Genomic DNA, 57,671 nt, shown 5'->3' with positions numbered 1-57,671 from the left:
GTGCGGTTCCTCCGCCACCGCCCGGGATGAGCGCGGCCGGTGGCGGGTACGCCGAGGTGGCCGGAACCCGTGGGCTCGTCGCCGACGGCTACGGGAGGCGGCCGGGCGCCCCCGGCCGAGGCGGGTGCGTCGCCCTCGCAGCCTTGGCGGCCGAGCGCACCCCGTTGCGGCTGTCCCTCGGCGACGACGGCGGCAGCGCGGTTCTCGGCCATCGCGAGCAGATCCGCGAGGACGTCGAAGTGCGGGGGTTGCGCACCCGGGCCGTCACCTTCGGGGACTGAACGGAGGGTCAGCAAGAAGGGGGTGAGGCGCTTCGCTCAAACGGCAAGGGGTTCCGCACATCCGTGCAGGGCCCTTGTGCAATTCCTCTGGAAGCCTCAATCTTTCGGCTGACGCACAAAAGCCGCCCCGCATTGACATGGGCATGACCTACCCGTGTCCTGTCCATGTCCTGACGGGCGGTCTGCTCGGCGTGCACGAACCCCACCATGCACCACCCCACCGAGGAGGACCCCTCACATGGCAGTGCTGCGTCACCACCCCCACCGCACCACCCGGCGAAGACTGGCCGCCGTCAGTGCCGCCGCCACCGCGGCCCTCGCCGCGAGCCTCGTCTCCGCACTCCCCGCCGGCGCCGCCCCGTCCGCCGCGGAGGGCGTCGTCCAGTACGAGGACGCGGTGAACGCCGTCGCCGGCAGCTACATCGTGACCCTGAAGCCGGACGAGGCGAAGTCCGGATCCGCCGAGGGCCGCGCCGTGGCGAAGAAGTACGGCGCCGACATCGAGCGCACCTACACCAAGGCCCTCAACGGCTACGCGGTCGAGGCCTCCGAGACCGAGGCGAAACGTCTCGCCGCCGACCCGGCCGTCGCCTCCGTCGTGCAGAACCGCACCTTCCACGTCACCGGCACCCAGCCCAACCCGCCCTCCTGGGGCCTGGACCGCATCGACCAGCAGAACCGCCCGCTGGACAGCTCGTACACCTACCCGGACAGCGCCGGACAGGGCGTGACGGCGTACGTCATCGACACCGGCGTCCGCATCACCCACAGCGACTTCGGCGGCCGCGCCTCCTACGGCTACGACGCCATCGACAACGACAACACCGCCCAGGACGGCCACGGCCACGGCACCCACGTCGCCGGTACCGTCGCGGGCAGCGCGTACGGCGTCGCCAAGCAGGCGAAGGTCGTCGGCGTCCGGGTCCTCGACAACTCCGGCTCCGGCACCACCGCGCAGGTCGTCGCAGGCATCGACTGGGTCGCCCGCAACGCCGCCAAGCCGGCCGTCGCCAACATGTCGCTGGGCGGCGGCGCGGACAGCGCCCTCGACGCGGCCGTCCGCAACGCCATCGCCTCCGGCGTCACCTTCGTCGTCGCGGCCGGCAACGAGTCCACCAACGCCTCCACGAAGTCCCCGGCCCGGGTGACGGAGGCGATCACGGTCGGCGCCACCACGTCGAGCGACGCCCGCGCCTCCTACTCCAACTACGGCTCGGTCCTCGACCTGTTCGCGCCGGGCTCCTCCATCACCTCCGCCTGGAACAGCGGCGACTCGGCCACCAACACCATCTCCGGTACGTCGATGGCGAGCCCGCACGTCGCCGGGGCCGCCGCCCTCCACCTGGCCGACAACCCCTCGGCCACCCCCGCACAGGTCGCCTCCGCGCTGACGTCCGCCGCCACCAGCGGCGTCGTCACCAACCCCGGCAGCGGCTCGCCCAACCGGCTGCTGTACGTCGGCGACGGCGGCACCACGCCCCCGCCGGGCGACCGCTTCGAGAACACCGGTGACTACACCATCCGGGACAACGCCACCGTCGAGTCCCCGGTGACCGTCTCCGGCGTCTCCGGCAACGCGCCCGCGGCGCTCTCCGTCGACGTGAACATCGTCCACAGCTACATCGGCGACCTCCAGGTCCAGCTGGTCGCCCCGGACGGCACCGCCTACACCCTCAAGCCGTACGGCACCGGCGGCAGTGCGAACGACATCAACACCACGTACACCGTGAACGCCTCCTCGGAGACCGCGAACGGCACCTGGAAGCTGCGGGTCAGCGACAACGCGTCCTGGGACACCGGGCGGATCGACGCCTGGGCCCTGCAGTTCTGACGCCTGATCAGCCGTAGGTACCGATGACCTCGTCCTCGCGGAACGGTTCCGGGTCGGTGACCCAGCCCGCCGCGAGGGCGAGGCGCGTGTGCCGGTGCACGGCGAGGAAACCGAAGGGGCGGTCGAAGACGGCCCGGACGGTGGTGCGCAGCCAGCGCAATTCCGGTACCCCGGCCGCCGTCCCGCCCAACGCCGTCACCGCGGCCGCCGCGAACCCCCGGGCGTCGAACCGTGCCAGGGCGGACTGCCGGGCCGACTCGACGCACAACGGGCGGGGGCTGACGCCGGGGAAGTGACCGGGCACGGGCCGCACGGCCGTCGTCAGCCCGAACAGCTCCGGGCGTTCCAGCAGATCGTGCTCGGACGTGACCGCGTACGGCGGCAGGGTCACGTCCAGCGTCGGCGGCTCGGGGAGCGGCGTGCGCTCCCGCACTACGTCGAGGCCCGGGCCCACCTCCCCGTACGGCAGGTGCGAACCGGGGGTCACCGGGTGCCTGCGCGCGAGGACGCCGACCCCCGCCCCGAGCACCTGTCCGGGCGTCATGCTCTCCTCGCCGAGCAGCAGATGGACGTCCACGGCGGTGTCGCCCAGCACTTTCAGCTCGGTGACGTGGCCGTCGGGGGTGTCCGCCACGCCGATCCGGTCCAGCAGGGCGCTGTGGCGCCACAGGCCGGCCAGTGCACGGCCCTCCCAGGGGCCGGCCTCCGGAGTGAGGTGTCCCTCCTCGAAAGGTTTCAGCCACCGGGTGCGCAGCGCCAGCGCACTCGCCAGGACGATCTCGGTGTCCGGAGTCACCGTCACCGGCATCCGTTCGATCAACCCGCCCGTGCGTTTCGCCGCCCAGGCGTCCAGCGCCGCCCCGTCGGCTTCCGGGTCGCCCGTGAGCACGCCGTGCGCGTCGGCGGGCAGCCCCGCCTCCCACTCCTCGCGCAGCTCCAGCGTGCGCACGGTCCACAGGCCCAGGGCGGCCTCCGGACCACGCATCGAACCGAGGGCGGCGAGCAGCTCACGGGCCGCCGGGGCCGCGTCGTCGGCCGGCACGCCCGCCGCCTCCTCCAGTTCCGCCCGCGCCGCACCCGCCGCGCCGTCCGCGAGCAGGGCCAGCAGGGGCCACACGCCCACGGCCGAGAACACAGTGCCCCCACCCGTCGTGGCCGCCCAGCGTGCCGTGAGGCCGTTCACCGCCCGGACCGTCGCGTTCGCGACCCGCATGCCGTCCCCGCTCTCCCCGCGCTTAACATGCGCTCAGTGATCGGCCGGCCACCTCGCGGGCGGCCCGGCCCCCAGCCCCGCGGCGCCTCCGCGTCACCGCCCGAAACAGGAGCACGGTACACGTGTCCATACCGCCGCCGCCCGGCCCCCAGGAACCCCACGCCCAGGGGCAGTACCCCCCGGGGCAGTACCCACAGGGCCCGTACCCGTCACAGCAGCAGTACCCGGGCGGCGCCTGGGGACAGCCCTACGGGACGTACGGGCCGTATCCCCGACGGCCGCCCGTCAACGGTCTCGCCATTGCCGCCTTCGTGCTGGGCGTCCTCTGCTGCGTGCCGGTGGTCGGGCTGGTGCTGGGCCTGATCGCGCTGGCCCGGATCAGGAAGCGGGGCGAGCGGGGCAAGGGCCTCGCGGTGGCCGGTTCCGTACTGTCCTCCGTGGGCCTCGCCCTGTGGGTGCTGTCGCTCTCCACCGGCGCCGCCGCCGACTTCTGGGACGGCTTCCGGGACGCCGCGCGGGGCGAGGGCACCGCCTACGCCCTCGAGAAGGGGGAGTGCTTCACCACCCCGAGCGGCTCCCTGCGGGGCGTGACGTACGACGTCGACCAGGTGCCCTGCGCGCGGGAGCACGACGGCGAGGTCTTCGCCGTGTTCGACCTGCCGGGCGGTGTCTTCCCCGGTGACGGGGAGATCGCCCGGATCGCGGACGAACGGTGCTACGCGCTCCAGGACACCTACGCCATGGACCGGTGGGCCCAGCCGGCCGACGTGGACGTGTACTACCTGACGCCGACCTCGCAGAGCTGGCGCGGCGGTGACCGCGAGGTCACCTGCCTGTTCGGGAACACGGACGAGCGGGGCACGCTGACCGGCTCCCTGCGCAACGACGGTACGACGCTCGACCCCGACCAGCACGCCTACCTGACGGCGGAGTCCCAGCTCAATCTGACCATGGACGAGATGCCCGCGGCGCAGACCGTCGAGGAGGACCTCGCGGGGTACCGGTCCTGGGCGGGGCGGGTGTCGACGGCGCTCGACCGCGAGACCGGGATGCTGCGCGGGCACAGCTGGCCCGCCACCGCCGAGCGGCCGGTCGCCGACCTGGTCGAGGACCTGGACACGGCACGGGAGGAGTTCGGCCTCGCGTCCGAGGCGGCCGACTCCGACACGTACTACGAACACCTGGACAAGGCCCTCCTGCTCATCGAGGCCGACAGCACGGTCACCGCCCGCGATTCCCTGGGCCTGGACACCACGCCGCCGGTGTACGAGGAGGCCGGTGACGGCGGGGGAGAGAGCCCCGGCAAGGAAGTGTGACGGCGGCCATAGCGGGGAGAAAGCGCCTGCGTTTGAAGCCTTCCGGCACCACAAGTCATCACATCGAGTGATTCTCTGGCCTTTACTTGCCCGGCACGACATGCAGTTGCCACGCTGTTGCTGTCTGTACAACCTGATGGGAGCGGCCAGTGACATTCGGTGACCAGCCGGCGTATCTCCGCGTCGCGGGCGATCTCCGCAAGAAGATCACCGACGGACTGCTGCCGCCCCACACCCGCCTTCCGTCCCAGGCGCGTATCCGCGAGGAGTACGGCGTCTCGGACACCGTCGCCCTGGAGGCGCGCAAGGTGCTGATGGCCGAGGGGCTGGTCGAGGGCCGCTCCGGGTCCGGGACGTACGTACGTGAGCGGCCCGTGCCCCGGCGCGTCGCCCGCTCCGGGTTCCGGCCGGCGGGCGGTGCCACGCCCTTCCGGCAGGAGCAGGCCGACGGTGAGGCGCACGGCACCTGGGAGTCGCGCAGCGAGCAGGCCGAGGCGAGCCGCGCCGTCGCCGAGCGGCTCGGGATCAAGCCCGGGGACCGGGTGATGTGCACGCGGTACGTCTTCCGGGAGGGTGGCGAGGCCATGATGCTCTCCACCTCCTGGGAGCCGCTGGACCTCACCGGCCGGACGCCGGTGATGCTGCCCGAGGAGGGTCCGCTCGGTGGCATGGGCGTCGTCGAGCGGATGGCCGCCATCGACGTCGTCGTCGACAACGTGACCGAGGAGGTCGGCGCCCGCCCGGGCCTCGCGGAGGAACTGCTCGCGCTGGGCGGCGTCCCCGGTCACGTGGTCCTGGCCATCCAGCGCACCTTCTACGCCTCGGGTCGTGCCGTGGAGACGGCCGACGTGGTCGTCCCTGCCGACCGTTACCGGGTGGCGTACCACCTGCCGGTCAAGTAGGCGTACCGCCCGCTGATCAAGCAGGCGTGTCACCGGCCGGTCAAGTAGTGGCGCCGCCGGGGGAGTTCGAGCGTCCCCGGTGGTGTGAGATGGCGCACGCCCCTCGTGCGCCTCCCGCGCCCCTTCTCCGTGCCCGTACGGACTTCCGCATCCCTCGTCGGCGTCCTGCGGGGCCGCGATCCGGCCGTTCCCGCAGGTCGCCCCTCGCGTCACCGGCATGCCTCCGACCCGAAGCGTCGGGGCGCGGACGGCGAGCTACGTATCGTGCGCCCCCTGTGTTGTGGCCGGGTGGGTACCTCTTTGTGTAAAGCCGTGTTCGCTGCGTGAAGGTTAGGCGTAGGCTCGGGCATATGCGGATTGCGGTTTCCTTAGCGGGCGCGGCGCGGCGCGGGCCGTGGGCGGGAAGTGGAGGGGCGCGATGAACGACGGCACGGTCACTCTCCCCTGGCTGGTGTTCCGGCAGGACGACAACGGCAACCGCTACCGTGTGGGCAGGTACGCGACCCGGGCCGAGGCCCAGAAGATCGCGGACACCCTCGACGGTCGCGGCCACCAGCAGCTCTACTGGGTGGAGAAGCTCGGACCGAACGGCACGGGCGCGGCGGACTGACCGCGCCGGGCGGCCGGACCGCGCACCCGGCCGACGGGACCGGTGGGCCGTCGCCCCGGAAAGAGCCGTAGGCTCCCGCCCATGACGGAACGGATCGTGGTGGGCGCCGCCCTGGTCGACGGCGGACGCCTGCTCGCCGCGCGCCGCAGCGCACCGGCGGAGCTGGCCGGACGCTGGGAGCTGCCGGGCGGCAAGGTCGAGGCGGGGGAGACGCCCGAGGCGGCACTCGTGCGCGAGCTGCGCGAGGAACTGGGCGTGACGGCGGAGCCCGGTGAGCGGGTCCCGGGGCAGTGGCCCCTCCGCTCCCCCTACGTCCTGCACGTGTGGACCGCACGTCTGCTCCCCGGCTCCGCGGCCCCCGCGCCGCTCGAGGACCACGACGACCTGCGCTGGCTCACCCCCGCCGAGATCTGGGACGTGCCGTGGCTGGACCAGGACGTACCGGCCGTCGAGCGGGCGCTCGCCCACCTGGGACTGGAGGCGACGGACGCGCGGGGCGCATGAGAACGGCCCGGCGCGAGCACCTCGTGCGCCATGAGTGCAACTGTGCGCCCTCGTCGACGGTACCGGGACCCGGGAATCGGGTATGTGCCCATTAACCCCATGAAAGCGGACATGGGTGGGGGTTGCCGGCCGGGGAAGTGATCGGCGTGATCAACAGCGAAGGCGGCTGTGCCGAGTGGGTCTTCCCCGCGGCGCCGGACGCCGTGCGGACCGCCCGCTCACTCGTCCGCGGCACCCTCCGGGGATGGGACCTCGACGACGTCGGTGACATCGCCGCGCTCCTGGTCAGCGAGCTGGTCACCAACGCCCTGCGGCACGCCACCGGGCCCATCGGCGTCCGCCTGGTACGTCGCCGGGCCGAGTCGGACGGCATCCTGCTGGTGGAGGTCTCCGACCCGCTTCCGGACCTGCCCCGCACCCGCGTCGCCGGGCCGGGGGACGAGGACGGCCGAGGGCTGCAACTCGTGGCCTCCTCCGCGCGCCGCTGGGGGACCCGGCCAGGCGAGGTGGGCAAGACGGTCTGGTTCGAACTGGCGGTGCCCGAATGATCGGGTGACGCTCCGTTTTCGCCGACCATTTGGTTCAGGCCAGTGGCAGTTGTCGAACTGCGTGGTTCGATGCCGTGTCCGCTGGTTAGAAGACTGGAAGTGTTGTCACGGTCCGGACCGAAAAGCATCGGGACCGTGCTGTGATCGTGAACACCGTGTCGTGCGGCGACGTAGTGCTGGATACTGCGGGCAGCCGCCTCCGGTGACCGGTGCCGGATGCGGTGAGCTGGAGGGGACGGTTCGCGTGAGCGAGATACCAGCGAGGGCCACGGAGTCCGAGGGCCCGTCGGACGGCGCGCCGTTCGGTGACGCGGTGTGGCAGAGCAGCCCGCCCGGCTCCATCTACGACTACGTCAAGGTCGCGTCCTTCTCCATCGGCCCCGACGGTCTCGTCGACCAGTGGAGCCTGCGTGCCGAGCAACTGCTCGGCATCCGGGCCGAACAGGCCGTCGGCACCGACCCCATCGAAGCGTTCATCGACCCCGACCTGCGGGAACGGGGCCAGCGCAAGATGGCGGAGATCCTCGACGGCCGCGAGTGGACCGGCGTGGTCCCCTTCCGGGTGCCGGACGGCCGTGCCGGAGACGGCGGCCGACGCGGACGGCGCGGACTCGCCGAGGTGTACGTCATGCCGACGCGCGTCGAGGACGGGGAGAAGGCCGCCGTCTGCATCGTCGTCGACGTCCGGGTGCTGCGCAGCATCGAGACCGACCTCGCCGCCTCGCAGGCCATATTCGGCCAGTCTCCGTTCGGCTTCGTCCTGATCGATCCCGACCTCAGGGTGCGTCGCGCCAACGAGCGGTTCGCCTCCGTCTTCGGCGGCACCCCCGACGACCACCGCGGCAAGGGCGTCCACGACTACCTGCCGCGCGCCGAGGCCGACCGGGTCTCCGCGACCCTGCGCCGGGTGCTGGAGACCGGCGACTCCATCACCGACATGCACGTCACCGGCTTCACCCCGGGCACCGAGGAGCGTCGCCACTGGTCGGTCAACCTCTACCGCGTGCACAGCGGTTCCGGCCGCCCCATCGGCGTCGCCTGGCTCGGCACCGACATCACCGCCCGCCGCGAGGCCGCCCGCGAGGCCGCCGCCGCCCGGCGCAACCTCGCCCTCCTCAACGAGGCGGGCGCCCGCATCGGCAACTCCCTCGACCTGGAGACCACCGCCCGGGAACTCCTCGGCGTCGTCGTCCCCGGCTTCTGCGACCTGGCCACCGTCGACCTCTACCAGGGCCTGCTGGTGGGCGACGAGACCCCGCCCGGCCTCGCCGACGGCAGCGCCGAGCTGCGCCGCGTGGCCTTCTCCAGCGCCGTGTCCGACGCGCCGTTCCACGGTACCGGCGAGCGGGTCAAGCTCGGCGCCGTCCACCACTACCCGTTCAACTCGCCCTGCGCGGACGCCCTGCGCACCGCCCGGCCGCGCCTCGTCCCCGCCGAGGACGGCGGCCTCGTGCAGTCCACGCTCGCCGTGCCGATGGTCGCCCACGACACCGTCGTCGGACTCGCCCAGTTCGCCCGTACCAAGGGCAGCGAGCCCTTCGGCGACCGGGACCGCGACCTCGCCGTGGAACTCGCCGCCCGCGCCGCCGTCTGCATCGACAACGCCCGCCTCTACCGGCGCGAGCACGAGCGGGCGCTGATACTGCAGCGCTCCCTGCTCCCGCCCGGCGACCCCGAGGCGTCCGGCCTCGACATCGCCTGCCGCTACCTGCCCGGAAACGCGGCCACCGGCCGGCCCAGCGAGGTCGGCGGCGACTGGTTCGACGTCATCGAACTGCCCGGACACCGCACCGCGCTGGTCGTCGGCGACGTCATGGGCCGCGGCCTGCGCGCCGCCGTCGCCATGGGTGAACTGCGCACCGCCGTGCGCACCCTGGCCGGCCTCGACCTCGAACCGGCCGAAGTCCTATCCCAGTTGGACGAGATCGCCCGCGGCCTCGGCGCGCCCGGGGGCGTCCAGCAGGCCACCCGGGCGGCCCGCCGCCCCCGCGAGGCCGACCTCTCCGAGGTCTACCTCGCCACCTGCGTCTACGCCGTCTACGACTCGGTGACCAGGCGCTGCACCTTCGCCAACGCGGGGCACCTGCCGCCCGTGCTGGTCGAGCCCGGCGAGTCCGCGCTGATGCTGGACGTACCGCCGGGCCTGCCGCTCGGCGTGGGCGGGGAGCCGTTCGAGGAGGTGGAGGTCGAACTGCCCGAGGGCGCCCTGCTCGCCCTCTACACGGACGGCCTGGTCGAGAGCCGCGACCACCCCCTCGACGAGGGCCTCCAGGCGTTCGTCGGCGCGCTCACCGACCCCACGCGCCCCCTGGAGGACGTCTGCGACCAGGTCCTCAACACCCTCGACAGCCACCACGCCGAGGACGACATCGCCCTGCTGATGGCCCGCGTCCAGGGGCTGCCCAGCGAGTCCGTCGGCGACTGGACCCTGCCGCGTGAGCCGCGCAGCGTCGGCCGGGCCCGCGAGCTGGCCCGCGCCAAGCTGCTCCACTGGGGCATGGAACCGCTGGTCGACACGACGGAACTGCTCGTCAGCGAACTGGTCACCAACGCCCTGAGGTACGGCGAGGGCGAGATCAGGCTCCGTCTCCTCCTCGACCGCACCCTGGTCTGCGAGGTCTGGGACTCCGGCCTGGTGCAGCCCCGCCGGCGCCGTGCCCGCGACACCGACGAGGGCGGCCGCGGCCTGCAACTGGTCGGCCTGCTCAGCGCTGCCTGGGGATCGCGCCGTACGCCGCGCGGCAAGTCGGTGTGGTTCGAGCTGCCGCTGCCGGGCGGCGACACCCGCCTCACCGACCCGGCGGAGGCGTTGCTGAGCCTGTTCTGACCCGGCCCGGAGTCGTACGGGTCCGGGCCCGCCGGGTGCGGCGCACGCGGCTGCCCCCGGCCAGCAGCAGAGCCGCCCCGGCCGTGACCAGGGGCGGCAGCAGATCGGCGGAGATCACCGCCGCGCACCCCCGACCGCAACCGGAACACCGGTTCGAGTCGTCCTCGGCGGCAACACGTTCGAGCGTATGCGCGGAAACCGGCCATCGCGACCGGGGACGGCCACAGGGAGGGGACACCGTGGAGGACACGGAGCCGAGAAACACCGAACCGAAGACCGATCCGGCAGCCGCCGACGGCGACCAGCCCCTGAAGCAGCGGAAGAAGCGGCTCCGTCGCACACGCCGTATCGTCCTGGCCGCCTTCCTGGTCCTGCTCCTCCCCCTCCTCACTGCGGAGACGGCCCTCCGCGTCAACTACGTGGGCGACCCCGCCGACGGCACCCACACCAGGAACCGCGACGCGATGTGGCTCGGCCACGCCTGGGTCGACGGCCGCAAGGACGACGCGGACCTCACCGCCTTCGCCGCCCGTCTGAAGACCACCGGCATCCGCGACCTGTACGTCCACACCGGGCCGCTGGAACACGACGGCACCCTGCCGAAGGCCCGCTACCCCGAGGCCCGCTGGCTGATCGACGCCGTGCACCGCGAACTGCCCGGCGTCCGCGTCCAGGCCTTCCTCGGCGACGTCCTCGTCACGGAGGGCCCCGACGGCATGCACCTGGGAAGGGCCGACACCCGCGCCGCCGTCGTCGACTCGGCCCGCCAGGTGCTCGACGCCGGTTACGACGGCGTCCACCTCGACCTGGAGCCCCTGCACTCCGGCGACCGCGACTACCTCTCCCTCCTGGACGACCTGCGCGCCGTCACCCGCGCCCAGGGCGCGCGGCTGTCGGTGGCCGCCCACCAGATCGACCCGCTGCCCGCCCTGCACACCGTCTTCGGCGTCTTCACCGAGAACCCCAAGTGGTGGTCGCAGGAGTTCTTCGGCCAGGTCGCCCGCCGCGTCGACCAGATCGCCGTGATGACGTACGACACCGCGCAGCCGCTGGAGGGCACCTACGGCGGCTACGTCGCCCAGCAGACCTCCCTCGCCCTGGAGGTCACCCCGCCCACCACCCACCTGTTGATGGGCCTGCCCTTCTACTACGAGAGCAACTTCGACCACTGGGGCCACGCCGAGACCGTCGAAGCCGCCGTCCGCGGCGTCCGCCTCGGCCTGTCCCGGACGGATGCCGACCGGAAGCTCTTCGGTGTCGCCCCGTACATCGACTTCGCGGCGACGGAGACGAACTGGAAGGAGTACCGCGAGGGCTGGGTCCGCTAGGACCGACGCCGGATCTTCGACCCCAGCCACACCAGCGGGTCGTACTTGCGGTCCACGGCCCGTTCCTTCAGTGGGATCAGCGCGTTGTCCGTGATCTTGATGCCCTCGGGGCAGACCTCCGTGCAGCACTTGGTGATGTTGCAGTAGCCGAGGCCGTGCTCGTCCTGGGCCGTGCGACCGCGGTCCAGGCCGGTGTCCTCGGCCGCGTCGAGCGGGTGCATGTCCAGTTCGGCTACGCGCATCAGAAACCGCGGACCCGCGAAGGCCGGCTTGTTCTCCTCGTGATCACGGACGACATGGCAGGTGTCCTGACACAGGAAGCACTCGATGCACTTGCGGAACTCCTGCGAGCGGTCGACGTCCTCCTGCGTCATCCGGTACTCGCCCGGCCCCAGGTCGGCGGGCGGCACGAACGCCGGGACCTCGCGCGCCTTGGTGTAGTTGAAGCCGACGTCCGTGACCAGGTCGCGGACGACCGGGAAGGCCCGCAGGGGCGTGACGGTGATCGTCTCCTCGCGGGTGAAGACGGACATGCGGGTCATGCACAGCAGCCGCGGACGCCCGTTGATCTCCGCCGAGCACGAACCGCACTTGCCCGCCTTGCAGTTCCAGCGCACGGCGAGATCCGGCGCCTGGGTGGCCTGGAGTCGATGGATGATGTCGAGGACCACCTCGCCGTCGTTCACCTCGACGCGGAAGTCCTCCAGACCGCCGCCCTCCACGTCACCCCGCCACACCTCGAAGCGGGCCTCGTAGCCGCTCATTCGGACAGCTCCTCTTCGGCGAGGTACTTGACCAGCTCCTCCTTCTCGAAGAGGGCGAGCAGGTCGGGACGGACGGGCTCGGAACGTTCACGGGTGAGCGCGATCTGGCCGCGCACCGGGTCGGTGGCCGCCAGACCCCCGGTCGGGTCGGTGAGGGCGCACAGCAGGTTGACGTTGCGCCAGGCGCGGTCCATCGCCGCGTGGTCCTCGCGGGTGTGCCCGCCGCGCGACTCGGTGCGCTCCAGCGCGGCCCGCGCCACGCACTCGCTGACCAGCAGCATGTTGCGCAGGTCCAGGGCGAGGTGCCAGCCGGGGTTGAACTGCCGGTGCCCCTCCACCCCGGCCCGGCGGGCCCGTACCCGCAGCTCCGCCAGCTTCTCCAGGGCCTGCTTCATCTCCGCCTCGCGGCGGATGATGCCGACCAGGTCGTTCATGGTCTGCTGGAGTTCCTGGTGGAGGGCGTACGGGTTCTCCGGCGGCCCGTCACCGGGCTCCCCGGCCTCCGCCTCCGCCGAGAACGGGCGCAGCGCCTCCGCCGCGGCGGCGTCGACCTGGGCGTCCGTCACGTGGGGGCAAGCTCCCTCGCTCCGCTCCGCCGCGTACTCGGCGGCGTACCGGCCCGCCCGGCGCCCGAAGACCAGCAGGTCGGAGAGGGAATTGCCGCCCAGCCGGTTGGAGCCGTGCATGCCGCCGGCCACCTCACCGGCCGCGAACAGGCCCGGCACCCCGCGCGCGGCGGCCGTGTCGGAGTCGACCGCGATGCCGCCCATCACGTAGTGGCAGGTGGGCCCGACCTCCATCGGCTCGGCCGTGATGTCGACGTCGGCCAGCTCCTTGAACTGGTGGTACATGGACGGCAGCCGGCGTCTGATCACCTCGGCGGGCATCCGGGTCGAGACGTCCAGGAAGACCCCGCCGTGCGGGGAGCCCCGACCCTCCTTCACCTCGGCGTTGATCGCGCGGGCGACCTCGTCGCGGGGCAGGAGCTCCGGTGGGCGTCGGTTGCGGTCCGGGTCGTCGTACCAGCGGTCGGCCTCCTCCTCCGTCACCGCGTACTTGTCCTTGAAGACGTCGGGGACGTAGTCGAACATGAACCGCTTGCCTTCGGAGTTCCTGAGCACCCCGCCGTCGCCGCGCACCGACTCCGTGACGAGGATGCCCTTCACCGACGGCGGCCAGACCATGCCCGTCGGGTGAAACTGCACGAACTCCATGTTCAGCAGCGGTGCCCCGGCCAGCAGCGCCAGCGCGTGGCCGTCCCCGGTGTACTCCCACGAGTTCGAGGTCACCTTGAAGGACTTGCCGATGCCGCCGGTGGCGATCACCACCGAGGGCGCCTCCAGCACGAAGAAGCGGCCGGTCTCCCGCTCGTAGCCGAAGACGCCGGAGACCTGCCCGCCCTCCTTGAGCACCCGGGTGACCGTGCACTCCTGGAGGACCCTCAGACGGGACTCGTGGTCACCGGTCTCCCGGAAGTCCTCCTGCTGGAGCGAGACGACCTTCTGCTGGAGGGTGCGGATCAGTTCCAGGCCCGTACGGTCGCCGACGTGGGCGAGGCGCGGGTACTCGTGGCCGCCGAAGTTGCGCTGCGAGATCCGGCCGTCCTCCGTACGGTCGAACAGCGCGCCCCAGGTCTCCAGCTCCCACACCCGCTGCGGGGCTTCCTGGGCGTGCAACTCGGCCATCCGCCACTGGTTGAGGAACTTGCCGCCGCGCATGGTGTCGCGGAAGTGGACCTGCCAGTTGTCGCCGGGGTTCGCGTTGCCCATGGCGGCCGCGATGCCGCCCTCGGCCATCACGGTGTGCGCCTTGCCGAACAGCGACTTGCAGATCACGGCCGTACGGGCGCCCCGCTCGCGGGCCTCGACGGCGGCGCGCAGCCCGGCGCCGCCCGCGCCCACCACGACGACGTCCCATTCCTGCCGGTCGACCACGGACATCAGAAGGCCTCACTCATCGGGACTCGTCAGAAGAAGCGCGGATCGTCGAAGGCACCGGATGCGACCAGGTACACGTAGAAGTCGGCGAGGGCCACGCTCAGCAGCGACGCCCAGGCGAGCTGCATGTGCCGGGCGTTGAGCTTGCCGACCAGCTGCCACATCCGGTAACGCACGGGGTGCCGGGAGAAGTGCTTGAGCTTGCCGCCGACGATGTGCCGGCAGGAGTGGCAGGAGAGGGTGTACGCCCAGATCAGCACGATGTTGGCGAGGAACACCAGGGTGCCGAGCCCCATGTGGCCCCACGCGTAGTGCTCGTCGCGGAACGCGAGCACGGTGTCGTAGGTGAGGACCAGCGCGACCAGGAGGGCCGCGTAGAAGAAGTACCGGTGGACGTTCTGCAGGATCAGCGGGAAGCGGGTCTCGCCGGTGTACTTCTTGTGCGGCTCGGCCACCGCGCAGGCCGGCGGGGACGCCCAGAAGCCCCGGTAGTAGGCCTTGCGGTAGTAGTAGCAGGTCAGGCGGAAGCCGAGGGGGAAGATCAGGATGACGATCGCGGGGGAGATGCCCCACCAGCTGCCGAAGATCTCCCAGTTGGGCCCCGCGCGCATCGGCTCGCAGTTCTCCGCCAGGCAGGGCGAGTAGAAGGGCGAGACGTAGGGAGCCGCGTAGTAGTCCGCGTTGGCGAAGGCCCGCCAGGTCGAGTAGACGACGAAGGCCAGCAGGCCGGCGGCGGTGGCGGCCGGTGCCAGCCACCAGCGGTCGGTGCGCAGGTGCGGGGCGCGGATGGCGGCGCGCGTCGGGGTGTGGACGCCGCCGCCCGGGGGACGGGGGTCGGTGGCTGGGGGTTCCGTACCAGTGGCCACTGGGCGACTCCGGTCGGTCGGGTCGGATTCAGGGGGCGCGGCGGTCGCGGGCGCCGAGGCCCTCGTCGTCCGAATCCGTCCACAGCGAGCCGTCGTACGGCGTGTCGGGAATCGTGACGAGGTCCGCACGCTTGGGCGCGTCCGGTGCTGCGGCCGCCGCCCGCAGCAGCGCGACGCTCTCGCGCAGGTGGTCGGCGTCGGTGCGGACCCGGCGGACCTCCAGGCCGCCGCTGCCCAGCCGCTGTTCCAGCCGGGTCACCGACCGGGACAGGTCGTCGAGACTGCGTTGGATCGATGACAGGTCGTCGTGCACGGACATGACGTGACCTCGCTTCCGCCGGACGCGGCACGGGCCGGCCCTGGTGGTGACGTTCATGCGCCTGCGAGTGTCGCGCGTCACACCTGTCGCTGGGAAGGGACGTGCAGCGATTGGCCGGGGCGCGTCGGTGCATCGAGGGTGGTGCTGCGCCGCATGGGTGAGCTTACGCACCGTCACCGCCGTGTCTCCCGGCGTGGCCGAACCGTTTCCTCTTCAGTGGCCGCATCCCCGTCCGGGATACAAATGATCAACTCCAAATACCGCATATCGCGTATACCGCACATCCCAGGTCATCCAGGCACGGCCATCCAGTGCTCACCATGCTCGCGGCCTTCCGGAGGTAGCAGAGATGTCCCACGTCCGCGTCGGACCGCGCGCGGTCATGCGCTCGGTCGCCTTCCTCACCGCGGGCGTGCTCGCGGTCCCCGCGCTGGCCGGCTGCACCTCCGAGGACCCGGCGGGCAAGCCGCTCGCCGAACAGGACGTCGCCGCCGCGGCCCGCGCCCGGATCACCGACGGCGGCACTCTGCGCTGGGCGGTGGACTCCGTACCGGACACGCTGAACGCCTTCCAGTCCGACGCCGACGCCACCACCACCCGCGTCGCGCAGGCCGTGCTGCCCTCGATGTACCGGATGGACGAGACCGGCCGCCCGCGGCGCAACCCCGACTACCTGGAATCGGCGAAGGTCGTGGACACCGAGCCCAAGCAGGTCGTGGTCTACAAGCTCAACCAGCAAGCGGTCTGGAGCGACGGCCGGGAGATCGGCGCCGCCGACTTCGCCGCCCAGTGGCGTGCCCTGTCCGGCAAGGACACCGCCTACTGGACCGCCCGCAACGCCGGCTACGACCGCATCGAGAAAATCGAGCGCGGGGCGAGCGACCTCGAGGTCAGGGTCACCTTCGGGCGTCCCTACGCCGACTGGAAGTCGCTGTTCACGCCGCTGTACCCGAAGGAGGTCATGGGCACCCCGGACGCCTTCAACGACGGCGCCCGGCGGACGCTCAAGGTCACCGCAGGCCCCTTCGCCGTCGAGAAGGTCGACACCGAGGCCGACGAGCTGGTCCTCACCGGCAATCCGCGCTGGTGGGGAGAGCCTGCCAAGCTGGACAAGATCGTTCTGCGCTCCGTGCCGCGTGACGAGCGGGTCTCCGAGCTGATCGCCGGAGAACTCGACCTGGCCGAGATCGACCCGGACACCGCCGAGCAGGTCGCCGAGGCGGCCGGCCCCCGGGACGCCGGCACCGGCACCCCCCTCATGGGCCCGGACGGCACCCCGGCCCCGGGCTCGGGCGGCTCCGCGCTCCCGGGCCCGCGGGGCAGGTCCGCCGCCGAGGCGCTGCGCTCCTGGGCGGTCGCCAACGGCTCCGACGAGGAAGCCGCCGAGGAGGAGACCCTCGCCCGTGAGAAGCGGCGCAAGGCCCAGGCCAAGCAGGAGCGCCGGCGCAAGGCCCTGAGCGGCTTCGAGGTCCGCAAGTCACTGGAGCCCGCCTACACCCAGCTCGCCCTCAACGGCGCCGACGGCCCGCTCGCCGACGAACGCGTCCGCCGCGCCGTGGCCCGCGCCCTGGACCGGGAGAAGCTGGCCGAGGCGGTGCTGAAGCCGCTGGGCCTGCCCGCCGAGCCGGTGGGCAGCCACCTCGCGCTCTCCGGCCAGGCCGTCTACGCCGACGGCAGCGGAGCCCTCGGCGACCAGGACGCCAAGGAGGCCCGCGCGCTCCTCGCGGACGCCGGGTGGGTGCCCGGCGGGCCGGTGAAGAAGACCGAGGACGGCGAGGAGGCGGCCGGCGCGGAGAAGTCCGAGGACGACGAGGACGGGAAGGAGTCCGACGGCGGCGACGACGGGACGTACATCGTCGGCGAGGACGACAAGAACGCGGACGGGGAGGACGAGAGGGACGAGAAGGGGGAGGACGGCGCCGACGGCACCGAGCAGGCAAGCGGCGAGAAGCACGGCAGCGGCAAGAACACCGCGCAGGGCGGGGCGCCCGGCGCCTACGCCCCCAAGGGCACCGCGGCCCCGGTCGGTGCCGCGGCGGCCCCCGTCGCCAAGGACGGCAAGGCGCTCACCCTCCGCTTCGTGCTCCCCTCCGGCCCCGGCTCCCAGGCCCTGCGCACCGTGGCCGACCGGATCTCGGACATGCTGGAGAAGATCGGCATCGGCACCGAGATCACCAAGGTCCCGGACGAGAGCTACTTCAAGGACCACGTCGCCTCAGGCGAGTACGACCTGGCGCTCTACTCCTGGCCCGCCTCCGCCTTCCCCGCCACCGACGCCCGCCCCATCTACGCCAAGCCCGTCCCGGCCGCCGACGGCTCCCTGAACGTCGCGCAGAACTACACCCGGGTCGGCACCGACCAGGTCGACCAGCTCTTCGACCAGGCCATGGGCACGCTGGACCAGGACAAGGCCCGCGACCTGCTGCGCAAGGCCGACTCGCGGATCTGGGCGGCGGCCGGCTCCATCCCCCTCTACCAGCGCCCCCAGCTCGTGGCGGCCCGCGAGAACCTCGCCAACGCCGGCGCCTTCGGTTTCGAGACCCCGGTCTACGAGGACATGGGCTTCCTGAAGAAGGGCGCGCGGGGCGCCGAGGCCCCGGCGAGCCCGTCGTCGTGACGGGGCGTCCCCGTCCGGTGCGCCCCCGCCCCGGCAAGCCGCAGCCCCCGGGGCCCCGTACCATGGGGTGAGGCCGTGGCATGTACCGCCCGGCAGGCCCGCGTGACACGGACGTGCGCGAGGCCGACCTCACACCTCCGGGAGTACGCCTCACTATGGCCACGCGCCACGACATCCGCAACGTCGCCATCGTCGCCCACGTCGACCACGGCAAGACCACCATCGTCGACGGAATGCTCAAGCAGGCCGGTGCCTTCGCCGCGCACCAGCTCGACTCCGTCGACGACCGCATGATGGACTCGAACGACCTGGAGCGTGAGAAGGGCATCACGATCCTCGCCAAGAACACCGCGGTGAAGTACCACCCGAAGGACGGCGGGGACCCGATCACGATCAACATCATCGACACCCCCGGCCACGCCGACTTCGGCGGCGAGGTCGAGCGCGGTCTGTCGATGGTCGACGGCGTCGTGCTCCTCGTGGACGCCTCCGAGGGCCCGCTGCCGCAGACCCGCTTCGTGCTGCGCAAGGCGCTCCACCAGCGTCTGCCGATCATCCTGTGCATCAACAAGACGGACCGTCCCGACGCCCGGATCGACGAGGTCGTCAACGAGACCTACGACCTCTTCCTCGACCTGGACGCCGACGAGGAGCAGATCGAGTTCCCGATCGTCTACGCCTGCGGGCGGGACGGCGTCGCCTCCCTCACCAAGCCCGACGACGGCACGGTCCCCGCGGACTCCACCAACCTGGAGCCGTTCTTCTCCACCATCCTGGAGCACATCCCGGCGCCGACCTACGACGAGGACGCCCCGCTCCAGGCGCACGTCACCAACCTCGACGCCGACAACTTCCTCGGCCGCATCGCCCTGCTGCGCGTGCACCAGGGCGAGCTGAAGAAGGGCCAGACGGTCGCCTGGATGAAGCGCGACGGCTCGGTGAGCAACGTGCGCATCTCCGAGCTGATGATGACCGAGGCGCTCACCCGCAAGCCCGCCGAGAAGGCCGGCCCCGGTGACATCTGCGCGGTCGCCGGTATCCCGGACATCATGATCGGCGAGACCCTCGCCGACCAGGAGAACCCGGTCCCGCTGCCGCTGATCACGGTGGACGAGCCCGCGATCTCCATGGTGATCGGCACCAACACCTCCCCGCTGGTCGGCCGCGGTGCCACCGGCAAGGGCGCGGACAACAAGGCGGCCGTCAAGGACCGCAAGGTGACCGCCCGTCAGGTCAAGGACCGCCTGGACCGCGAGCTGATCGGCAACGTCTCGCTCCGCGTCCTGGACACCGACCGGCCGGACGCCTGGGAGGTGCAGGGCCGCGGTGAGCTGGCGCTGGCCATCCTGGTCGAGCAGATGCGCCGCGAGGGCTTCGAGCTGACCATCGGTAAGCCGCAGGTCGTCACCAAGGAGATCGACGGCAAGGTCCACGAGCCCGTCGAGCGCATGACGATCGACGTGCCCGAGGAGCACATGGGCGCGGTCACGCAGCTGATGGGCGTGCGCAAGGGCCGGATGGACAACATGTCCAACCACGGCTCGGGCTGGGTGCGCATGGAGTTCGTGGTGCCGTCCCGCGGCCTGATCGGATTCCGGACGGAGTTCCTGACCCAGACCCGCGGCACCGGCATCGCCCACTCCATCCACGAGGGCCACGAGCCGTGGTTCGGCACGCTGCAGACGCGCAACAACGGCTCGCTGGTCGCCGACCGCTCCGGTGCCGTCACCGCCTTCGCGATGACGAACCTTCAGGAGCGCGGCGTGCTCTTCACGGAGCCCGGCACCGAGGTGTACGAGGGGATGATCGTCGGCGAGAACTCCCGCGCCGACGACATGGACGTCAACATCACCAAGGAGAAGAAGCTCACCAACATGCGGTCCTCCACGGCCGATGTGACCGAGTCGATCGTCCCGCCGCGCAAGCTGTCGCTGGAGCAGTCGCTGGAGTTCTGCCGCGACGACGAGTGCGTCGAGGTGACCCCGGAGGCCGTGCGCATCCGCAAGGTGAACCTGGACGCCCGTGAGCGCGCCCGCGCCGCGAGCCGCGCGAAGCACGGCTGACCGGACGCCGGACACGGCTGACACCCCGCCCCGCAACGGCGCCGGGCACCACGCGAACCGCGTGGTGCCCGGCGCCGTTCCACGTTGGCCCCCGGCACGGGCACGTCGGTCCCTGGCACGGGCGCCACGTCCCTTACGGGCAACTTCTAGGGAAAACCCTCGATTCGGCGGCGAAGCGCCGTCGACCGGCCGGAACGGCACTAACCTCCGCGGAAGCATTCCGCCCGGCCCGCCGGCGTGTGCGCCGAGCGCAGGACAGTCCTGCACGGGACTCTGCACTGCGGACGCGTTACGCGCAATCACTTTTCGTCACTATGGCGTCCGTTATCCGGACGGTGACCACCGCCAGATGTGTAACAAGTCCGTTTCGCAGCGATCTCTCACCAAACCCTTTGTCCGGATTTTGAAAGATCTAGCCTCTATCTGTGATCGAACCGAGACCTCGAGGGTGTGGTTCGTTCCCCCGCGGATGGCAGATAGTTAGGCGCGTAGAGCTCGGATGAACGGGTCACGCGCTGATGGCGAAGACTCGCGAGCGCGGGGGCACCAGACCAATTCAGGCACCGAAAGGTGGCCGGGATGTGTCGTGTGCTCCTCTTTGCGGTGAACCAGCGGATTCATGAGGAGGAACCCATGCGAGGTGCCACAAGCGCCATATGGGTCGCATCGTCCCCGATGGCGGCTGTAGGCCCCGCGGGTGCGTCCTGTGCCGTCACGGTGGTTGCGGTAGCGACGCGACGTCGCGAACTCCCTTGACGACCAGGTCCGTCGGTCGGTAGGCCCCGACCGCGAGCCCAGGGTTCCCCAGGGGTGGTGACGCCCCTCCGTCGTTGTTCCCCTCGCGCGCTGCGAATGACGTACGCCGTGCGAAGGCCGTCGGACCGCAGCGCGCCCCCGACGACCTCCAACCTGTGAAACGGACGAATCATGACGAGTCCAATCGAGCTTGAGGGTGCTGAAGCCTCTTCCGCCTTGGACATGGAGAGCGCGCCCAAGGGTGACGCCGACAAGCCGAAGGAGCCGGTGGGGCAGAAGCCCGGGCAGTTGATGTGGGCGCGCTTCAAGCGCGACCGGGCCGGTGTGATCTCCGCATGCGTCGTCCTGTTCTTCCTCGTGATCTCCGCGGCGGCGCCGCTGGTCTCGAAGGTCTACGGCAAGGACCCGTACACGCTCTACGGGCAGGAGCGGCCCGAGCTGCTCGACATGTTCACCATGCCGGCGGCGCCCTTCGGCGGCATCGACGGGGAGTTCTGGTTCGGCATCGAACCGGGCCTGGGCCGCGACGTGTTCACGCAGCTGCTCTACGGCATGCGCAACTCGATCGCCACCGCGCTGGCCGCGACCCTCATCATGACGATCCTGGGTGTGCTGATCGGCCTCACCGGCGGCTACTTCGGCGGGAAGGTCGACTACTGGCTCGGCCGGGTGACCGACTTCTTCATGGCGCTGCCCAGCCAGCTGTTCTTCGTCGCCGCGATGCCCGTCATCACCACGGTCTTCGTCGCCCCCGACAAGGAGACGCCCACCTACGTGCGGGCCTGTGCCATCATCATCGTCCTGTCCTTCCTGGGCTGGATGAGCATGGCCCGCATCGTCCGCGGCGCCACCCTTTCCCTGCGCGACCGGGAGTTCGTGGAAGCGGCGCGCATCTCCGGGGCCTCGCCCTGGCGCATCATCCGCAAGGAACTGCTGCCCAACATCGTCACCCCCACGCTGGTACAGGCGACGCTGACGCTGCCGAGCACCATTCTGAGCATCGCCTTCCTCTCCTTCGTGGGCGTCGGCTACGTCGAGCCCACGCCGGACTGGGGACGGATGTTCGCCATCGGTGCCGGCATCGTCGAGCAGGACCCCTACTACATGCTCTTCCCCGGAGTGGCCATGGTGGTCTTCATGGTGGCCTTCAACCTCCTCGGCGACTCGGTGCGGGACGCCTTCGATCCCAAGTCGAGCCGCTGATCCCCCAGGGGAATCCCCCCACACCCCGCCCCGGCCGGTTCGGCGCCGCTCAGCCCGGCCCCGGCCAAGTACCAGCAGTGTTCACTACTCACAGGCAGGTGGATTCGTCCCTATGAGCATCTTCCGTAACCGCACCGCCACGGCCGCGATAGTCGCGGTCGCGGCCGGCGCACTGACTCTCACCGCCTGCGGTGGTGGCGGCAGCGACAACTCCTCCCAGGACAAGAGCAAGACCAAGGAGGACGCCAAGTCGCAGTCGAAGCCGGTCCAGATCGGTGACGCCCAGGCGTCGACCGGTCCGGCCCCCGAGGTCCCGGGCGCCAAGCCGGGCGGCGTCGCCACGGTCTACCAGGAGGCGGACTTCTCCCACCTGGACCCGGGCCAGATCTACGTCTCGGACGGCAAGCTGCTCAGCCGCCTCATCTTCCGCGGCCTGACCCAGTACTCCGAGGACGACCAGGGCAACCTGACCGTCGTGGGCGACCTCGCCACCGACGCGGGCAAGACCTCGGACGGCGGCAAGACCTGGACGTACACCCTCAAGGACAACCTGAAGGACGAGAACGGCAACCCGATCAACGCTGCGGACATCCGCAACACGGTCGAGCGCCTGTACTCGGACTACATCACCGACGGCCCGACGTACCTGCAGCAGTGGCTGTCCGGCGCCGGCACCACCTACCGCGACGCGTACGAGGGCCCGGACAAGGGCAAGCACCTGCCCGACTCCGTCCTCGAGACGCCGGACGACAAGACGGTCGTCTTCCACTTCAAGGAAGCACGCCCCGACCTGCCGCAGATGCTGACCATGCCCGGCTACAGCATCGTCCCGGAGGAGACGGACACCAAGGCGAAGTACGACTCCGACCCGGTCGCCGTCGGCCCGTACAAGATCTCCGACTTCAAGCCCGGCAAGTCCATGACGCTGGTCAAGAACGACCAGTGGGACCCGAAGTCCGACTCCGTGCGTCACCAGTACGTCGACGGGTTCAACATCTCGATGAACCACGACGACGAGGACCAGACCAAGACCCTCCTCGCCGACCAGGGCGAAGCCAAGAACGCCATGATGTTCACGGGCCAGGTCGCCACCACCCAGCTGCAGCAGGTGGTGAGCAACAAGGAGGCGATGAAGCGCACCATCCAGGGTTACGCGCCCTACGTGTGGCAGCTGAACTTCAACATGGACCGCATCAAGGACAAGAAGCTCCGCGATGCCATCACCCTGGCGCTGCCCTCCGACTCGGTCTACAAGGCCGACGGTGGTGCGTACGGCGGTGAGGTCGCCAACTCGCTGATGTCGCCCACCACTCCGGGTTACGACGACACGTTCGACCCCTTCGAGCGCCGCAAGAAGCCCAACGGTGACATCGAGGCCGCCAAGAAGCTGATCAAGGAGGGTGGCTTCGAGGGCAAGAGCCTCGTCTACGCCTACGCGAACACGCCGACCCGCCAGAAGCAGGCCGTTCTGATCACCGACGCGCTGGAGAAGATCGGTCTGGACATCCAGAAGAAGGAGATCGACCAGGCCACCTGGTACGAGCAGGTCGGCAAGGTCAAGAACGGCCTCGACCTGTACATGACCGGCTGGGGCCAGGACTGGCCGTCCGCCTCCACGGTCATCCCGCCGTCCTACGACGGCACGCAGATCCAGGACGGCGCGTCGAACTACTCGCACATCAACGACGCCCACGTGAACTCCGAGGTCAAGCGGATCGAGGCGATCACCGACACGACCGAGGCCACCAAGGCCTGGTCCGAGCTGTCCAAGTACATCTCGGAGAAGGTCAACCCGGCCGCGCCGATCTACTACACCAAGGTCTTCCAGATCTTCGGTTCGAACATCGGCGGCATCCGCTACAGCTCCGACTCGAGCTACGTGGACGTCACCCGGATCTTCCTGAAGAAGTAATCCGCCAGGTCGGAGAACCGGTGGTGGGCGCGCGGCGGAGCGCCCACCACCGGGCCCGTACCCCTCCCAGACCTCCCACCCGACTGCCGCCGTCCTGAGAGCAGCTGTCTGCCATGCTTCAATTCCTCATTCGCCGGACGTTCGGCGCGGCGCTGATCCTCCTGCTGATCAGTGCGTTCACGTTCTTCATGTTCTTCGCGATCCCGCAGGACCCGGCCATGCTGGCCTGTGGCAAGAACTGCACTCCGGACGCGCTGGCGATCATCCACAAGAACCTGGGCCTCGACAAGCCGGTCACCGTCCAGTACTGGGACTTCATGGTCGGCATCTTCGCCGGCCGCGACTTCGCCGTCGGACACTGCCCCGCCCCCTGCTTCGGTGTCTCCTTCGCCAACGACCAGAACGTCTGGGACACGATCCTCGACCGCTTCCCGCTGACCATCTCGCTGACCGTGGGCAGCCTGGTCGTCTTCCTCATCCTCGGTCTCGGCGCCGGCATGCTGGCGGCCAAGAACCGCGGTACCTGGATCGACAAGGTGTTCAGCTCGGGGTCGCTGGTCGTCAGCTCCCTGCAGATCTACTTCCTCGGCCCGCTCGTGCTGCTGGCGTTCGTGTACAGCACCGGCTGGCTGGACAAACCGAAGTACGTGCCCTTCTCGGAGGACCTCGGCGGCTGGTTCATGGGTCTGTTGATCCCCTGGATCGTCATGGCGACCATCTTCACCGCCAACTACACCCGGATGAGCCGCTCGTCGATGATCGAGCAGCTACAGGAAGAGCATGTGAGAGCGGCCCGCGCCAAGGGCATGTCGGGCAACTACACCTTCTTCCGCTACGCCTGGCGCGGTTCCCTCATCCCCATCGTCACCATCCTCGGCATCGACCTGTCGGCGCTCATGGGCGGTGGCATGGTCACGGAGATGACGTTCGGTCTGGCCGGGGTCGGCCGGCTCGCGCTGGACTCCGTGACCAACAAGGACCTGCCGATGCTGATGGGCGTCATGCTCGTCAGTGCCGCGCTCATCATCGTCTTCAACCTGATCGTGGACGCCCTGTACGCCGTCATCGACCCGCGCGTGCGCCTGTCCTAGGAGAACCACCGTGACCACTCAGACCAAGCCCGAAGAGGCCGCTGCCGCCGCCGCGGGGGACGCCTTCCTCTCGGTGCGCGACCTCAAGGTCCACTTCTCCACCGAGGGCGGCGTCGTCAAGGCGGTGGACGGGCTCTCCTTCGACCTCGAGCGTGGCAAGACCCTCGGCATCGTGGGCGAGTCCGGCTCCGGCAAGTCGGTGACCAACCTGGCCGTCCTCGGCCTGCACGACCGCCGGAAGACCGCCATCGACGGGTCGATCACGCTGGACGGCCAGGAACTGACCGACGCCGGTGAGAAGCAGCTGGAGACGCTGCGCGGCAAGAAGATGGCGATGATCTTCCAGGACGCGCTGACCGCGCTGTCGCCGTACTACACGGTCGGTCGGCAGATCGGCGAGCCGTTCATGAAGCACACCGGCGCCTCCAAGAAGGACGCCCGGGTGCGCGCCATCGACCTGCTGGAGAAGGTCGGCATCCCGCACCCGCAGAAGCGGGTCGACGACTACCCGCACCAGTTCTCCGGCGGTATGCGGCAGCGCGCCATGATCGCCATGGCGCTCGCCTGCGACCCGGACCTGCTCATCGCCGACGAGCCGACCACGGCACTCGACGTGACGGTGCAGGCGCAGATCCTCGACCTGCTCAAGGACCTGCAGCAGGAGTTCGGCTCCGCCATCATCATGATCACCCACGACCTCGGCGTGGTCGCCAACATGGCCGACGACATCCTCGTGATGTACGCGGGCCGGGCCGTGGAGCGCGGGACGGTGCGCGAGGTGCTCAAGTCGCCTCAGCACCCGTACACCTGGGGCCTGCTGGGCTCGATGCCGAGGCTCTCCTCCGACGTGGACGAGCCGCTGCTGCCCATTCCCGGGTCGCCGCCCTCGCTGCTCAACCCGCCCTCGGGTTGCGCGTTCCACCCGCGGTGCGCCTTCACCGACAAGGTTTCCGGGGACCGTTGCTCCGGTGAGCGGCCGACGCTCGCCGCCGGGCGGGCCGCGGCCTGTCACCTGACGGGGGAACAGCGGCAGCAGGCGTTCATCGAGAAGATTCAGCCCCGGCTGGGCTGAGCGGAAACCGGCGACTGGGGCATCACCATGAGCGACAACAGCAAGACGACCACGGCGGTGGCCGACCCGATCCCGCAGCAGCGGGACGGCGACGGCGGACCGCTCCTCAGGGTCAGCGGCCTGACGAAGCACTTCCCGATCAAGGGCGGCTTCCCGATCAAGCGCACCGTGGGACACGTCAAGGCCGTCGACGGCCTCGACTTCGAGGTCTACCCGGGGGAGAGCCTCGGCCTGGTCGGCGAGTCCGGCTGCGGCAAGTCGACGACCGGCCGGCTGCTGACCCGGCTGTACGAGCCCACCCAGGGCACCATCCAGTACAAGGGCCAGGACATCAGCCGGGCCAGCCGCAGACAGCTGGCGCCGATCAGGTCCGAGATCCAGATGATCTTCCAGGACCCGTACGCGTCGCTGAACCCGCGGCAGACGGTCGGCACGATCATCTCGGGCCCGATGGAGATCAACGGGATCAACCCGCCCGGCGGCCGTGAGAAGCGCGTCCGGGAGCTCCTGGAGATCGTCGGTCTCAACCCGGAGCACTACAACCGCTTCCCGCACGAGTTCTCCGGCGGTCAGCGCCAGCGCATCGGTGTCGCGCGCGCGGTCGCCCTGGAGCCGAAACTGATCGTCGCCGACGAGCCGGTCTCGGCCCTGGACGTGTCGATCCAGGCCCAGGTGGTGAACCTGCTGCAGGAGGTGCAGCGGGAGATGGGGATCGCGTTCGTCTTCATCGCCCACGACCTGGCGATCGTGCGCCACTTCTCGCAGCGCGTCGCGGTGATGTACCTCGGCAAGATCGTGGAGATCGCGGACCGCGAGTCGATCTACACCCGGCCCCGGCACCCGTACACGCACGCGCTGCTGTCCGCGGTGCCGGAAGCCGACATCGACGGCGACAAGAGGGAGCGCATCCGCCTGGAGGGCGACGTCCCCTCGCCGATCGCCCCGCCGTCCGGCTGCCGGTTCCGTACCCGGTGCTGGAAGGCGCAGGACAAGTGCGCGACGGAGGAGCCGCCGCTGGTCCGCATCGAAGGCAGCAGGACGGGCCACCTGACCGCCTGCCACTTCCCGGAGGAGCCCACCACCGCGGCCCGGGCCGAGGACGTGGTGATGGACCCGGGGCTGAAGGCACTGGAGGACGGCGGCGACGCGGAGGTCGCCAAGGGCTGAGCCGGCCACCGGCACGGCACCCCGGAACCGGGGCGGGAGCACGGGCTCCCGCCCCGGTTCCCGTGTGTCCGGTGGCCCCCCGTCCGGACCAGCCCCGTACCCGTACGGACCGGACGAACGGGCGTTTTCGTGCCCGCCCCCTGATGCTGGCCGGTAATGGATCAGCGGATGAGCCGGCGGCCGAGCCGGTGGCAGAGCCGGACGGGTCAGGGCACGAGGAGGCACCCCATGCGCGGAGTCGGGCACGCCAAATGGGCCGCTTGCGCGGCGGCGGCAGTCCTCGCGGCGACGGCCTGCGGGGGCGGGGGCGGCGGCGGAGACGCCGGCGCGGTGCTCAGCTCCTCCTGGGGCGACCCGCAGAACCCGCTGGAGCCGGCCAACACCAACGAGGTGCAGGGCGGCAAGGTCCTCGACATGATCTTCCGGGGGCTGAAGAAGTACGACCCGAAGACCGGCGAGGCGAAGGACATGCTCGCCGAGAAGATCGAGACCTCCGACTCGCAGAACTTCACCGTCACCGTCAAGGACGGCTGGACCTTCTCCAACGGCGAGAAGGTCACCGCCCAGTCCTTCGTGGACGCCTGGAACTACGGCGCCGGCCTGAAGAACAACCAGCGCAACGCGTACTTCTTCGCGTACATCGACGGCTACGACAAGGTGCACCCCGAGAGCGGCGAGCAGAGCGCCGACACGCTCTCCGGGCTGAAGGTCACCGGGCCGCTCACCTTCACCGTCAAGCTCAGCCAGAAGTTCTCGACCTTCCCCGACACCCTCGGCTACCCGGCCTTCGCACCGCTGCCCCGGGCCTTCTTCGACGACCACGACGCCTGGCTGAAGAAGCCCATCGGCAACGGCCCGTACATGGTGGACAACTACACCCGCGGCTCCCGGATGTCCCTGCGCAAGTGGGAGCAGTACCCCGGCCCGGACAAGGCACAGAACGGCGGCGTCGACCTCAAGGTGTACACCGACAACAACACCGCCTACACCGACCTGATGGCCGGCAACCTCGACCTCGTCGACGACGTCCCCGCCGCCCAGCTCAAGAACGTGAAGAGCGACCTCGGCGACCGGTACATCAACACCCCGGCCGGCATCATCCAGACGCTCGCCTTCCCGTTCTACGACAACGACTGGAGCAAGCCCGGCTCCGAGAAGGTCCGCAAGGGCCTGTCCATGGCGATCGACCGCAAGCAGATCACCGACACGATCTTCCAGCAGACCCGCACTCCGGCCACCGACTGGACCTCGCCCGTCCTCGGCGAGGACGGCGGCTACAAGGCCGGGCTGTGCGGCGAGGCCTGCGAGTACAAGCCCGACGAGGCCAAGCAGCTGATCAAGGACGGCGGCGGCCTCCCCGGCGGCCAGGTCAAGATCACTTACAACGCCGACACCGGCTCCCACAAGCAGTGGGTGGACGCGGTCTGCAACTCCATCAACAACGCCCTGGACAACGACCGCGCCTGCGTCGGCAACCCGGTCGGCACCTTCGCCGACTTCCGCAACCAGATCACCGACCGCAAGATGAGCGGCCCCTTCCGCGCCGGCTGGCAGATGGACTACCCCCTCATCCAGAACTTCCTCCAGCCGCTCTACTACACCAACGCCTCCTCCAACGACGGCAAGTGGTCCAACGAGAAGTTCGACGACCTCGTCGACCGGGCCAACGCCGAGACGGACACCGCCAAGGCCATCGGCCTCTTCCAGCAGGCCGAGGAGGTCCTGCGGGACGAGATGGGCGCCATCCCGCTCTGGTACCAGAACGGCAGCGCCGGCTACTCGGACCGGCTGTCGAACGTGGAACTCAATCCGTTCAGCGTCCCGGTCTACAACGAGATCAAGGTCGGCTGAGGGGCGCCATGGGACGCTACGTCGTCCAGCGGCTGCTCCAGATGATCCCGGTCTTCATCGGGGCCACGCTGCTGATCTTCCTGATGGTCAACGTGATGGGCGACCCCGTCGCGGGACTCTGCGGCGACCGCGAGTGCGATCCGGCGACGGCCGCGCGGCTGCGGCACGAGTTCGGCCTCGACCAGCCCGTGTGGCAGCAGTACGCCACCTACATGGGCAACCTCTTCACCGGCGACTTCGGCACCGCCTTCAACGGCCAGCCGGTCACCGAGCTGATGGGCACGGCCTTCCCGGTCACCATCCGGCTGACCGTCGTGGCGATCCTCTTCGAGATCGTGGTCGGCATCATCCTCGGCGTCGTCACCGGCCTGCGCCGCGGCCGTCCGGTCGACACCGGGGTCCTGCTGCTGACCCTCGTCGTCATCTCCGTCCCCACCTTCGTCACCGGTCTGCTCCTCCAGCTCCTCCTCGGCGTCAAGTGGGGTTGGATCGACCCGGCCGTCTCCTCCGAGGCGCCCTTCGGCGAGCTGATCGTCCCCGGCCTGGTCCTCGCCTCGGTATCCCTGGCGTACGTCACCCGCCTGACCCGCACCTCCATCGCGGAGAACCGGCGTTCCGACTACGTCCGCACCGCCATCGCCAAGGGCCTGCCCCGCCGCCGGGTCATCACCCGGCACCTGCTGCGCAACTCCCTCATCCCCGTCGTCACCTTCATCGGCACCGACATCGGCGCCCTGATGGGCGGCGCCATCGTCACCGAGCGGATCTTCAACATCCACGGCGTCGGCTACCAGCTCTACCAGGGCATCCTCCGCCAGAACACGCAGACGGTGGTCGGCTTCGTCACCGTCCTGGTCCTGGTCTTCCTCGTCGCCAACCTCCTCGTCGACCTCCTGTACGCCGTACTCGACCCGAGGATCCGCTATGCCTGACCAGCAGCAGCCCTACGAGCCCGAGCGCGCCGTCGCCGGCACCGGCATGGGCGGGCAGATGGACCTGGGCGCGAGCGAGGCCATCACCCTGGAGAAGGCTCCGGAGAGCCCCGACGGCACCGGCCCCCAGGACAGGCCCCGCAGCCTCTGGTCCGACGCCTGGCACGACCTGCGCCGCAATCCCGTCTTCATCATCTCGGCCCTGGTGATCCTCTTCCTGATCGTCATCTCCGTCTGGCCGTCCCTGATCGCCTCCGGCAGTCCCCTCAAGTGCGACCTGGCCAAGGCGCAGGAGGGGTCCCAGGCCGGTCACCCCTTCGGCTTCAACGGCCAGGGCTGCGACGTCTACACCCGCACGGTCCACGGCGCCCGCACGTCGGTGGCGGTCGGTGTCCTCGCCACGCTCGGTGTCGCGGTCCTCGGGAGCGTGCTCGGCGGGCTGGCAGGGTTCTTCGGCGGCACGGGCGACGCGATCCTGTCCCGGATCACGGACGTCTTCTTCGCGATCCCGGTTGTCCTCGGCGGCCTGGTCCTGCTCTCCGTCATCACCAGCAACACCGTCTGGCCGGTCATCGGGTTCATCGTGCTGCTCGGCTGGCCGCAGATCTCCCGCATCGCCCGCGGCTCCGTCATCACCGCCAAGCAGAACGACTACGTCCAGGCCGCGCGGGCGCTCGGCGCCTCCAACTCCCGGCTCCTGCTGAGGCACATCGCGCCCAACGCCGTCGCCCCCGTCATCGTCGTCGCCACCATCGCGCTCGGCACCTACATCTCCCTGGAGGCGACCCTGTCCTTCCTCGGCGTCGGCCTCAAGCCGCCCAGCGTCTCCTGGGGCATCGACATCTCCGCCGCGGCCCCCTACGTACGCAACGCCCCGCACGCCCTGCTCTGGCCCTCCGGAGCCCTCGCCGTCACCGTCCTCGCGTTCATCATGCTCGGCGACGCGGTGCGCGACGCCCTCGACCCGAAGCTGAGGTGAGCCGCCGGATGCTGCTCGAAGTGCGCGACCTGCACGTGGAGTTCCACACCCGGGACGGTGTCGCCAAGGCCGTCAACGGCGTCAGCTACGGCGTGGACGCGGGCGAAACCCTGGCGGTCCTCGGCGAGTCCGGCTCCGGGAAGTCCGTCACCGCCCAGACCGTCATGGGCATCCTCGACATGCCGCCGGGCCGGATCACCGCCGGCGAGGTCCTCTTCGAGGGGCGGGACCTGCTGAAGCTGAAGGAGGAGGAACGCCGGAAGGTCCGCGGCGCCGAGATGGCGATGATCTTCCAGGACGCGCTGTCCTCGCTGAACCCGGTCCTGACCGTCGGCGACCAGCTCGGCGAGATGTTCACCGTGCACCGGGGCATGTCCCGCAAGGACGCCCGCGCCAAGGCCGTGCAGCTGATGGACCGGGTCCGCATCCCCGCCGCCGAGGAGCGGGTGAAGCAGTACCCGCACCAGTTCTCCGGCGGCATGCGCCAGCGCATCATGATCGCCATGGCGATGGCCCTGGAGCCGAAGCTGATCATCGCCGACGAACCGACCACCGCCCTCGACGTCACCGTCCAGGCTCAGGTCATGGACCTGCTCGCGGAACTCCAGCGCGAGCTGCACATGGGACTGATCCTCATCACCCACGACCTCGGCGTGGTCGCCGACGTCGCCGACAGGATCGCGGTGATGTACGCGGGCCGGATCGTGGAGACGGCGCAGGTCCACGACATCTACAAGGCGCCCGCCCACCCCTACACCCGCGGCCTGCTGGAGTCGATCCCGCGCCTGGACCAGAAGGGCCGGGAGCTGTACGCCATCAAGGGCCTGCCGCCCAACCTCACCCGCATCCCGCCGGGCTGCGCCTTCCACCCCCGCTGCCCGATGGCCCAGGACATCTGCCGCACCGACGTACCGCCCCTGTACGACGTGACGGAGTCCGACGCGGAGCGGGGCAGCGCCTGCCACTTCTGGAGGGAGTGCCTGCATGGCTGAGCCGATCCTCCAGGTCAGGGGGCTGGTCAAGCACTACCCGCTGACATCCGGCATCCTCTTCAAGAAGCAGGTCGGCTCGGTGAAGGCCGTCGACGGCGTCGACTTCGAACTGGCCCGCGGCGAAACCCTGGGCATCGTCGGCGAGTCCGGCTGCGGCAAGTCCACGGTCGCCAAGATGCTGGTCAACCTGGAGAAGCCGACGGCCGGCGAGATCCGCTACAAGGGCGAGGACATCACCCGGCTGTCCGGCAAGGCTTTGAGGTCCGTACGCCGCAACATCCAGATGGTCTTCCAGGACCCCTACACCTCCCTCAACCCCCGCATGACGGTCGGCGACATCATCGGGGAGGCGTACGAAATCCACCCGGAGGTGGCCCCGAAGGGCGACCGGCGCGGGCGGGTCCAGCACCTGCTGGACGTGGTCGGCCTCAACCCGGAGTACATCAACCGCTATCCCCACCAGTTCTCCGGCGGCCAGCGGCAGCGGATCGGCATCGCACGGGGACTGGCCCTGCGCCCGGAGATCATCGTGGCCGACGAGCCGGTGTCGGCGCTGGACGTGTCCGTCCAGGCCCAGGTGATCAACCTGATGGGCCGCCTCCAGGACGAGTTCGACCTGTCGTACATCTTCATCGCCCACGACCTGTCGATCGTCCGGCACATCTCCGACCGGGTCGGCGTGATGTACCTCGGCCGCATCGTGGAGACCGGCCGCGACGCCGAGATCTACGACCACCCGACCCACCCCTACACCCAGGCGCTGCTGTCCGCCGTGCCCGTGCCCGACCCGGAGGCCCGGGAGCACCGCGAGCGGATCATCCTCGCCGGGGACGTCCCGTCGCCGACCGACATCCCCTCCGGCTGCCGTTTCCGCACCCGTTGCTGGAAGGCGCGGGAGCGCTGCGCCCTGGAGGTGCCGGCGCTGGCGGTGCCCGCCGAGTTCCGGGGCGTCCCCGGACCGGCGGCCCACGACTCGGCGTGCCACTTCGCGGAGGAGAAGCAGGTCGTGCCGCCGGAGGAGCCAGGCGACATCGCGCACGGCGCGAGCGGCCCGCACGGCGCGCACCGGGAGGACAGCCCGGAGGAGGGCGGACAGGGCAGCGGGCCGGGGTGACTTGGTGCTCCCCGGCCCGCTCACGGCACCCGCACGGCCGTACGTCGATCAGCTTCACGCGTCCGTATATCGGTACCGCGTCGGTGAAGTTGCCTGTGTGTTAAAGCGGTTGGCGGCTACGGGCGGCGTCGGGCGAGCGACCGCTCGAGGAAGTCCACCTGGAGCATCAGCAGGTTCTCGGCGACCGACTCCTGCGGTGTCATGTGCGTGACCCCGGACAGCGGCAGCACCTCGTGCGGGCGGCCCGCGGTCAGCAGGGCCGATGACAGGCGCAGGGAGTGGGCGACCACCACGTTGTCGTCCACCAGCCCGTGGATGATCATCATCGGCCGGTGCGGTTCGGCGGCGTCCACCAGGCCCGCGTCGTCGATCACCGAATTGCGGCGGTAGACCTCCGGCTGTTCGTCCGGGTGGCCGATGTAGCGCTCCTGGTAGTGGGTGTCGTAGAGCCGCAGGTCGGTGACCGGGGCGCCCACGACGGCGGCGTGGAAGACGTCCGGCCGGCGCAGGGCGGCCAGCGCCGCCAGGTAGCCGCCGAAGGACCAGCCGCGGATGGCGACGCGGTTCAGGTCGAGCGGGAAGTCGGCGGCGAGGGCGTGCAGCGCGTCCACCTGGTCCTGGAGCACGACGGCGGCGACGTCGTCCTTGATGGCCTTTTCCCAGGCGGGGGAGCGCCCCGGGGTGCCGCGGCCGTCGGCGACGATCACCGCGAACCCCTGGTCGGCGAACCACTGCGAGGTCAGGTGGGCGTTGTGCGCGGCCGCCACGCGCTGGCCGTGCGGGCCACCGTACGGGTCCATGAGGACGGGGAGGGGGGTGTCACCGTGGTAGTCCCTTGGCATAAGCACGGCGCACGGGACACGGCGTGCGCCCCCTTGGGTGAGCGTCACGCGCGGGGACAAACCGGGGTCTTCGGCGTAGGACGCCACGGTCGCCGTCGGCTTCCCGTCCCGCAGGACCTGTACCCCAGCCCCCGGCCGGTCGAGCGTCGCCGAGACCAGAACGGTCACGCCCCCGGCGCGTACCGCCGAGTGCACGCCGGGCTCCTGGGAGACGCGCTCCACGCCGAGTTCGTTCACTCGGTAGACGTGCACTTCACCCGTCTCCGGATCGGCCGCCTCCTCGCCCGCCGAAGCGGAGACCAGCACGTCGTCGTCGGAGACGTCGAGCACGGCCCGCAGGTGCAACTGGGCTCCCGTGAGCGGCCGTTCACCGACCGTCAGAACCCGCGCCCCACCCTCGTCGGCGATGCGTACGAGCTGCCCGGATGGGCTCCAGCAGGGGGCGCCGGGGACGAGTTCCAGCCAAATCGGATCTTCGTCGGCGTGCACCATCCGGGTCGTTCCGGACTCCGCGTCCACGGCGAGGAACAACTGGCTGCGCTGGTCGCGCGACTGCACGAGGAGGAGCGGCGCACCCGCCGCTGACCAGTGCACTCGCGCCAGATACGGATACCGCGCCCGGTCCCACAGGACCTCCGTGCGCCCCCCGTCCAGCCCGACCACGAACAGTTGTACGTCCGCGTTGGCGGTGCCCGCCGCCGGATACGGCACCTGGTGCGGAGCGCGGTCGGGGTGCGCCGGGTCGGAGATCCACCAGCGCCGGACCGGCGTGTCGTCCACGCGCGCCACCAGCAGCCGGTCCGAGTCCGGACCCCACCAGAAGCCCCGGCTGCGGCCCATCTCCTCGGCGGCGACGAACTCGGCGAGCCCGTACGTGACGCCCTCCCCGTCCACCTCGGCCAGCGCCCGGTCGCCGTCCCCCTCCGCGCCGACGACCCGCAGGGCGCCCCGGGCGACGTACGCGATGTGCCGTCCGTCGGGGGAGGGGCGCGGGTCGATCACCGGTCCGGGGACGGACAGTTCGCGTGCGGTCCCGGCCTGCAGCTCGGCCGTGAAGAGCCGCCCCGACAACGCGAACGAGGCCAGCTCGAGGGCCGAGTCGGTGGCGTAGCCGACGATGCCGGCGCCACCCTCGCGGCTGCGCTCGCGCCGGGCCCGCTCCTCGGGCGACAGGCGCTCCTCGGCGCCGCCCAGGAGGGCGCGCGGGTCGGCTGCGACGCGCTCCCCGCCCTTCTCGAGGTCGAGGATCCACAAGGCGTTGGCCCGGTCCGTGCCGGAACCTGAGCGCAGGAAGGCGACCCGTGAACCACCGGGCGCCACGGTGAACGAACGCGGCGCGCCGAGCGTGAACCGCTGGGTGCGGGCGTGCCGTCTGGGGAAGGACTCGGACTCGGTCGTCATGCCTTGACCATATTGGCCATGCGCCCCCTTGTGCGGCCGTGCGCCGAGAGATGCGCGCGCACGGATAGTTATGATCACTAGCGCACAGTGGGTATCACCCGAATACCCGCTGCGTGGATTTATCTGTCCCAAGGTTCGACTGCGTCCGACCCCCCATGTCCCTGGGCTTATTGGAGGTGAGCCGCCGTGGCACTCTCGATTTCGGCGGTTGTGCTGCTGGCGATCATCGTTTTCCTGCTGGTCAAGAAGTCAGGTCTGAAGGCGGGGCATGCGGTCGTCTGCATGCTGCTGGGCTTCTACCTGGCCTCCTCGACCGTCGCGCCCACGATCAGTGAGCTGACGACGAACATCGCGGGGATGATCGGGAGCATCAGTTTCTGACAGTCGGCCCGGGGCGCGCTGCGCACTGCTCGCCATCCCCGTCCGCGCGGTCTTCCACGGTGAGGGAGCCACCGTCGCGGAGTGGGCGGCCCCACGGACGGTCTCCCGCGTACGAGGACGAGCACGCGGCCTCATAGGGTGGTCCCATGACGGACATGCCCGCCCGGCGTCTGCTGCTGGTGCACGCGCACCCGGACGACGAGTCGATCAACAACGGCGTCACCATGGCCAGGTACGCGGCCGAAGGCGCCCACGTGACGCTGGTGACCTGCACCCTCGGTGAGCGGGGCGAGGTCATCCCGCCCGAGCTCGCGCACCTGACCGGAGCCGCTCTCGGCGGACACCGCAGGGAGGAGCTGGCGGCCGCCATGCGCGCGCTAGGCGTGGACGACTTCCGGCTGCTCGGCGGTCCGGGCCGGTTCGCCGACTCCGGGATGATGGGCCTGCCCGACAACGACGACCCCGGCTGCCTGTGGCAGGCCGACGTCGACCGGGCCGCCGGGCTCCTCGTCGAGGTGATCCGCGAGGTGCGCCCCCAGGTCCTCGTCACCTACGACCCGAACGGCGGGTACGGCCACCCCGACCACATCCAGGCCCACCGCATCGCCACGCGGGCGGTGGAGCTGGCGGCCGAGGCCGGGTGCCCGGTCGACAAGGTCTACTGGAACCGCGTGCCGCGCACCGTGGCCGAGGAAGCCTTCGCCCGGCTCGGCGAGGCGCTGCCCGGCCTGCCCTTCGAGAAGGCGGCCGGCATCGAGGACGTACCGGGCGTCGTCGACGACGAGCGGATCACCACCGAGATCCGCGGCGAGGGCTTCGCACAGGCCGCCAAGGCCGCCGCGATGCGGGCGCACGCCACCCAGATCACCGTGGACGGGTCCTGCTTCGTCCTGTCCAACGAGCTGGCCCAGCCCCTCTTCACCACCGAGTACTACGAACTGGTGCGTGGGGAGCGGGGCCCCGGTGACGGGGAGCACGGGCGCGAGAGCGACCTGTTCGCCGGAATCGGCAACGGTGACGGGATCGGGGAGGCGTCGTGAGCGGGCGTACCGAGCCGACGAACTCCGCCCTGGCCCAGCCGCTGCGCCCGCCGTCCCTCGGGCGGGCGGCCCTCTACCCAGGGCTCGTCGTGCTCGGCGCCGTGGTCGGCGTGGCGGGGGCGCTGCTGCAGTCGGCGTGGTTCCCGGGCGGCCTGTTGCTCGCGCTGGCCGCCGAGGTGGGACTCTGTCTCGGGGCGGGCCGGGCCGTGGGACGCCGGGGCGGGGCCGTCGCGCCCGCCGCCGGCTGGGCACTCGCCGTGGTCCTGCTCACCACCAGCCGGCCGGAGGGCGACTTCCTCTTCGCCGCCGGCAGCGGCTCCTATCTGTTCCTGCTCGGCGGGATCGCCATCGCTATGATGTGCGCCACGCTCGCACCGGTGCGGCAACCGGACGGCGACGCCGTCCGACTTCGCAAGTGACGTACCGCTCCGCCGTGACACCGGCGTGCGAGTCCGGTGTGGGTTTCCCCAGCGGTCACGGAATACGCGCGAGAAGTGGCCAGTATGGTGGTGCGCGCCGCCGAGCCGCCCGCTTTGAAGGTGTGACGGGCGGCGGAGCCAACCGGGAGAACCTGCCTTGAGTCGTGAAACTGACAGTTCGTCCTCCGGGCCCCACGGGCGCGGCGGAGCCGCCTACCCGTCGGGCACCCCGCCCTACGGGACACCCACGGCTTCCGACGCCGGTACGGAAGCGGGCCGTTCGGCCACGCGGCCGGAGGAGCGCAAGACCGAGACGACGCTGACGACCCGTATCCGGATCAACATCCCCGGGTCGCGACCCATCCCGCCGGTCGTCATGCGCAAGCCCGTCGCGGTCGCCGAGGGCGACGCCGGTGAAGCGGAGACGGCCGAGCGGTCCGAGCCGAGCGCCGCCCCGCCGGCCCCGGGCGTCGCGGGGACTCCCGCCGGGCCCGCGCAGTACGCCCGGTCGGCCGAGGACAAGCCGGCCAGCGACTGGTTCGCGCCGCGCAAGTCCGGTCCGGGCACCGGCGCTCAGGGTGGTGGCTCCACCAACGGCGCCGGTCCGTCCGGTGGTTCCGAAGCGGCGGCCGGTGCGCCGGGCGCGCCCGGGGCGGGTCCCGCGGGTTCGGGTGCGCGACCGGGCGGCGGGAGTGGCCGTCCCGGTGGTGTCGTCGGCTCCATGAACGCTCCGGGCGGCTCCCGGCCCGGGTCCGCCAAGGGCACCGGTCGCTCCGGTGCGGCCGGCGGTCCCGTGGCGCCCGGTCACGGCGGCGGCACCGGTTCCTTCGACGTCACCGAGGCACTGGCGGCGGGGCCTCTCGGCAACGGCGACGGAACGCCTCCGGGCAGCGACGACGCCGGCGAAACGCGCCGCGACGACCTCCCGTACTTCTCGGGGGCCGGGCAGGGCAACCGGGCCCCCGGTCCCGGCGACGGGCACTTCGGCCCGAACGGGCAGTCACCGTACGGCGCAGCCCAGGGCCCCGCGGGTCCGACGGGCGGCCCGGTCACCGGGGACGGCGCGCTGGCGTCGCCGTCCCCCGGAGGCCTTCGCGCGCCCGGGTCGCCCGAGGGACCCGGCATGCCCGGCGGACAGCGCGGCCCCGCGAGCGACGGCTTGCGCGGCCCCGGCGGCCCGGCCGGACCGGGAGTTACCGGTGGCCCGACCAGCCTGGGCGGCCCCGGTGGCCCGACCGGTCCGGGTGGCCCCGGCGCTCCCGGCCGACCCGGTGGTCCGGACCGGTCGCAGAGCCCCGGCGCCGCCCGGCTCGGTAATGGCGGCGGGCTCAGTGACGACACCGCGATCCTCACCCCGCAGAAGCCCGCCCCCGAGCCCGGCACCCCCGGCTACGGCAACCCGGACAACGTCTCCGGCAACACCGTCACCAGCGGCATCCCCGTCGTACCGGCCGCCGACGGGAACACGCCGTTCCGGGGCGGGCCCGCCGACGGACCGCTGCCGCACACGCCCCCGAAGCTGCCCGAGCCGGTCTCCACGCCCCCGGCGAGCTCCGCCAAGCCCGCCAAGAAGAAGGGGCGCGGCAAGCTTCCGCTGCTCATGGTCGGCCTGGTCGTCGTCGCCGGTGTCACCTACGGCGCGGGCCTCCTCATGAACCGCTCCGACGTCCCCAAGGGCACCACCGTGCTGGGCGTCGACATCGGTGGCAGCACGCGCGACGACGCCGTCGAGAAGCTGGACGACGTCCTCGCCGCCCGAGCGAGCAAGCCGCTCAAGCTCACGGTGGGCGGCGAGACCGTCTCCCTGAAGCCGGACCAGGCGGGACTCCAGCTCGACACGCAGGCCACCGCCAGCGCCGCGGCGACCAGCGACTACAACCCGGTCTCCGTGATCGGCTCGCTCTTCGGCCGGCAGCGGGTCGTCGATCCGGTGATGCCCGTCGACGAGGAGAAGCTGCACGCCGCCCTGGAGGACGCGGCCGGCGGCGCGGGCTCGTTGACCGAGGGAACCATCGAGTTCGAGTCCGGCAAGGCCGTGCCCGTGTACGGCGAGCCGGGCAAGGGCATCGACGTCGCCAAGTCCACCGAGGCCGTGCGGGAGGCGTACCGCGCCCAGGTGGAGACGGGCACCGCCACCCCGGTGCACGTGCCGACCACCACCCAGCAGCCCACGGTCTCCAAGGCCGAGGTCGACCGGATGATGAAGGAGTTCGCCGAGCCGGCGATGTCGGCCAAGGTGACCGTGCAGACGGACCCCGCGCACTCCGTCCCGATGAGTCCGGAGAAGTCGCTGTGGAAGTTCCTGCGCGTCACGGCCGTCAACGGCAAGCTGGTCGACAAGCCCGACCTGAAGGCCCTCGAAGACCTCTACGGCGGGGCGTTCGACGGCGTGCTCATCACCCGGGCCAACGGTGATAAGACGCCCGTCACCCCCCAGGACGTCTACGGCGCCCTGCGCCAGGCCCTCATGAGCAAGACCGACCGGTTGGCGGTCATCGAGACCGACCCCAGCTGACGACGCCACTTCCCGGGAGGGGCGCTCGGCACTCGCCGGGCCCCTCCCGTCGTACGACGGCCGTACGGCACTCCACGGCCGTATGACGACTGTCAGCCAGCACTCCGGATCACCGACACTGCCGGGCAACCGTCCGCGGCGGGCACGACGGCGGTTCACCACGGCCCTCCAGGAACTGGCGGTCAGGAACGGGGCGGAGGCGGTACGGACCGCGCGGGAGAAGGGCTGGCTGCAGCGGGCCCGTCCACCCGCCCCGAAGGGGTGCGGCGGGCCGCGTCGACCATGCGGCTGCGCCACGCGGGCGCGACCGGCCACGAGCGGCCCGTAACCGCACGACGACGGGAGCTCACGGCGCGCAGGCCCGGACTTCACCCGGGCGCGCCAGCGCAGATCTCAGTTGAGCATGGCGCGAGCCACCCGGGCCTCCCGCCGGATCTCCTCCGCGACCGCCTCGTCCACGGCTCCCACCACCTCCGCGTAAGCCTCCAACTCCCCGGCCCCGGCCAGGAACTCCCCCCGCTGCACCAGCAACCGCGCCCGCTCGTACCGCAGCCGCGCCGGATGCGCCGGCAACAGCAACGCCAGCTCGATCGCCCACAACCCGACAGCCGACTGCTCCGGACGGCCCGCCGCCCACGCCCGGATGTTGTTCAGGATCCGCGCCACCACGTCCAACGGCGCCGCGGGCGCCAGCATCGACGGCCGCAACGCCGCCCCCGTCGCCCCGGCCACCAGCACCTCGGCGTCGTTCCCCTCCAGCACCCGGCCCCCGTCGAACGGATCGGCGAGCACCCGCTCCTCCTGCGACCCGATCTCCGGACCGAGCTCCGAACCGAACCCGACCACGAAGTGCCCCGGCAGCGCGACCCCGTACACCGGCGCCCCGGCCCGCCTGGCCACCTCCAGCCACACCACCGACAGCATGATCGGCAGCCCGCGCCTGCGCCGCACCACCTCGTGCAGGAGCGACGACTCCAGCCGCCGGTAGTCCGCGGCGACCCCGTGGAACCCGTACCGCTCGCCCAGCAGGTCCCGCAGCGCCTGGGCCCAGGCGTGCGGCGAACCCGGCCGGAACGGCAGCTCCCCGGCCAGCCGGTCCAGCTCCACCTGAGCGGCGTCCAGACCCGCCTCGTCCAGAGTCCCGTCCGCCTCAGCGCCCACCAGCAGGCACAGCGTCGACAGGTCGGGCCGTTCGGACCGCGCCTCTTCGGCGAACCGCCGCCGCACCTCGGCGGAGCGTTCCGGGGACGGCGGGTGCGGGGAGTGAGGGTGGCGCATGACTGGTTCGTGCCCTTCCACGGCGATCGGCTACCGGTCCGTACCGGCGTTCGTCGGCTCCCGGTAGTGGTGGTACGCGTGATGCGCCGCGAAGCCCATCCCGCCGTACAGTGCCCGCGCCGCCGCGTTGTCGGCCTCGACCTGGAGCCACGCCGCCGACGCTCCCTCGTCGAGCGCGCGCCGGGCCAGCGCGGCCAGCACGGTCGTGGCGAGCCCTCGGCGCCGCATCGCGGGATCGACCTCGACGGCCGCGAAGGAGGCCCACCGTCCGTCCACGACACACCGCCCGATCGCGGCCGGGGCGCCGTCACCGGGCACCGTGGCGAACCACACCGACGGCCCGGAGCTGAGTACCCGGAGGGCAACGTCGCTCACGCCCTTGCGCTGGTACCGCGCCAGCCACGCCTCGTCCGCCTCCCGGGACAGGACGGCACCGGTGCCCTCCGCCCGGTCGGCGACCGGCGCGAGTCCGCCGGTCCACAGCTCGGCCGTCACCTCCCGCATCCAGCCCCGTCGCTCCAGCTCCGCGCACAGCAACTCCTGCGTGCCGTCGGCGCCGGTGGCGGTCTGGACGTACGCGGGCAGGCCGCGGTCGCCGTACCAGCGGCGTACGGCCGTCAGCGCCTCGTCGAGGGGCAGGCCCGGATCGCCGAGGGGCAGTACGGAGTTGGCCCGCCGGGTGAATCCGCCCGATGCCCGCAGCTCCCACTCGCCGAGCCACTCGCTCTCCACCGGACGCCAGGCCCGCGAGGCGACGCGCGCCAGCTCCTCGTAGGAGGCGGCGGGACCACGGCGACGCGCCGGGGCGGACGGCACGATCTTGCCCGCGACCAGCGAGGCTTCGGGTATGTGGACGCTTTCGCCACTCTTCCGTGTGATCACCAGCACACCGTTGTCCCAAGATGTGAGAACGCCTACCGTGTCGGTGAACTTCTCCGCCGCGCCACCAGCGGCGTTCAGGCGCCGTACGGAGACTCTTTTGCCCACGTCAGCGGCGGTGATGCGGACTTCCAGACGGCCTGCGGCAGAGATTTCCACGGGTCGGTGCACCCCTCCTGTTCGGATCATGCCCAAGAACGGAGATACTAGGGGCGGGCATCGACGACGCCGCGCTCCCGCGCGCCAGGCGGCGGAGCCTGAGGTGGCCCGCCAGCGCCCGTATCGAGGAGGAACGACAGCGTGACCTACGTCATCGCGCAGCCTTGTGTCGACGTCAAGGACAAGGCGTGCATCGAGGAGTGCCCGGTCGACTGCATCTACGAGGGCCAGCGGTCCTTGTACATCCACCCGGACGAATGCGTCGACTGCGGTGCCTGTGAGCCGGTCTGCCCGGTCGAGGCGATCTTCTACGAGGACGACACTCCGGAGGAGTGGAAGGACTACTACAAGGCGAACGTCGAGTTCTTCGACGAGCTCGGCTCGCCCGGCGGCGCCAGCAAGCTGGGGCTGATCGAGCGCGACCACCCCTTCGTCGCCGCGCTGCCGCCGCAGGCGTAAACACCCGCGCCGCCTCGGTCCCGTACGGCCCGGTCACCCGATCGGCGCCGCACGGGACCGAGGCGTTCGCCGTGGCGGCGCGTGCCGACGTGTACCGACGAAAGTGAGCCAGTAACCGTGTCCGCAGTCTCCGACCGCTTGCCCGCCTTCCCCTGGGACAAGCTGGAGCCCTACAAGAAGACGGCCGCCGCGCACCCGGACGGCATCGTCGACCTCTCCGTCGGCACTCCGGTCGACCCGGTCCCCGAGCTGATCCAGAAGGCCCTGGTCGACGCGGCGGACTCCCCGGGCTACCCGACCGTCTGGGGCACCCCGGCACTGCGCGACGCGATCACCGGCTGGGTCGAGCGCCGGCTCGGCGCCCGCGAGGTCACCCACCGCCACGTCCTGCCCATCGTCGGCTCCAAGGAACTCGTCGCCTGGCTGCCGACCCAGCTGGGCCTCGGCCCGGGCGACAGGGTCGCGTTTCCTCGCCTGGCCTACCCGACGTACGAGGTCGGCGCGCGGCTGGCCCACGCGGGGTACGAGGCGTACGACGACCCGACCGAGCTGGACCCGGCGGGGCTGAAGATGCTGTGGCTCAACTCCCCGTCGAACCCGACCGGCAAGGTCCTGTCCAAGGACGACCTGTCCCGGATCGTGGCCTGGGCCCGCGAGCACGGCGTCCTCGTCGTATCCGACGAGTGCTACCTCGAGCTGGGCTGGGAGGCCGACCCGGTCTCCGTCCTGCACCCGGACGTCAACGGCGGCTCGTACGACGGCCTGGTCGCCGTCCACTCGCTCTCCAAGCGCTCCAACCTCGCCGGCTACCGCGCGGCCTTCCTGGCGGGCGACCCGGCCGTCCTGGGGCCCCTCCTGGAGATCCGCAAGCACGGCGGCATGATGACGTCCGCGCCGACGCAAGCGGCCGTGGTGGCGGCCCTCGGCGACGACGAGCACGTCCGCGTCCAGCGCGAGCGCTACGCGGCCCGCCGCACGGCCCTGCGCGAGGCGTTCCTCGGCCACGGCTTCCGCATCGAGCACAGCGAGGCCAGCCTCTACCTCTGGGCCACCCGCGACGAGTCCTGCTGGGACACCGTCGCCCACCTCGCCGAACGCGGCATCCTGGTCGCCCCCGGCGACTTCTACGGTCCGGCGGGCGGCAATCACGTCCGAGTCGCCTTCACGGCCACGGACGAACGCGTACACGCGGCGGTAACCAGGCTGGGGGCCTGACGGCCGGGCGGCTCGGCTTGGCTCGGCTGTGGGCAATCGTTCCGCAGGGCGATGAGGGTACCTCCCATGCCCTCAGGCAGTGGGGGAGGGTGGGCACGGCCACCAACGCCGGGTGCCCGGCCAACGAACGCCCACTGCGCCGACGTACCCACACGGCTACGGGGCCTGGGAACCCCCAGACCCCGTAGCCGTACGAGCCAGGCGCTCTAGCCGACCGGCAGACCCTGCACCGGCAGCCCGCCCTTGCCCAGCGCGTCCGTCGGCAGCCCGCCCTCGGTGGCCGTCTTCGCCGTGTCACCGACGACCTCCCCGGCGGAGCCCGCCGCGTCGCCCGCGGCCTTCTGCGCCACCGGCGTGGTCTTCTTGACGAGCGAGCCGCCGGTCTTGCCCGCGGCCGGCACCGTCTTCTTGACGGCCTTGCTGCCGGTGTCGCCCGCGGCTCCGGTGGCGTTCTGGGCCGCGGCGTCGACGGTGTTGCCGACGTTCGCCCCGTCCAGCGCGGTCAGTCCGCCGAGGTTCGGGATGGCGGGCAGTTCGGGAGCCGCGCTGGCGGAGCCGGCCGCACCGACCCCGGCAGCCGCTCCCGCAGCGACGAGCAGCGCGGCACGGGCGATCCGGCGGGTCAGGGGGAGGGACATGATGCTCCTTCGACGGAAGTCAACGATGGGGAATCCGACCGTGCCCGGCGAGTGATCGACCGGGCTCGGACGCAGTGACTACCGCTCGAAGGCCACGAAGGTTGCGGACGCACAACGTAAAGAGTTGGCAATGCGTCGCATTATAGGGTGCCCATAAAAACGGGCAAAAGGGAGACGGTCGGAAGTCTGCCGAATCCTTACAGCCCTTGATTGCCCTGGGTTCCAGCGGTTCCGGCGACGAGATGGTGAAAACCCGGGCGCCGCGTCGACGCGGCGCCGCCACGGGTAACCCTCAGGGGTGACGGATCGGACGGGTGAGTGCTGTGGCCCGCGGGCCGAAACAGCTAGCGCGCGGTGGTGATCCGGACCGCCCCCGCAGCCCGTTCCGCACCCCGCGCGCCGCCTTCGCCCGTCGGATACCACTTGCTGTCGGTGTTCCCCGCGGTCCACTGGCGGCCCGCGTAGGAGACCCGCTCGATGCGCAGCGAAGAGGCGTTGGCCACTGCCCAGTGGGCCAGCTGCCAGCCTCGTCGTTCCGGGCTCGCCTCCGTGCCCGAGCCGGCGCCGGTGGCGACGGGCAGCGTCACGGTCCGCCCGGCGGAGCCGCTGCCGGCCGGTGAGGGCGTCGGCTTCGGGGTGGCGGCGTCGCTCTCCGCCTCCGCGCCGGCCGGGCGGAGCACGTCGCGCCCGAAGTCCCGCACGAGCGCCGCGCGGACCGCGTCGGGCCCGTCGGCCCGGGTGGCGCCGGGGCGGCCCTCGCAGGTCAGCGTCGCCGCGGACCGCCCGGTCAGCGCGGCGGCCAGGAGCGCGGCGTCCGGTTCGTGCTTGGCGTACGCGTCCGGGAAGCCGCTGCGCTGCACGCGCTGGGCGGCGACGGTCAGCGGGAGGCGCGTGTAGTCGGGCACCTCGACCAGGTGGTCGTAGAACATGCCCGCCGAGTACGCCGGGTCCATGATCTCCTCCGGCGACCCCCAGCCCTGCGAGGGACGCTGCTGGAACAGGCCGAGGGAATCGCGGTCGCCGTGGTCGATGTTGCGCAGGGTCGACTCCTGCAGCGCGGTCGCCAGCGCGATGGTCACCGCACGCTCCGGCAGGTTGCGCGCGGTGCCCACGGCGGTGATCGTCGCCGCGTTCACCGCCTGCTCCGGGGTGAACTCGTAGGCCGTCCGGCCGTCCTCGGCGGAGACCACCTTGCAGCCCGGAGCGCCCGCGGTGACGTACTTCACCGCGAGGTAACCGGCGACCGCGAGCAGGACCATGGAGGCCGCTCCCGAGCGGAGGAGGCGGCCACGGCGTTTGCGGGTGGGTGACGGCTGAAGCACGCGTACAAGGTACTGGAGGGTAGCCAGTGGTGTACGCCGGGCACGGGCAATGCCCGCAAGGGCGGGGGCGTTAGGGTCGGGGCCATGGCCGATACCCCGCTTGACCTCACGCTGGACGCCGCGGAGCTCACCGCGCGGCTCGTCGACTTCCCCTCCGAGAGCGGCACCGAGGAGCCGCTGGCGGACGCGATCGAGAGCGCCCTGCGCGCCCTGCCGCACCTGTCGGTCGAGCGGTACGGCAACAACGTGGTGGCCCGCACCGACCTGGGGCGGGCGGAGCGCGTGATCCTGGCCGGCCACATCGACACCGTCCCGATCGCCGACAACGTACCGTCCCGGCTCGACGAGGACGGCGTCCTGTGGGGCTGCGGCACCTGCGACATGAAGGCGGGCGTCGCGGTGCAGCTCCGCATCGCCGCCACCGTCCCGGCGCCCAACCGCGACCTGACCTTCGTCTTCTACGACAACGAGGAGGTCGCCGCCGAGCTGAACGGCCTGAAGCGCGTCGCCGAGGCCCACCCCCGATGGCTGGAGGGCGACTTCGCGGTGCTGCTCGAACCGTCCGACGGCCAGGTGGAGGGCGGCTGCCAGGGCACGCTGCGGGTGCTGCTGAAGACGACGGGCGAGCGGGCGCACTCGGCGCGCTCCTGGATGGGCTCCAACGCCATCCACGCCGCCGCGCCGATCCTCGCCCGCCTCGCGGCCTACGAGCCGCGCTACCCGGTGATCGACGGCCTGGAGTACCGCGAGGGCCTGAACGCGGTCGGCATCACGGGCGGGGTCGCGGGCAACGTCATCCCCGACGAGTGCGTCGTCACCGTCAACTTCCGCTACGCCCCCGACCGCAGCCCCGAGGACGCCCTCGCCCACGTGCGGGAGGTCTTCGCGGACTGCGGGGTGACGGAGTTCGTGGTCGACGACCACAGCGGCGCCGCCCTGCCCGGCCTGTCCCACCCGGCCGCGGCCGCCTTCATCGAGGCGGTGGGCGGCACCCCGCAGCCCAAGTACGGCTGGACGGACGTGTCCCGCTTCTCGGCGCTCGGCGTCCCGGCCGTCAACTACGGACCGGGCAACCCCCACTTGGCGCACAAGCGCGACGAACGGGTGGAGACGGCGAAGGTCCTCGCGGGGGAGGAGCGCCTGCGGTCCTGGCTGACGGCGTGATCCACAGAGGGTTCACCAGAGGGTTTAGCCCGCTGCGTGGCGGACATGCTGAGGTCCCTCGTACGTAACCCGCGTAGATCTACGCTGAGGTGGAAGAACCTGCGACTGGAGGGAGCGCGCGCATGGCTACCGGCAACCCCGAGGGCAAGAAGCGGCCACCGGAGGAGCAGCGCCTGGGCCCTGTCCTCCGGCGGCGGGGTCAGGTCCAGAAAAGCACCACGGACCAGCGCCTGCTGGACGAGCGCGCTCCGACCGACTGGGTCCACACCGACCCGTGGCGCGTCCTGCGCATCCAGTCGGAGTTCATCGAGGGCTTCGGCACCCTCGCCGAACTCCCGCCCGCGATCAGCGTCTTCGGCTCCGCCCGTACGGCGGTGGACTCACCTGAGTACGAGGCCGGCGTGCGGCTGGGCCGCGGCCTCGTGGAAGCGGGCTTCGCGGTCATCACCGGCGGCGGACCCGGCGCCATGGAGGCGGCGAACAAGGGTGCCCTGGAGGCGAAGGGCACCTCGGTCGGTCTCGGCATCGAGCTGCCGTTCGAGCAGGGGCTCAATCCGTACGTCGACATCGGCCTGAACTTCCGGTACTTCTTCGTCCGCAAGATGATGTTCGTCAAGTACGCGCAGGGCTTCGTGGTCCTGCCCGGCGGGCTCGGCACCCTCGACGAACTCTTCGAGGCGCTCACCCTGGTCCAGACCCAGAAGGTCACCCGCTTCCCCATCGTCCTCTTCGGCTCCGAGTACTGGGGCGGGCTGGTCGACTGGCTGCGCAACACCCTGGTCGCCCAGGGCAAGGCCGCGGAGAAGGACCTCCTCCTCTTCCACGTCACGGACGACGTGGACGAGGCGGTGGCCCTGGTCTCCAAGGAGGCGGGGCGCTGACCCGAGCGCGCCGGGCCCGGCAGGGGCGCGGCGACGCGGTACGCGCCGCGCCCCTACGCCAACCCCCGCCGAGCCACCGCCGGCTCCCGGTGCCCCGCGATCGTCGCCACCATGTCCAGCACCTGCCGGGTCTCCGCCACCTCGTGCACCCGGTACACCTGGGCCCCCAGCCACGCCGAGACCGCCGTCGTCGCCAGCGTCCCGAGCACCCGCTCCTTGACGGGCCGGTCCAGCGTCTCCCCGACGAAATCCTTGTTGGACAGGGACACCAGCACCGGCCACCCGGTCTCCACCATCTCCCCGAGCCGCCGCGTCGCCTCCAGGCTGTGCCGCGTGTTCTTCCCGAAGTCGTGCCCGGGGTCGATCAGCACCGACTCCCGCGGCACTCCGAGCGCCACCGCGCGTTCGGCCAGCCCCACCGTCACCTTCAGGATGTCGGCCATGACGTCGTCGTACGTCACCCGGTGCGGCCGCGTCCGCGGCTCGGCGCCGCCGGCGTGCGTGCACACCAGGCCCACCCCGTACCGCGCCGCGACCTCCGCGAGCTTCGGATCGACTCCGCCCCACGCGTCGTTCAGCAGGTCCGCCCCGGCCTCGCACACGGCCTCACCGACCTCGTGCCGCCAGGTGTCCACGCTGATCACGACGTCCGGGAACCGCCGCCGCACCTCCGCGACGAACGCCACCGTCCGCCGTGCCTCCTCCTCGGCCGACACCTCGTCACCCGGTCCGGCCTTCACCCCGCCGATGTCGATGATCGCGGCGCCGTCGGCCACCGCCTGCTCCACGCGTGCGAGCGCGGGCTCGTCGTGGAAGGTCGCCCCCTGGTCGTAGAAGGAATCCGGGGTCCGGTTCACGATCGCCATGATCACCGGCTCGTGCGCCGCGAATTCACGCCTGCCCAGTCTGAGCATCCCCTGTGACATCTCCTCGTCCACATCCTTCTCACGTCCGCTGAACCGAGCGCGGCGGATCGAGCCGGACGCCCGGACTTCGACCGCCTGCGGCCCCGACTGTCAGACTCGCATGGCACGATCGGACCCGGCACAACCGACTCCGGCTTCGAGTCCGACCAGGACCCGGACCCGGACTCGATCCAACGACCCGACCATGGGGGCCCAGCGATGGTCATGTTCCTGTTCCTCGTCGTCGCGCTGGCCGTCGTGGTCGCCGCGGTGACACTCGCCGTGGTGAGCGGCGGCGACAGCGGGCCGCTGCCCGACGCCGCGCCCGAGCGGCTGCGGGACTCCCTGCCTCCGGACCGCCCGGTCGGCCGCGCGGACGTGGAGCGGCTCCGCTTCCCGCTCGTCGCCCGCGGCTACCGCATGGCGGACGTCGACGACGCCCTCGGCCGCCTCGGCGCCGAGCTGGCCGAGCGCGACGCCCGCATCGCCGACCTGGAGTCCGCGCTGGCCGGTGCCCGGGCCGCCGTCGCCCACCAGCACGTCTCCATGGAGAAGCCGGGCGAGGAGGAGCGGTGAGCGCCGGGGAAGCGATCGCCGGGCCCGACGGGGCGCCGCGCTGCCCCTGGGCCCTGTCCACCACGGACTACCTGGCGTACCACGACGAGGAGTGGGGCCGCCCGGTCCACGGCGACGACGCCCTGTACGAACGGCTCAGCTTGGAGGCCTTCCAGTCCGGCCTGTCCTGGATCACCATCCTGCGCCGCCGCGCCGGCTTCCGCGCCGCCTTCGCCGGCTTCGAGATCGCCGAGGTGGCGGCCTTCACCGACGAGGACCGCGACCGCCTGCTCGTTGACGCCGGCATCATCCGCAACCGCGCCAAGATCGACGCGACCCTCGCCAACGCGCGCGTCCTGGCCGGCTGGGCCCCCGGCGAGCTGGACGAGCTGATCTGGTCCCACGCCCCGGACCCCGCCGGACGCCCGATCCCCAAGACCCTCGCCGACGTCCCGGCGGTCACTCCCGAGTCCACGGCGCTGTCCAAGGCCCTGAAGAAGCGGGGCCTGCGCTTCGTCGGCCCGACGACGGCGTACGCGCTGATGCAGGCGTGCGGCCTGGTCGACGACCACCTGCGAGCGTGCGTGGCCAGAAGCGCCCCGTAAGAGGCGAGGGGTCGGCGCGAGCGGCCACGAACGGATCCGCGGCCGCCGACGGGACGCCGGTCGGGAGCTCAGCGGCCCGAGTAGTTCGGCTTCTCCTTGTTCACGAAGGCCCGCACCGCGATCGCGTGGTCTTCGGAGGACCCGGCCCGGGACTGCAGCTCGTCCTCCTTCTCCAGGGTCTCGTCCAGCGAGTGCGTCAGCCCGAACGCCACCGACTCCTTGAGCGCCGTGTAGGCGACGGTCGGCCCCTCGGCCAGGGTCCGCGCAACCTTCTCCGCCTCGGCACGCAGGTCGGCGGCGGGCACGACCCGGTTGGCGATGCCCAGCTCGTACGCCTCCTGCGCCTTGATGCTGCGCGGGAAGAGCAGCAGGTCGGTGGCGCGCCCGGGGCCGACCACGCGCGGCAGCGTCCAGGAGATCCCCGAGTCGGCCGTGAGCGCGACACCCGCGAAGGACGTGTTGAACGCCGCCGTGTCCGCGACGATCCGGTAGTCCGCCGCGAGCGCGAAGCCGAAGCCCGCCCCGGCCGCCACGCCGTTCACGGCGGCGACCACCGGTTTCCGCGCGTCCGCCAGCGCCCGCACGATCGGGTTGTAGTGCTCGCGCACCGTGCTCATGGTCTCGCCCGAGCCCGTCTCCCGGTCGGCGGCAAGCAGCCCGATGTGCTCCTTGAGGTCCTGCCCGACGCAGAACGCCCGGTCCCCGGCCGCGGTCAGCAGCACCGCCCGTACGGCCTCGTCGGCCGCCGCGGAACGCACCGCGTCCCGGAGCGCGACCTTGGTCTCGATGTTCAGCGCGTTCATCGCCTCGGGGCGGTTCAGCGTGATCGTCGCGAGCCCGTCGCTCACCTCGTAGAGCACGGTGTCGGCCATGGGTTCCCCTCCGCGTCGTGGACGGTCGTGGTCGTACGTGTGTGTCCGGCACTCAGCATGACGGAGATCATCGGAAGTGGATCGCTCCGCGGATGTGACCTGCGTCAAAGGTTTCCGGTCCGTATCCATTCGGCGGAAGTGGGCGAGGGCGCGCAGTATCGCAGTCACATCGCCGAATTGAGTGGTTTTGCTCGCGTGCGTTGCCCAAGCGATGCCGACCGATGTTGGTCATCGGGTCGTGGGATGCGGGATAATGGCTGGGAAGCAATGTGTTCGATGCCGGTGTCGCGCGTCCGGGCCGGATTGCGCGTGCCCTCACGGGCCGTCGGCGGTGACGGTGAGCTGGTATCAGGAAGGGGAACGAGCATGGCGGCCATGAAGCCGCGGACGGGCGATGGCCCGCTCGAGGTGACCAAGGAGGGGCGGGGCATCGTCATGCGCGTTCCGCTCGAAGGCGGCGGGCGGCTCGTCGTCGAGCTGACCCCCGATGAGGCCGACGCGCTCGGCGACGCCCTCAAGCAGGTCGTCGGCTGACGCGCGAGCGACCATACCCGTTCAGTCGCCCCGGTGCCGCACGCGGTGCCGGGGCGACTGGCTTCCGCTTCCGCCGTGCGCCGTCCCGTAAATCGCGCGCCGTTTCCATGGGCCGTACGGGCGGTTGATTCACCTTTTCACGGCGCACAGCAGGCCGTCGCCCACCGGCAGCAGTGACGGCACCAGTTCCTGACTGTCCCTGACCGCGCGCAGCAGTTCCCGCAGCCGCAGCACCTCGGTGGGCTGCGGTCCGGAGTCGATCGTCCGACCGGTGCCGAAGACGCCTTCGAAGGCGACGAGGCCTCCGGGGCGCAGCAGACGCAACGATTCAGCGAGGTAGTCGAGGTACTCCAGACGGTCGCCGTCGCAGAAGACGAGGTCGTAGCCGGCGTCCGCGAGCCGGGGCAGGACGTCCAGGGCGCGGCCCGGGATGAACCGGGCCCGGTTGCTGGCGAAGCCCGCGGCGCGGAAGGCCTGACGGGCGAACTGCTGGTGCTCCGGTTCCGGGTCGACCGTGGTCAGTACGCCGTCCGGCCGCATTCCGTGCAGCAGATGGATACCGGAAACGCCGCAGCCGGTGCCGATCTCCGCGACCGCCTTCGCGTCCACGGCGGCGGCGAGCAACCCCAGAGCGGAGCCGGTGCCCGGGGGTACCGAGCGCAGGCCCGCCTCGCGGGCCCGGTCGCGGGCCCAGAGCAGCGCGTCGTCCTCGGCGACATAGGCGTCGGCGAACGCCCAGCTCGTCTGCCGGTTGCCGGTAATGACCCTCTCCTGTCCCCGTTGTTGCCTCGGCGTGACTGTATCCGTTGGCGCCGGGAACCCGCAGATGGGACCGGTCGTTCAAGGGGAGAGCAAAAAGGGACGACTGGACGGCCGGACGCGACGGGGGCAGCGAAGTGGGCCAGGGTGCCGAGCAAGTGCTGACGCAGCCGTACGAGCCGTGTCAGCCCAGATCAAATTCTCGTAAAACCGCTTATCCGGAGCTAACGGGCGAGGTGGCTATGGTAGGGGCTCCACTGGACACCACCAGAGCCGACAGGGGAGGTGCGGCCGCGCCCGCGGATCGGGGTGGAGTGCTGCGGCGCTTCCTCGGATCGGCAGGCAGGCCGAAATCCGTGAACGACACCGCTGCTGACCACAGCCACGCCGACCGTCCCGGCACGGGACACACCCAGACCGCGACCTTCTCCAGCGACGCGGACGGGCAGGCGTGGACTCCGCCCACCTGGGAGGAGATCGTCAGCACCCACAGCGGCCGGGTCTACCGCCTCGCCTACCGCCTCACCGGCAACCAGCACGACGCCGAGGACCTCACCCAGGAGGTCTTCGTCCGTGTCTTCAGGTCCTTGTCGACGTACACGCCGGGCACCTTCGAGGGCTGGCTGCACCGGATCACCACCAATCTCTTCCTGGACATGGTCCGCCGCAAGCAGCGCATCCGCTTCGACGCGCTCGGCGACGACGCGGCCGAGCGGCTGCCCAGCAAGGAGCCCACCCCGCAGCAGGTCTTCCACGACGCCCACTTCGACGCGGACGTCCAGCAGGCCCTGGACACCCTCGCGCCCGAGTTCCGCGCGGCCGTCGTCCTGTGTGACATCGAGGGGCTGTCGTACGAGGAGATCGCCGCGACGCTCGGCGTCAAGCTCGGCACGGTCCGCTCCCGGATCCACCGCGGCCGGTCCCAGCTGCGCAAGGCACTCGCGCACCGCTCTCCCGAGGCCCGCGCGGAGCGTCGCACGTTCGCGGCCCGTGTTCCCGCACTGGGAGGAGGGGGCACGAGCGCGTGAGTGGGTCACGGCGTGAATCCGAGGGACACCTCGCGGAACAGCATCTGGGAGACCGACTCTCCGCCCTGGTGGACGGGGAGCTCGGTCATGACGCGCGTGAGCGCGTCCTCGCACACGTGGCCACCTGTCCGAAGTGCAAGGCGGAGGTCGACGCGCAACGCCGGTTGAAGAACGTCTTCGCCGAGGCGGCACCGCCGGCCCCGTCCGAGAGCTTCCTGGCCCGCCTCCAGGGGCTGCCGGGCGGAGGCGACGTGGACGGTGGCGGCTCCCCGCTGGACGGCTCAGGCTTCTCCGGGGGTCTCGACGGGGTCTTCGGGACGAATCGGGGCGAGCGCTTCGAGTTCGGCTACGTTCCCGCCCGGCCGCACTCCTCCGTGCTGGCGCCGCTCTCGCCGGGGCGCGGCTTCCGCATCCACGACGTGAGCCGGCACGAGGCCGAGCGGTCGTCCTCGCGCGGCCTGCGGTTCGCGTTCGCCGCCGCCGGAGCGGTGTCGCTGGCCGCGATCGCGCTGGGCGGCGTCACCGTCGGCACGCCGGACACCACCACGGAGGCGCGGGGCTCCGGCAGCGGCAGCAATGTGACGCCGGCGCGCACCCAGGGCGCCGGCACGGCCACGACCTCGGAGAGCCAGCGCCGCCGCTCGGGCACGCCGCTGCTCGGCCAGTCCCAGGGACAGCGGGCGCTCGGTGAGAGCCCCGTCGCCCCCACCGAGGCCGCGCCGCTGCTGCCCGGACTGCCGGCCCCCGCGGGAGCCGGCCCACGGGAGCAGGTCGTTCGCGCGCTGACCACTCCGGTGAGGGCCGGTGCCGCCGCCGTGTCGCCGCTGATACGTCCGCTCGCAGCGGTCCCGCCCCTCGCGCTGACCTCCTGGGCGACCGCATCCGACGTCAGGCCACCCGGCCTGCTCGCCGCACCCGTCCCCGGCCCGCTCACAACCCCCTACCCGGTGGTGCCCCCCGCCGCCTCCCACCGTCCGGCTCCCTGACCGGGATCTGCGCACCGGCCCGTGAACCTGATTGAATCCCGGGACGGCGCCAGAGCACTTGGAGCCGACGAACTGCGGCCAGCTGTGGGGGAGACATGAACGAGGGGAAGCCCACGAAGGCGAAGTGGTGGAGCCGTCCCCGCTCGTCCGACGACGCGACCGACGGCGACTTCGAGCTGCAACGCCCTCGCGCGGCCCGGAGCACCGCCACGGGTGAGGAGGCGGCCGACGGGGGCGACTTCGAGCTGGACCGCCCGGCGCCCGTCGCGGCCGGCACGGGGGACTACGAACTGGACCGGCCGACGGCGGACGGCACCGCGGCGGACGCGGGCAGCCCCGCCGACGCGAGCCCGCGCGCGGCGACGGCCCCGCACGCCGGCCCACGCCGGACCGGCGCCGAGAACACGGGCGTGCGCACGCCCGGTGACGACGGTACGGGTGTCCGCACGGGCTCGGAGGGCGACGGTACGGGTGTCCGCAGGGACACGGACGGCGACGCCGCCGCGCAGGCCGACCGGACCGACGCCGTCCCGCCCGTCGCCGCCGCCGACGCCGACGCGGCTCTTCCCACCGGCACGGACGGTGACGCCCAACCGGCCGGCGACCTCAAGGGTGCCGCGTCGGTCGCCGAGCGCCCCAGGCCGCTGCACGACCCCGACCCGTACAGCACCCCTCCGTACGGCGAGCCGGGCCCCTGGGCCCCCGCACCGCCGGTGCAGCACCCGGCGACGACGTCGGCGCACGGCACGGTCGCGGCGGCGTTCCACACCGGCGACGTGCCCGTGGCACCGCCCCCGGGCGCGCTGCCCGACCCGGCGTTCGCCGACACCCCGCCGCCCGCTCCGCCGGCGCCCGGCGTCCCCGTCGTACCCCCCGCCTCCGCCCCCGCCCCTGCCGTGCCGTCCCCGGCCCAGCTCCCCGGCACGGCGCCCGGCCCGGCGTTCGCCGACGCCCCTGTCGCCGCCCCGGCCGCGGCAGGGACCGGAGGAGACGGAACGGACGCCGACCCCTGGCGGCGTTACGACCCGTGGGCCGCCTCGGCCGCCGCCTCCCTCCAGCAGAGCGGCGCGGCCGTACCCACGCGGGACCAGCGGCGCAGGCGGGCCAGGAAGGTGATCGTCGGCGGGGCGCTGATCATCGCGCTGGTCTCCGGCGGCATCGGCGGCGCCCTGGGCACCTATCTTGAACGCAACGGCGGCATCGGCACCGTGGAGCTGCCCCAGGCCGGGAATGAGGCGGCCGAGCGGGCGCCGGACAGCGTGGCCGGGATCGCCGCCCGCGCCCTGCCCAGCGTGGTGACCCTGCACGTGAGCGGCGGCGACGCCGCGGGTACCGGCACCGGCTTCGTCCTCGACGACCGCGGCCACATCCTGACCAACAACCACGTCGTGGAACCCGCCGGAAGCGGTGGCGAGATCACCGTCACCTTCAACAGCGGCGACACCGCCGAGGCCACGGTCGTCGGCCGGGACGGCGGATACGACCTCGCCGTGGTGAAGGTCAAGGGCGTCAGCGGCCTCACCCCCATGCCCCTCGGCAACTCCGACAACGTGCGGGTCGGCGACCCCGTGGTCGCCATCGGTGCCCCCTTCGACCTGGCGGGCACCGTCACCTCCGGCATCATCAGCGCCAAGGAGCGGCCCATCACGGCGGGCGGCGAGGAGGGCGACGGCAGCGACGTGTCGTACGTCGACGCCCTGCAGACCGACGCGCCGATCAACCCCGGCAACTCCGGCGGCCCCCTCCTGGACGCCCAGGGCCGGGCCATCGGCATCAACTCCGCCATCCGGTCCGCCGACGGCGGCGGCACCGAGTCCGACGGCGGCCAGTCCGGCTCGATAGGGCTGGGCTTCGCCATCCCCATCAACCAGGGCAAGCGCGTGGCCGAGGAGCTGATCAACACCGGCAGGGCCACCCACCCGGTCATCGGCATCACCCTCGACATGGCCTACTCCGGCGACGGCGCCCGCGTGGCGGCCAAGGGCAGCGCCGGCGGACCCCCGGTCACCACGGGCGGACCGGGCGCCGAGGCCGGCATCAGGGCGGGGGACGTGATCACCGCCGTCGACGGCAGACGCGTGCACTCCGGCGAGGAGCTCATCGTCAGGACCCGCGCCCACCGCCCCGGCGACCGCCTGGACCTGACCCTGGAGCGCGACGGCAAGGAGACGCACGTCTCACTCGTACTCGGCTCCTCCGACGGGGACTGACCGCTGCACACCTCCCGACAAGGGGCCAGGAAGGCAAACAATTCGGAAAGCGCCCGCATACACCCACTCGGGGCTCACGGGACGGTACCGGTCGCACGGGATCGGCGGGTACCGTGGTTGCGGCCCGGACATCCCAAGGAGCTTCAGGTGTTCAATGACATAGGCGCACTCGAGCTGGTGACACTCGTCGTCCTCGCCGTGCTCGTGTTCGGTCCGGACAAGCTCCCCAAGGTCATCCAGGACGTGTCCCGCACCATCAGGAAGATCCGGGAGTTCTCGGACAGCGCCAAGCAGGACATCCGGCAGGAGCTGGGCCCCGAGTTCAAGGACTTCGAGTTCGAGGACCTCAACCCCAAGACGTTCATCCGCAAGCAGCTGGACAACGACGAGCTGGGGCTCAAGGAGATCCGCAACGGCTTCGACCTGAAGAAGGAGATGGCCGAGGTCACCGACGCGGTGCACGGCCGTGAGCCGGAGGCGTCGTCCGGCTCGGCGTCCTCGTCGGGCTCCACCGGCGGCCGCGTCGACATGTCCAAGAAGCCCGAGGTCCCGGCCCGCGACGACCGTCCGCCCTTCGACGCGGACGCCACCTGAGCCGAATCCGTCACCACGCGCGCCACGCGCGCCACGCGCGCCGCACGCACCGTACGTGACGCTTCTCACACTCCGGGCCGGGCGCGCAGGGCCCGAAGGAGACGCCCGTGCGACCCACGCGCCGGGTGGTTTCCCGGCTGCCGCCTGGCGTGTGGCTATGCTGCCCGAGTTGTTGTGCGGACCGGACGAGTACGCCCGAAGGGGGGCGGGCCGTTCCGGACCGACGAGAGCGAGGAGGCGTCCGGGCACATGGAGACGACGAGTGAGGCGGTCGCGCAGACGCCGGGCACGGAGGATGGACAAGGGGTCCCCTCCGACCGGCGGACACTCGACGGCTACCTGCGTGCGCCCTTCCCGTGGTACGGCCTCGACGAGGCCTTCACGGGACGGCGCTGGCTGATGCAGGTCGGCGCGGCGGCCGACGGAACCGTGGAACACGGCTCGATCGGGCACGGCGACGAACCGTCGGTGCGCAACGAGCACGCGTCCGGTGACGACCGGGACGCCAGGGAGAAGTTCGCGGTCGTCGTGACCGTCGCGGCCAACCCCGACCGGCGCAGTGCCGACGGTACGGGTCTGCTGGAGGCCACCTCGGTGTCCTCGGCGGCCTGGCTGGCCGGTGTGGGGCTGCTGTCCTTCACCTGGCCCGGCCAGATGGACCACTCGCTGCGGGACGACTGGCTGGAGCAGCAGACGGAGACCGCGTGGGTCCTCGCGGACGACCTCGACGGGGCCGACTGGACGACGCTGTCCCTCCCCGTGGACGGCGTGCCCACGTCGTTCCACTACCGGGAGTCCGAGTTCGGCTGGGTGCTCGCCGGTTCCACCGAACAGGGCGTCCATCTCGGGGCGTACGGCCGCGGGATGAGCGCGTACGGGCTGGCTTTCGCCGTGGTGAAGGACATCGCGGGGTACGCCTGAGCGCGGACACGTGCCGGGGCGCCGTCCGCTCGGACAGCGCCCCGGCTAGTACCAAGGCCGTGAAGTTTGGGGGTTGGGGCGGGTTGTCAAGGTTCTGGAGACGCGAGGATGTTG

At 71.4% G+C, this 57,671-nt stretch carries 49 protein-coding genes and 3 pseudogenes (1 of these 52 running past the window's edge); 38 read left to right on the top strand and 14 right to left on the bottom strand.

Going from position 1 to position 57,671, the window contains the following annotated elements; genetic code table 11:
• Nucleotides 1–18, bottom strand: a pseudogene (locus IE142_RS04405) (LysR family transcriptional regulator); its annotated part reaches 336 nt to the left of the window's first position; the annotation flags it as partial.
• 8 nt (nucleotides 19–26) lie between these two features.
• On the opposite strand from IE142_RS04405, the gene IE142_RS04400 reads away from it, so the two are divergent.
• The gene (locus IE142_RS04400) at nucleotides 27–281 is read left to right on the top strand and encodes a hypothetical protein (protein WP_191884490.1); all 255 of its coding nucleotides are present in this window, start codon (nucleotides 27–29) and stop codon (nucleotides 279–281) included.
• A 238-nt stretch (nucleotides 282–519) separates the two neighbouring features.
• Nucleotides 520–2,112, top strand: coding sequence for a S8 family peptidase (locus tag IE142_RS04395; protein ID WP_191884489.1), 1,593 nt, complete (start codon nucleotides 520–522; stop codon nucleotides 2,110–2,112).
• A gap of 7 nt (nucleotides 2,113–2,119) precedes the next feature.
• On the opposite strand, the gene IE142_RS04390 is transcribed toward IE142_RS04395, so the two are convergent.
• Nucleotides 2,120–3,325 (bottom strand): serpin family protein, encoded by a 1,206-nt coding sequence (locus IE142_RS04390; RefSeq protein ID WP_191884488.1) that lies wholly within the window; start codon nucleotides 3,323–3,325, stop codon nucleotides 2,120–2,122.
• A gap of 122 nt (nucleotides 3,326–3,447) precedes the next feature.
• Between IE142_RS04390 and IE142_RS04385 the strand changes: the two genes are divergently transcribed.
• From IE142_RS04385 to IE142_RS04355, 7 genes and pseudogenes are all read left to right on the top strand, one after another.
• The gene (locus tag IE142_RS04385) at nucleotides 3,448–4,641 is read left to right on the top strand and encodes a DUF4190 domain-containing protein (protein ID WP_191884487.1); all 1,194 of its coding nucleotides are present in this window, start codon (nucleotides 3,448–3,450) and stop codon (nucleotides 4,639–4,641) included.
• Between the two features lie 149 nt (nucleotides 4,642–4,790).
• Nucleotides 4,791–5,543: a GntR family transcriptional regulator gene (locus IE142_RS04380; protein WP_191884486.1), complete on the top strand. Its 753-nt coding sequence runs from the start codon at nucleotides 4,791–4,793 to the stop codon at nucleotides 5,541–5,543.
• 370 nt (nucleotides 5,544–5,913) lie between these two features.
• Nucleotides 5,914–6,153 (top strand): annotated as a pseudogene (locus tag IE142_RS04375) (hypothetical protein); the annotation flags it as partial.
• An 81-nt stretch (nucleotides 6,154–6,234) separates the two neighbouring features.
• A complete protein-coding gene (locus IE142_RS04370; protein ID WP_191884485.1) occupies nucleotides 6,235–6,657 on the top strand; it encodes a (deoxy)nucleoside triphosphate pyrophosphohydrolase in 423 nt (140 codons plus the stop codon).
• Between the two features lie 137 nt (nucleotides 6,658–6,794).
• Nucleotides 6,795–7,205 (top strand): ATP-binding protein, encoded by a 411-nt coding sequence (locus tag IE142_RS04365; RefSeq protein ID WP_191885027.1) that lies wholly within the window; start codon nucleotides 6,795–6,797, stop codon nucleotides 7,203–7,205.
• A 244-nt stretch (nucleotides 7,206–7,449) separates the two neighbouring features.
• Entirely contained in the window at nucleotides 7,450–10,032 is a 2,583-nt protein-coding gene (locus IE142_RS04360; protein WP_191884484.1) for a SpoIIE family protein phosphatase, read from the top strand.
• Nucleotides 10,033–10,271: 239 nt separating this feature from the next.
• A complete protein-coding gene (locus IE142_RS04355) occupies nucleotides 10,272–11,360 on the top strand; it encodes a glycoside hydrolase family 18 protein (RefSeq protein ID WP_229830155.1) in 1,089 nt (362 codons plus the stop codon).
• Here IE142_RS04355 and IE142_RS04350 read toward each other — a convergent pair.
• The 4 genes from IE142_RS04350 to IE142_RS04335 are packed head-to-tail and all read right to left on the bottom strand — an operon-like array spanning nucleotide 11,357 to nucleotide 15,246.
• Nucleotides 11,357–12,124, bottom strand: coding sequence for a succinate dehydrogenase/fumarate reductase iron-sulfur subunit (locus IE142_RS04350; RefSeq protein WP_191884483.1), 768 nt, complete (start codon nucleotides 12,122–12,124; stop codon nucleotides 11,357–11,359). The two genes, IE142_RS04355 and IE142_RS04350, sit on opposite strands and share 4 nt — an antisense overlap.
• Nucleotides 12,121–14,064 (bottom strand): fumarate reductase/succinate dehydrogenase flavoprotein subunit, encoded by a 1,944-nt coding sequence (locus tag IE142_RS04345; RefSeq protein WP_191884482.1) that lies wholly within the window; start codon nucleotides 14,062–14,064, stop codon nucleotides 12,121–12,123. Before IE142_RS04345 ends, IE142_RS04350 begins: the two co-directional genes overlap by 4 nt.
• 26 nt (nucleotides 14,065–14,090) lie before the next feature.
• Nucleotides 14,091–14,927 (bottom strand): succinate dehydrogenase subunit SdhC, encoded by an 837-nt coding sequence (sdhC, locus tag IE142_RS04340; RefSeq protein ID WP_191884481.1) that lies wholly within the window; start codon nucleotides 14,925–14,927, stop codon nucleotides 14,091–14,093.
• Nucleotides 14,928–14,955: 28 nt separating this feature from the next.
• Nucleotides 14,956–15,246: an Rv0250c family protein gene (locus IE142_RS04335; RefSeq protein WP_191884480.1), complete on the bottom strand. Its 291-nt coding sequence runs from the start codon at nucleotides 15,244–15,246 to the stop codon at nucleotides 14,956–14,958.
• Nucleotides 15,247–15,595: 349 nt separating this feature from the next.
• On the opposite strand from IE142_RS04335, the gene IE142_RS04330 reads away from it, so the two are divergent.
• The 12 genes from IE142_RS04330 (at nucleotide 15,596) to IE142_RS04275 (ending at nucleotide 32,995) form a co-directional block, all read left to right on the top strand.
• A complete protein-coding gene (locus tag IE142_RS04330) occupies nucleotides 15,596–17,863 on the top strand; it encodes an ABC transporter substrate-binding protein (protein WP_191884479.1) in 2,268 nt (755 codons plus the stop codon).
• A 155-nt stretch (nucleotides 17,864–18,018) separates the two neighbouring features.
• Nucleotides 18,019–19,926, top strand: coding sequence for a translational GTPase TypA (gene typA / locus IE142_RS04325; protein WP_043380341.1), 1,908 nt, complete (start codon nucleotides 18,019–18,021; stop codon nucleotides 19,924–19,926).
• 927 nt (nucleotides 19,927–20,853) lie between these two features.
• Complete coding sequence (locus IE142_RS04320; RefSeq protein ID WP_191884478.1) at nucleotides 20,854–21,885, top strand: ABC transporter permease; 1,032 nt, start codon at nucleotides 20,854–20,856, stop codon at nucleotides 21,883–21,885.
• Between the two features lie 112 nt (nucleotides 21,886–21,997).
• The gene (locus IE142_RS04315) at nucleotides 21,998–23,797 is read left to right on the top strand and encodes an ABC transporter substrate-binding protein (RefSeq protein ID WP_191884477.1); all 1,800 of its coding nucleotides are present in this window, start codon (nucleotides 21,998–22,000) and stop codon (nucleotides 23,795–23,797) included.
• Nucleotides 23,798–23,910: 113 nt separating this feature from the next.
• Nucleotides 23,911–24,888 (top strand): ABC transporter permease, encoded by a 978-nt coding sequence (locus tag IE142_RS04310; RefSeq protein WP_191884476.1) that lies wholly within the window; start codon nucleotides 23,911–23,913, stop codon nucleotides 24,886–24,888.
• A 10-nt stretch (nucleotides 24,889–24,898) separates the two neighbouring features.
• Nucleotides 24,899–25,960, top strand: a complete 1,062-nt coding sequence (locus IE142_RS04305) for an ABC transporter ATP-binding protein (protein ID WP_191884475.1) — start codon at nucleotides 24,899–24,901, stop codon at nucleotides 25,958–25,960.
• Between the two features lie 27 nt (nucleotides 25,961–25,987).
• Entirely contained in the window at nucleotides 25,988–27,127 is a 1,140-nt protein-coding gene (locus tag IE142_RS04300; RefSeq protein ID WP_191884474.1) for an ABC transporter ATP-binding protein, read from the top strand.
• A gap of 228 nt (nucleotides 27,128–27,355) precedes the next feature.
• Complete coding sequence (locus IE142_RS04295; RefSeq protein WP_191884473.1) at nucleotides 27,356–28,978, top strand: peptide ABC transporter substrate-binding protein; 1,623 nt, start codon at nucleotides 27,356–27,358, stop codon at nucleotides 28,976–28,978.
• 8 nt (nucleotides 28,979–28,986) lie between these two features.
• Complete coding sequence (locus tag IE142_RS04290; protein ID WP_191884472.1) at nucleotides 28,987–29,910, top strand: ABC transporter permease; 924 nt, start codon at nucleotides 28,987–28,989, stop codon at nucleotides 29,908–29,910.
• Nucleotides 29,903–30,889, top strand: coding sequence for an ABC transporter permease (locus IE142_RS04285; RefSeq protein ID WP_043380319.1), 987 nt, complete (start codon nucleotides 29,903–29,905; stop codon nucleotides 30,887–30,889). The genes IE142_RS04290 and IE142_RS04285 overlap by 8 nt, the downstream gene beginning before the upstream one ends.
• Nucleotides 30,890–30,897: 8 nt before the next feature.
• Nucleotides 30,898–31,881, top strand: coding sequence for an ABC transporter ATP-binding protein (locus IE142_RS04280; protein ID WP_191884471.1), 984 nt, complete (start codon nucleotides 30,898–30,900; stop codon nucleotides 31,879–31,881).
• Nucleotides 31,874–32,995 carry an ABC transporter ATP-binding protein gene (locus IE142_RS04275; protein ID WP_191884470.1) on the top strand — a complete coding sequence of 374 codons (1,122 nt, stop codon included), beginning with the start codon at nucleotides 31,874–31,876 and terminating at the stop codon, nucleotides 32,993–32,995. Before IE142_RS04280 ends, IE142_RS04275 begins: the two co-directional genes overlap by 8 nt.
• Before the next feature lie 116 nt (nucleotides 32,996–33,111).
• Here the strand turns inward: IE142_RS04275 and IE142_RS04270 are convergent, their stop codons facing one another.
• Nucleotides 33,112–35,238 (bottom strand): S9 family peptidase, encoded by a 2,127-nt coding sequence (locus tag IE142_RS04270; RefSeq protein ID WP_191884469.1) that lies wholly within the window; start codon nucleotides 35,236–35,238, stop codon nucleotides 33,112–33,114.
• Nucleotides 35,239–35,424: 186 nt separating this feature from the next.
• Here IE142_RS04270 and IE142_RS04265 point away from each other — a divergent pair, with 186 nt between their 5' ends.
• The 5 genes and pseudogenes from IE142_RS04265 to IE142_RS37480 all read left to right on the top strand — a co-directional run.
• On the top strand, nucleotides 35,425–35,619 hold the full coding sequence (locus tag IE142_RS04265; RefSeq protein WP_043380305.1) for a hypothetical protein: 195 nt from the start codon (nucleotides 35,425–35,427) through the stop codon (nucleotides 35,617–35,619).
• Between the two features lie 146 nt (nucleotides 35,620–35,765).
• Nucleotides 35,766–36,659 carry an N-acetyl-1-D-myo-inositol-2-amino-2-deoxy-alpha-D-glucopyranoside deacetylase gene (mshB, locus tag IE142_RS04260; RefSeq protein ID WP_191884468.1) on the top strand — a complete coding sequence of 298 codons (894 nt, stop codon included), beginning with the start codon at nucleotides 35,766–35,768 and terminating at the stop codon, nucleotides 36,657–36,659.
• On the top strand, nucleotides 36,656–37,078 hold the full coding sequence (locus IE142_RS04255) for a DUF6113 family protein (protein WP_191884467.1): 423 nt from the start codon (nucleotides 36,656–36,658) through the stop codon (nucleotides 37,076–37,078). Before mshB ends, IE142_RS04255 begins: the two co-directional genes overlap by 4 nt.
• Before the next feature lie 157 nt (nucleotides 37,079–37,235).
• A complete protein-coding gene (locus tag IE142_RS04250; RefSeq protein ID WP_191884466.1) occupies nucleotides 37,236–39,593 on the top strand; it encodes a hypothetical protein in 2,358 nt (785 codons plus the stop codon).
• 160 nt (nucleotides 39,594–39,753) lie between these two features.
• Nucleotides 39,754–39,825: pseudogene (locus tag IE142_RS37480) on the top strand (DNA-binding response regulator); the annotation flags it as partial.
• 161 nt (nucleotides 39,826–39,986) lie between these two features.
• Here IE142_RS37480 and IE142_RS04245 read toward each other — a convergent pair.
• A complete protein-coding gene (locus IE142_RS04245; protein WP_191884465.1) occupies nucleotides 39,987–40,871 on the bottom strand; it encodes a transglutaminase family protein in 885 nt (294 codons plus the stop codon).
• Between the two features lie 30 nt (nucleotides 40,872–40,901).
• Nucleotides 40,902–41,909 carry a GNAT family N-acetyltransferase gene (locus IE142_RS04240; protein ID WP_191884464.1) on the bottom strand — a complete coding sequence of 336 codons (1,008 nt, stop codon included), beginning with the start codon at nucleotides 41,907–41,909 and terminating at the stop codon, nucleotides 40,902–40,904.
• 141 nt (nucleotides 41,910–42,050) lie between these two features.
• On the opposite strand from IE142_RS04240, the gene fdxA reads away from it, so the two are divergent.
• Entirely contained in the window at nucleotides 42,051–42,368 is a 318-nt protein-coding gene (fdxA, locus tag IE142_RS04235; protein WP_005480604.1) for a ferredoxin, read from the top strand.
• A 117-nt stretch (nucleotides 42,369–42,485) separates the two neighbouring features.
• Nucleotides 42,486–43,583 (top strand): bifunctional succinyldiaminopimelate transaminase/glutamate-prephenate aminotransferase, encoded by a 1,098-nt coding sequence (locus IE142_RS04230; protein ID WP_191884463.1) that lies wholly within the window; start codon nucleotides 42,486–42,488, stop codon nucleotides 43,581–43,583.
• Between the two features lie 206 nt (nucleotides 43,584–43,789).
• On the opposite strand, the gene IE142_RS04225 is transcribed toward IE142_RS04230, so the two are convergent.
• Nucleotides 43,790–44,221, bottom strand: coding sequence for an ATP-binding protein (locus IE142_RS04225; protein ID WP_191884462.1), 432 nt, complete (start codon nucleotides 44,219–44,221; stop codon nucleotides 43,790–43,792).
• A gap of 344 nt (nucleotides 44,222–44,565) precedes the next feature.
• The gene (locus IE142_RS04220; RefSeq protein ID WP_191884461.1) at nucleotides 44,566–45,543 is read right to left on the bottom strand and encodes a VldE C-terminal domain-containing protein; all 978 of its coding nucleotides are present in this window, start codon (nucleotides 45,541–45,543) and stop codon (nucleotides 44,566–44,568) included.
• A gap of 84 nt (nucleotides 45,544–45,627) precedes the next feature.
• Here IE142_RS04220 and dapE point away from each other — a divergent pair, with 84 nt between their 5' ends.
• Entirely contained in the window at nucleotides 45,628–46,707 is a 1,080-nt protein-coding gene (gene dapE, locus IE142_RS04215) for a succinyl-diaminopimelate desuccinylase (RefSeq protein WP_191884460.1), read from the top strand.
• 122 nt (nucleotides 46,708–46,829) lie between these two features.
• Complete coding sequence (locus IE142_RS04210) at nucleotides 46,830–47,588, top strand: LOG family protein (protein ID WP_191884459.1); 759 nt, start codon at nucleotides 46,830–46,832, stop codon at nucleotides 47,586–47,588.
• 53 nt (nucleotides 47,589–47,641) lie between these two features.
• Here IE142_RS04210 and folP read toward each other — a convergent pair whose 3' ends face one another.
• Nucleotides 47,642–48,502 (bottom strand): dihydropteroate synthase, encoded by an 861-nt coding sequence (gene folP, locus IE142_RS04205; protein ID WP_191884458.1) that lies wholly within the window; start codon nucleotides 48,500–48,502, stop codon nucleotides 47,642–47,644.
• 210 nt (nucleotides 48,503–48,712) lie between these two features.
• Here folP and IE142_RS37305 point away from each other — a divergent pair, with 210 nt between their 5' ends.
• Both IE142_RS37305 and IE142_RS04195 read left to right on the top strand, forming a co-directional pair.
• Nucleotides 48,713–49,069, top strand: a complete 357-nt coding sequence (locus IE142_RS37305) for a DivIVA domain-containing protein (protein ID WP_100049357.1) — start codon at nucleotides 48,713–48,715, stop codon at nucleotides 49,067–49,069.
• On the top strand, nucleotides 49,066–49,653 hold the full coding sequence (locus IE142_RS04195; protein WP_191884457.1) for a DNA-3-methyladenine glycosylase I: 588 nt from the start codon (nucleotides 49,066–49,068) through the stop codon (nucleotides 49,651–49,653). The genes IE142_RS37305 and IE142_RS04195 overlap by 4 nt, the downstream gene beginning before the upstream one ends.
• 68 nt (nucleotides 49,654–49,721) lie before the next feature.
• On the opposite strand, the gene chcB is transcribed toward IE142_RS04195, so the two are convergent.
• Nucleotides 49,722–50,525, bottom strand: a complete 804-nt coding sequence (gene chcB / locus IE142_RS04190; RefSeq protein WP_191884456.1) for a 2-cyclohexenylcarbonyl CoA isomerase — start codon at nucleotides 50,523–50,525, stop codon at nucleotides 49,722–49,724.
• Between the two features lie 366 nt (nucleotides 50,526–50,891).
• Here chcB and IE142_RS04185 point away from each other — a divergent pair, with 366 nt between their 5' ends.
• Nucleotides 50,892–51,059, top strand: a complete 168-nt coding sequence (locus IE142_RS04185) for a DUF3117 domain-containing protein (RefSeq protein WP_018105485.1) — start codon at nucleotides 50,892–50,894, stop codon at nucleotides 51,057–51,059.
• Nucleotides 51,060–51,188: 129 nt separating this feature from the next.
• Here the strand turns inward: IE142_RS04185 and IE142_RS04180 are convergent, their stop codons facing one another.
• Nucleotides 51,189–51,887, bottom strand: coding sequence for an O-methyltransferase (locus tag IE142_RS04180; RefSeq protein ID WP_167343804.1), 699 nt, complete (start codon nucleotides 51,885–51,887; stop codon nucleotides 51,189–51,191).
• A 287-nt stretch (nucleotides 51,888–52,174) separates the two neighbouring features.
• Between IE142_RS04180 and sigE the strand changes: the two genes are divergently transcribed.
• The 5 genes from sigE to IE142_RS04155 all read left to right on the top strand — a co-directional run bounded on the left by sigE (nucleotide 52,175) and on the right by IE142_RS04155 (nucleotide 57,557).
• Nucleotides 52,175–52,846, top strand: a complete 672-nt coding sequence (sigE, locus tag IE142_RS04175) for an RNA polymerase sigma factor SigE (RefSeq protein ID WP_191884455.1) — start codon at nucleotides 52,175–52,177, stop codon at nucleotides 52,844–52,846.
• Complete coding sequence (locus IE142_RS04170) at nucleotides 52,843–53,832, top strand: anti-sigma factor family protein (RefSeq protein WP_191884454.1); 990 nt, start codon at nucleotides 52,843–52,845, stop codon at nucleotides 53,830–53,832. Before sigE ends, IE142_RS04170 begins: the two co-directional genes overlap by 4 nt.
• A gap of 95 nt (nucleotides 53,833–53,927) precedes the next feature.
• A complete protein-coding gene (locus IE142_RS04165) occupies nucleotides 53,928–56,042 on the top strand; it encodes a trypsin-like peptidase domain-containing protein (protein WP_191884453.1) in 2,115 nt (704 codons plus the stop codon).
• A 147-nt stretch (nucleotides 56,043–56,189) separates the two neighbouring features.
• Nucleotides 56,190–56,636 carry a sec-independent translocase gene (locus tag IE142_RS04160; protein ID WP_191884452.1) on the top strand — a complete coding sequence of 149 codons (447 nt, stop codon included), beginning with the start codon at nucleotides 56,190–56,192 and terminating at the stop codon, nucleotides 56,634–56,636.
• Nucleotides 56,637–56,885: 249 nt separating this feature from the next.
• Nucleotides 56,886–57,557: a hypothetical protein gene (locus IE142_RS04155; protein ID WP_191884451.1), complete on the top strand. Its 672-nt coding sequence runs from the start codon at nucleotides 56,886–56,888 to the stop codon at nucleotides 57,555–57,557.
• Nucleotides 57,558–57,671: the final 114 nt, after the last annotated feature.

The sequence above is a fragment of the Streptomyces mutabilis genome (assembly GCF_014649815.1).
In the GTDB taxonomy this organism is placed as follows: domain Bacteria; phylum Actinomycetota; class Actinomycetes; order Streptomycetales; family Streptomycetaceae; genus Streptomyces; species Streptomyces mutabilis.
The sequence above is the reverse complement of the archived record's forward strand: the minus strand, read 5'-3'. Positions and strand labels throughout refer to the sequence as shown.

What these genes read in the sequence shown, in the direction of transcription:
- IE142_RS37305 (WP_100049357.1), top strand. Translation starts at nt 48,713, where the DNA reads ATGGTCATGTTCCTGTTCCTCGTCGTCGCGCTGGCCGTCGTGGTCGCC.
- IE142_RS04280 (WP_191884471.1), top strand. Translation starts at nt 30,898, where the DNA reads ATGCTGCTCGAAGTGCGCGACCTGCACGTGGAGTTCCACACCCGGGAC.
- IE142_RS04320 (WP_191884478.1), top strand. Translation starts at nt 20,854, where the DNA reads ATGACGAGTCCAATCGAGCTTGAGGGTGCTGAAGCCTCTTCCGCCTTG.
- IE142_RS04345 (WP_191884482.1), bottom strand. Translation starts at nt 14,064, where the DNA reads ATGTCCGTGGTCGACCGGCAGGAATGGGACGTCGTCGTGGTGGGCGCG.
- IE142_RS04295 (WP_191884473.1), top strand. Translation starts at nt 27,356, where the DNA reads ATGCGCGGAGTCGGGCACGCCAAATGGGCCGCTTGCGCGGCGGCGGCA.
- IE142_RS04370 (WP_191884485.1), top strand. Translation starts at nt 6,235, where the DNA reads ATGACGGAACGGATCGTGGTGGGCGCCGCCCTGGTCGACGGCGGACGC.
- IE142_RS04285 (WP_043380319.1), top strand. Translation starts at nt 29,903, where the DNA reads ATGCCTGACCAGCAGCAGCCCTACGAGCCCGAGCGCGCCGTCGCCGGC.
- folP (WP_191884458.1), bottom strand. Translation starts at nt 48,502, where the DNA reads ATGCTCAGACTGGGCAGGCGTGAATTCGCGGCGCACGAGCCGGTGATC.
- IE142_RS04185 (WP_018105485.1), top strand. Translation starts at nt 50,892, where the DNA reads ATGGCGGCCATGAAGCCGCGGACGGGCGATGGCCCGCTCGAGGTGACC.
- IE142_RS04225 (WP_191884462.1), bottom strand. Translation starts at nt 44,221, where the DNA reads ATGTCCCTCCCCCTGACCCGCCGGATCGCCCGTGCCGCGCTGCTCGTC.
- IE142_RS04155 (WP_191884451.1), top strand. Translation starts at nt 56,886, where the DNA reads ATGGAGACGACGAGTGAGGCGGTCGCGCAGACGCCGGGCACGGAGGAT.
- IE142_RS04290 (WP_191884472.1), top strand. Translation starts at nt 28,987, where the DNA reads ATGGGACGCTACGTCGTCCAGCGGCTGCTCCAGATGATCCCGGTCTTC.
- IE142_RS04245 (WP_191884465.1), bottom strand. Translation starts at nt 40,871, where the DNA reads ATGCGCCACCCTCACTCCCCGCACCCGCCGTCCCCGGAACGCTCCGCC.
- IE142_RS04335 (WP_191884480.1), bottom strand. Translation starts at nt 15,246, where the DNA reads ATGTCCGTGCACGACGACCTGTCATCGATCCAACGCAGTCTCGACGAC.
- IE142_RS04165 (WP_191884453.1), top strand. Translation starts at nt 53,928, where the DNA reads ATGAACGAGGGGAAGCCCACGAAGGCGAAGTGGTGGAGCCGTCCCCGC.
- IE142_RS04350 (WP_191884483.1), bottom strand. Translation starts at nt 12,124, where the DNA reads ATGAGCGGCTACGAGGCCCGCTTCGAGGTGTGGCGGGGTGACGTGGAG.
- IE142_RS04275 (WP_191884470.1), top strand. Translation starts at nt 31,874, where the DNA reads ATGGCTGAGCCGATCCTCCAGGTCAGGGGGCTGGTCAAGCACTACCCG.
- IE142_RS04395 (WP_191884489.1), top strand. Translation starts at nt 520, where the DNA reads ATGGCAGTGCTGCGTCACCACCCCCACCGCACCACCCGGCGAAGACTG.
- IE142_RS04210 (WP_191884459.1), top strand. Translation starts at nt 46,830, where the DNA reads ATGGCTACCGGCAACCCCGAGGGCAAGAAGCGGCCACCGGAGGAGCAG.
- IE142_RS04330 (WP_191884479.1), top strand. Translation starts at nt 15,596, where the DNA reads ATGTCCCACGTCCGCGTCGGACCGCGCGCGGTCATGCGCTCGGTCGCC.
- mshB (WP_191884468.1), top strand. Translation starts at nt 35,766, where the DNA reads ATGACGGACATGCCCGCCCGGCGTCTGCTGCTGGTGCACGCGCACCCG.
- IE142_RS04315 (WP_191884477.1), top strand. Translation starts at nt 21,998, where the DNA reads ATGAGCATCTTCCGTAACCGCACCGCCACGGCCGCGATAGTCGCGGTC.
- IE142_RS04270 (WP_191884469.1), bottom strand. Translation starts at nt 35,238, where the DNA reads ATGACGACCGAGTCCGAGTCCTTCCCCAGACGGCACGCCCGCACCCAG.
- IE142_RS04300 (WP_191884474.1), top strand. Translation starts at nt 25,988, where the DNA reads ATGAGCGACAACAGCAAGACGACCACGGCGGTGGCCGACCCGATCCCG.
- typA (WP_043380341.1), top strand. Translation starts at nt 18,019, where the DNA reads ATGGCCACGCGCCACGACATCCGCAACGTCGCCATCGTCGCCCACGTC.
- IE142_RS04390 (WP_191884488.1), bottom strand. Translation starts at nt 3,325, where the DNA reads ATGCGGGTCGCGAACGCGACGGTCCGGGCGGTGAACGGCCTCACGGCA.
- IE142_RS04310 (WP_191884476.1), top strand. Translation starts at nt 23,911, where the DNA reads ATGCTTCAATTCCTCATTCGCCGGACGTTCGGCGCGGCGCTGATCCTC.
- chcB (WP_191884456.1), bottom strand. Translation starts at nt 50,525, where the DNA reads ATGGCCGACACCGTGCTCTACGAGGTGAGCGACGGGCTCGCGACGATC.
- IE142_RS04400 (WP_191884490.1), top strand. Translation starts at nt 27, where the DNA reads ATGAGCGCGGCCGGTGGCGGGTACGCCGAGGTGGCCGGAACCCGTGGG.
- dapE (WP_191884460.1), top strand. Translation starts at nt 45,628, where the DNA reads ATGGCCGATACCCCGCTTGACCTCACGCTGGACGCCGCGGAGCTCACC.